At 58.8% G+C, this 40,795-nt stretch carries 41 protein-coding genes; 23 read left to right on the top strand and 18 right to left on the bottom strand.

From position 1 onward, the window contains the following. Both G5358_RS08130 and brnQ read left to right on the top strand, forming a co-directional pair. Positions 1-285, top strand: a 285-nt coding sequence (locus tag G5358_RS08130) for a branched-chain amino acid transport system II carrier protein (RefSeq protein WP_421323927.1), incomplete at its 5' end; no start/stop codon positions are given. Positions 286-734: 449 nt separating this feature from the next. Further along, on the top strand, positions 735-2,012 hold the full coding sequence (gene brnQ / locus G5358_RS08125) for a branched-chain amino acid transport system II carrier protein (protein WP_421323928.1): 1,278 nt from the start codon (positions 735-737) through the stop codon (positions 2,010-2,012). Between the two features lie 73 nt (positions 2,013-2,085). On the opposite strand, the gene G5358_RS08120 is transcribed toward brnQ, so the two are convergent. The 3 genes from G5358_RS08120 to zur are packed head-to-tail and all read right to left on the bottom strand — an operon-like array spanning position 2,086 to position 3,230. Beyond that, positions 2,086-2,316 (bottom strand): hypothetical protein, encoded by a 231-nt coding sequence (locus G5358_RS08120; protein ID WP_042052444.1) that lies wholly within the window; start codon positions 2,314-2,316, stop codon positions 2,086-2,088. Between the two features lie 4 nt (positions 2,317-2,320). Next, entirely contained in the window at positions 2,321-2,782 is a 462-nt protein-coding gene (locus G5358_RS08115; RefSeq protein ID WP_005343179.1) for a chemotaxis protein CheX, read from the bottom strand. Beyond that, complete coding sequence (gene zur / locus G5358_RS08110) at positions 2,772-3,230, bottom strand: zinc uptake transcriptional repressor Zur (RefSeq protein WP_005335805.1); 459 nt, start codon at positions 3,228-3,230, stop codon at positions 2,772-2,774. The genes G5358_RS08115 and zur overlap by 11 nt, the downstream gene beginning before the upstream one ends. Before the next feature lie 137 nt (positions 3,231-3,367). On the opposite strand from zur, the gene dusA reads away from it, so the two are divergent. After that, complete coding sequence (gene dusA / locus G5358_RS08105) at positions 3,368-4,354, top strand: tRNA dihydrouridine(20/20a) synthase DusA (protein ID WP_421323926.1); 987 nt, start codon at positions 3,368-3,370, stop codon at positions 4,352-4,354. Between the two features lie 69 nt (positions 4,355-4,423). Here dusA and G5358_RS08100 read toward each other — a convergent pair whose 3' ends face one another. Together G5358_RS08100 and G5358_RS08095 are read right to left on the bottom strand one after the other, a co-directional pair. Continuing rightward, the gene (locus G5358_RS08100; RefSeq protein ID WP_421206183.1) at positions 4,424-4,738 is read right to left on the bottom strand and encodes a hypothetical protein; all 315 of its coding nucleotides are present in this window, start codon (positions 4,736-4,738) and stop codon (positions 4,424-4,426) included. A 118-nt stretch (positions 4,739-4,856) separates the two neighbouring features. Next, positions 4,857-6,461, bottom strand: a complete 1,605-nt coding sequence (locus G5358_RS08095) for a peptide ABC transporter substrate-binding protein (RefSeq protein ID WP_270905672.1) — start codon at positions 6,459-6,461, stop codon at positions 4,857-4,859. Positions 6,462-6,645: 184 nt separating this feature from the next. On the opposite strand from G5358_RS08095, the gene G5358_RS08090 reads away from it, so the two are divergent. After that, a complete protein-coding gene (locus G5358_RS08090) occupies positions 6,646-7,353 on the top strand; it encodes a ParB-like protein (RefSeq protein WP_005354823.1) in 708 nt (235 codons plus the stop codon). Between the two features lie 101 nt (positions 7,354-7,454). Here the strand turns inward: G5358_RS08090 and G5358_RS08085 are convergent, their stop codons facing one another. Next, entirely contained in the window at positions 7,455-8,096 is a 642-nt protein-coding gene (locus G5358_RS08085) for a CatB-related O-acetyltransferase (protein WP_421323925.1), read from the bottom strand. A gap of 284 nt (positions 8,097-8,380) precedes the next feature. On the opposite strand from G5358_RS08085, the gene G5358_RS08080 reads away from it, so the two are divergent. Then, on the top strand, positions 8,381-8,809 hold the full coding sequence (locus G5358_RS08080) for a DUF2753 family protein (protein WP_005335785.1): 429 nt from the start codon (positions 8,381-8,383) through the stop codon (positions 8,807-8,809). Between the two features lie 18 nt (positions 8,810-8,827). Here G5358_RS08080 and G5358_RS08075 read toward each other — a convergent pair whose 3' ends face one another. Then, entirely contained in the window at positions 8,828-9,577 is a 750-nt protein-coding gene (locus G5358_RS08075) for an enoyl-CoA hydratase-related protein (protein ID WP_157161485.1), read from the bottom strand. A gap of 90 nt (positions 9,578-9,667) precedes the next feature. Here G5358_RS08075 and G5358_RS08070 point away from each other — a divergent pair, with 90 nt between their 5' ends. The 3 genes from G5358_RS08070 to G5358_RS08060 all read left to right on the top strand — a co-directional run bounded on the left by G5358_RS08070 (position 9,668) and on the right by G5358_RS08060 (position 11,557). Next, entirely contained in the window at positions 9,668-10,117 is a 450-nt protein-coding gene (locus G5358_RS08070) for a copper chaperone PCu(A)C (protein WP_005335782.1), read from the top strand. Between the two features lie 95 nt (positions 10,118-10,212). Then, positions 10,213-10,845, top strand: a complete 633-nt coding sequence (locus G5358_RS08065; RefSeq protein WP_005354809.1) for a TIGR04219 family outer membrane beta-barrel protein — start codon at positions 10,213-10,215, stop codon at positions 10,843-10,845. Positions 10,846-10,876: 31 nt separating this feature from the next. Next, positions 10,877-11,557 (top strand): SDR family oxidoreductase, encoded by a 681-nt coding sequence (locus G5358_RS08060; protein WP_201994735.1) that lies wholly within the window; start codon positions 10,877-10,879, stop codon positions 11,555-11,557. Positions 11,558-11,651: 94 nt separating this feature from the next. Here the strand turns inward: G5358_RS08060 and G5358_RS08055 are convergent, their stop codons facing one another. Next, on the bottom strand, positions 11,652-13,376 hold the full coding sequence (locus tag G5358_RS08055; protein WP_040066982.1) for a proline--tRNA ligase: 1,725 nt from the start codon (positions 13,374-13,376) through the stop codon (positions 11,652-11,654). 274 nt (positions 13,377-13,650) lie between these two features. On the opposite strand from G5358_RS08055, the gene rlmD reads away from it, so the two are divergent. Beyond that, on the top strand, positions 13,651-15,003 hold the full coding sequence (gene rlmD, locus G5358_RS08050) for a 23S rRNA (uracil(1939)-C(5))-methyltransferase RlmD (protein WP_005335776.1): 1,353 nt from the start codon (positions 13,651-13,653) through the stop codon (positions 15,001-15,003). A 78-nt stretch (positions 15,004-15,081) separates the two neighbouring features. Here the strand turns inward: rlmD and G5358_RS08045 are convergent, their stop codons facing one another. Genes G5358_RS08045 through G5358_RS08035 form a run of 3 tightly spaced genes read right to left on the bottom strand, consistent with a single transcriptional unit; the run spans position 15,082 to position 18,561 of the window. Next, a complete protein-coding gene (locus G5358_RS08045) occupies positions 15,082-15,651 on the bottom strand; it encodes a PqiC family protein (protein WP_042656389.1) in 570 nt (189 codons plus the stop codon). Further along, complete coding sequence (gene pqiB / locus G5358_RS08040; protein ID WP_005335774.1) at positions 15,648-17,297, bottom strand: intermembrane transport protein PqiB; 1,650 nt, start codon at positions 17,295-17,297, stop codon at positions 15,648-15,650. Before pqiB ends, G5358_RS08045 begins: the two co-directional genes overlap by 4 nt. After that, the gene (locus G5358_RS08035) at positions 17,290-18,561 is read right to left on the bottom strand and encodes a paraquat-inducible protein A (protein WP_204481315.1); all 1,272 of its coding nucleotides are present in this window, start codon (positions 18,559-18,561) and stop codon (positions 17,290-17,292) included. The genes pqiB and G5358_RS08035 overlap by 8 nt, the downstream gene beginning before the upstream one ends. Positions 18,562-18,737: 176 nt before the next feature. On the opposite strand from G5358_RS08035, the gene hfq reads away from it, so the two are divergent. Then, positions 18,738-19,097 (top strand): RNA chaperone Hfq, encoded by a 360-nt coding sequence (hfq, locus tag G5358_RS08030; protein WP_005335772.1) that lies wholly within the window; start codon positions 18,738-18,740, stop codon positions 19,095-19,097. A 133-nt stretch (positions 19,098-19,230) separates the two neighbouring features. Here the strand turns inward: hfq and G5358_RS08025 are convergent, their stop codons facing one another. From G5358_RS08025 to G5358_RS08000, 6 genes are all read right to left on the bottom strand, one after another. Next, positions 19,231-19,821 carry an HAD family hydrolase gene (locus G5358_RS08025; RefSeq protein WP_421323924.1) on the bottom strand — a complete coding sequence of 197 codons (591 nt, stop codon included), beginning with the start codon at positions 19,819-19,821 and terminating at the stop codon, positions 19,231-19,233. 66 nt (positions 19,822-19,887) lie between these two features. Next, positions 19,888-20,991 carry an EAL and HDOD domain-containing protein gene (locus G5358_RS08020; protein ID WP_421323923.1) on the bottom strand — a complete coding sequence of 368 codons (1,104 nt, stop codon included), beginning with the start codon at positions 20,989-20,991 and terminating at the stop codon, positions 19,888-19,890. 4 nt (positions 20,992-20,995) lie between these two features. Continuing rightward, a complete protein-coding gene (locus G5358_RS08015) occupies positions 20,996-22,636 on the bottom strand; it encodes a diguanylate cyclase domain-containing protein (RefSeq protein WP_421323922.1) in 1,641 nt (546 codons plus the stop codon). Positions 22,637-22,877: 241 nt separating this feature from the next. Beyond that, positions 22,878-24,911, bottom strand: coding sequence for an exoribonuclease II (locus tag G5358_RS08010; protein WP_421323921.1), 2,034 nt, complete (start codon positions 24,909-24,911; stop codon positions 22,878-22,880). A 99-nt stretch (positions 24,912-25,010) separates the two neighbouring features. Then, positions 25,011-25,910, bottom strand: coding sequence for a LysR family transcriptional regulator ArgP (locus tag G5358_RS08005; protein ID WP_337073795.1), 900 nt, complete (start codon positions 25,908-25,910; stop codon positions 25,011-25,013). A gap of 199 nt (positions 25,911-26,109) precedes the next feature. Continuing rightward, entirely contained in the window at positions 26,110-26,760 is a 651-nt protein-coding gene (locus G5358_RS08000; RefSeq protein ID WP_236347198.1) for an acyl-homoserine-lactone synthase, read from the bottom strand. 62 nt (positions 26,761-26,822) lie between these two features. On the opposite strand from G5358_RS08000, the gene G5358_RS07995 reads away from it, so the two are divergent. Beyond that, positions 26,823-27,605 (top strand): LuxR family transcriptional regulator, encoded by a 783-nt coding sequence (locus G5358_RS07995; protein WP_005343205.1) that lies wholly within the window; start codon positions 26,823-26,825, stop codon positions 27,603-27,605. 194 nt (positions 27,606-27,799) lie between these two features. Next, positions 27,800-28,411, top strand: a complete 612-nt coding sequence (gene lysE, locus G5358_RS07990) for an L-lysine exporter (RefSeq protein WP_005343206.1) — start codon at positions 27,800-27,802, stop codon at positions 28,409-28,411. Positions 28,412-28,543: 132 nt separating this feature from the next. Here the strand turns inward: lysE and G5358_RS07985 are convergent, their stop codons facing one another. After that, positions 28,544-30,553 carry a methyl-accepting chemotaxis protein gene (locus G5358_RS07985; RefSeq protein WP_421323920.1) on the bottom strand — a complete coding sequence of 670 codons (2,010 nt, stop codon included), beginning with the start codon at positions 30,551-30,553 and terminating at the stop codon, positions 28,544-28,546. A 258-nt stretch (positions 30,554-30,811) separates the two neighbouring features. Between G5358_RS07985 and ruvA the strand changes: the two genes are divergently transcribed. The 11 genes from ruvA (at position 30,812) to tolB (ending at position 40,708) form a co-directional block, all read left to right on the top strand. Further along, positions 30,812-31,426, top strand: a complete 615-nt coding sequence (ruvA, locus tag G5358_RS07980; protein ID WP_216979491.1) for a Holliday junction branch migration protein RuvA — start codon at positions 30,812-30,814, stop codon at positions 31,424-31,426. Between the two features lie 8 nt (positions 31,427-31,434). Next, positions 31,435-32,445 (top strand): Holliday junction branch migration DNA helicase RuvB, encoded by a 1,011-nt coding sequence (ruvB, locus tag G5358_RS07975; protein ID WP_005335744.1) that lies wholly within the window; start codon positions 31,435-31,437, stop codon positions 32,443-32,445. Between the two features lie 934 nt (positions 32,446-33,379). Further along, complete coding sequence (locus G5358_RS07970; RefSeq protein WP_005343211.1) at positions 33,380-34,936, top strand: cytochrome ubiquinol oxidase subunit I; 1,557 nt, start codon at positions 33,380-33,382, stop codon at positions 34,934-34,936. Between the two features lie 11 nt (positions 34,937-34,947). Continuing rightward, complete coding sequence (gene cydB, locus G5358_RS07965) at positions 34,948-36,084, top strand: cytochrome d ubiquinol oxidase subunit II (protein ID WP_033113517.1); 1,137 nt, start codon at positions 34,948-34,950, stop codon at positions 36,082-36,084. Positions 36,085-36,098: 14 nt separating this feature from the next. Then, the gene (cydX, locus tag G5358_RS07960) at positions 36,099-36,215 is read left to right on the top strand and encodes a cytochrome bd-I oxidase subunit CydX (protein WP_005304933.1); all 117 of its coding nucleotides are present in this window, start codon (positions 36,099-36,101) and stop codon (positions 36,213-36,215) included. After that, positions 36,202-36,513: a cyd operon YbgE family protein gene (locus tag G5358_RS07955; RefSeq protein WP_041202810.1), complete on the top strand. Its 312-nt coding sequence runs from the start codon at positions 36,202-36,204 to the stop codon at positions 36,511-36,513. The genes cydX and G5358_RS07955 overlap by 14 nt, the downstream gene beginning before the upstream one ends. Positions 36,514-36,618: 105 nt before the next feature. Further along, positions 36,619-37,026 (top strand): tol-pal system-associated acyl-CoA thioesterase, encoded by a 408-nt coding sequence (gene ybgC / locus G5358_RS07950; protein ID WP_337073798.1) that lies wholly within the window; start codon positions 36,619-36,621, stop codon positions 37,024-37,026. Between the two features lies 1 nt (position 37,027). Continuing rightward, the gene (tolQ, locus tag G5358_RS07945) at positions 37,028-37,705 is read left to right on the top strand and encodes a protein TolQ (RefSeq protein ID WP_216954450.1); all 678 of its coding nucleotides are present in this window, start codon (positions 37,028-37,030) and stop codon (positions 37,703-37,705) included. Further along, positions 37,705-38,151 (top strand): protein TolR, encoded by a 447-nt coding sequence (gene tolR / locus G5358_RS07940; protein WP_005335733.1) that lies wholly within the window; start codon positions 37,705-37,707, stop codon positions 38,149-38,151. Before tolQ ends, tolR begins: the two co-directional genes overlap by 1 nt. 5 nt (positions 38,152-38,156) lie before the next feature. Next, a complete protein-coding gene (gene tolA, locus G5358_RS07935; RefSeq protein WP_216979490.1) occupies positions 38,157-39,287 on the top strand; it encodes a cell envelope integrity protein TolA in 1,131 nt (376 codons plus the stop codon). Between the two features lie 95 nt (positions 39,288-39,382). Then, positions 39,383-40,708 carry a Tol-Pal system beta propeller repeat protein TolB gene (gene tolB / locus G5358_RS07930; RefSeq protein WP_158112736.1) on the top strand — a complete coding sequence of 442 codons (1,326 nt, stop codon included), beginning with the start codon at positions 39,383-39,385 and terminating at the stop codon, positions 40,706-40,708. Positions 40,709-40,795 lie beyond the last annotated feature (87 nt).

Genomic DNA, 40,795 nt, shown 5'->3' with positions numbered 1-40,795 from the left:
TCCATTCCGGTGCTGGTTGCCATCTATCCGGTTGCCGTGGCGCTGGTGCTGGTCACCTTCCTGAAGGGTTACTTCGGCCGCCCCCGTCTGGTGTTCCGTGGGGTGTTGATGGTTGCCTTCCTGTTCGGTTGCCTGGATGGTCTGGGTGCTGCCGGTATGAAGATGGATGCGTTTGCCTTCCTGCCGCTGTTCGACAAGGGCCTCGCCTGGCTGATGCCGACCCTGCTGGCCTGCGTAGTTGGCGTGATGGTGCGTCCGACCGAGATGGCTGCCGAAGCTGCCTGATCACACCCGATGTGATATTGCCAAGAGCCTGCCCCGTGCAGGCTCTTTTGTTTTCTGTGAGCCTCGCATTTCACCTCGCTTTGCTGCCGTAATTGTCACCGTACGCAGATAGCATCTGAGCAGCCGTATTTGGCCGCTATAACCTGTTCCCCTCTTCTTGCCTCCCATACGCCACGTGTGACACCTGTTTATGGATCGCCGAGTTGTTCGGCGATTAATTCCACAGCGGTAAATTGTTTCAAGATATTAATTGGTGATTGAGATCGAACTCCTCTTCTTTATGCTAAAGGTGGTGCGCCTCATCCGGTCCGCGGGCCGTGTGGGGGCGAGAGGTATTGTTACCGGTTATCTGCCAGGCAGTGGGTGCAATCAATAACAAGCTGATAAGGCAGATGAGGTTGAGTTTGACGAAATCATTGAAGTTGTCCGACGTATTCGGATTGGGGTTTATGACGTTTGCCTTCTATCTGGGGGCTGGCAATATCATTTTTCCGCCGCTGGCCGGTTTTATGGCCGGTGAGCATCTGCTGGCCGCCATGTGTGGCTTTTTGCTAACGGCAGTGGGCTTGCCGCTGATCACCCTGATTGCGGTGGCCAAGGGGAGTTCGGGGGGCGGCGCGAGTGGCTGGACCGGAATGACCCGCTATCTGCCCGCCGGGGCGGCGACGGCGCTGGCCATCGCCATCTATATCATCATGGGGCCAGCCTTTGCGATTCCCCGCACCGGTCTGGTCGCCTACGAGATGGGGCTCAAGCCCTGGCTCGGCGATGCCGGTCACGAGGGGCTGCTGATCTACACCCTGAGTTTCTTTGCGCTGGTGATCCTGGTGGCGCTCGATCAGGGCAAGCTCCTTGATGCGGTCGGCAAGTATCTGACCCCAGCCCTGATGGCGATGCTGCTTATTCTGGCGGTCGGGGTCTTTATGACGCCGCAGGGCACCATGCCTGATGCCAGCGGTGAGTACATAGATGCAGCCCTGACCAAAGGAATGCTGGAGGGATACAACACCATGGATACCCTGGCCTCCCTGATGTTTGGCGCCCTGATCATCGGGTTGCTGCGCCAGAAGGGGATCGAGGATTATCGTAGTCAGTTCAAATATCTGACCATTGCAGGCCTGATCTCGGCGGTCGGGTTGTCGGCGGTGTATGTCTCGCTCTTTCAGCTGGGCAACAGCGCCGGTGGGGTGGCGAGCGATATCAGCAACGGCGGCGCCATCGTCAATGCCTACGTCCTGAGTCTGTTTGGCCAACCGGGTCAGTTTATTCTGGCTGCCATCATTACCTTGGCCTGTTTTACCAGCGCAGTTGGCCTGCTCTGTGCCGGTGCTGACTACTTCCATGGCCTGACTGGCTGGGCCTATCGCAACTGGGTGAGCCTGCTGGGGGCGCTCTGTGCAGTGGTGGCCAATGTGGGGTTGAGCGAATTGATCGGCCTCTCCATCCCGGTGCTGGTGGCCATCTATCCGGTGGCCATCGCGCTGGTGCTGGTGACCTTCCTCAAGGGATGGTTTGCCCAGCCACGGCTGGCGTTTCGCGGTGTGCTGACGGTCGCCTTTCTGTTTGGTTGCCTCGATGGGCTGGGCGCTGCTGGTATGGCGATGGACGGTTTTGCCTTCTTGCCGCTGTTCGACAAGGGGCTTGCCTGGCTGCTGCCGACCCTGTTGGCCTGCATCGTCGGCATCCTGGTGCGACCAAGCGGTAAGCTGGCTGCCGAAGCGGCTTGATTCTGGAACAACGAGATCGCAAAGAGGCCAACATCTGCTGGCCTCTTCTGTTTCTGCCGGATCTGTTACCGGATCAGATTTGCGGGCCTGACGGCTTGGGTTTGCCATCCAGACCATACCAGTGGGTTTCTACCCGTCCGGCATGCCACTCGAAGGTGCCCCAGGGCTGCTTGGCTTCCCAGCGCGGGAAGTTGATGAGCACCCGGTTATCTTCGTACTTGTAGAGGGAGGTGCTGATCTGAATGTCCGACAGGATCAACAGCAGGGCCCAGCAGATGAAAATCCATTTCAATGCTTTCCACATAGGGTTACTCGAAGCAGATTTCGATAGTGGCGCGACCGAAATCCGATTCGAACGGCATCATGATCTTGGTGCCATCGGCACGGTGGGTAATGGTGTGGTTGGGGCCGGAGACGATGATGGGGGTCGCCATGTCAAACTCGTAGCCCTTCTCGCCCAGCATCCGTTTGGCACCGCCGGTCACCATGTTGGTGATTTCACCGACCATGTCGGTCACCTCTTCGTTGATGGAGGCGGGAGCTTCCCCCAGCATGCGGCGCATGATCTCCAGTGCCAGCCCCTTCTCGAAGCTGATGGAGAGGGAACCTCGGGTCTGCGGGCCGACCATGCCGATCAGGCCGGAGACGTCGCCGCGCGCCAGCTCATCCATCTTGCGTTTCGGTTTGCCCGGTTTGAGTTCCAGCTGTGCCATGGTCGAGAGCACATTGAGCAGGGATAGCAGGAACGGATTTACAAAATCAGCCTTCATGATGACTTCCTACAGTGGGCGTACAACGGGCACATTGGCCATGTGCCTCTATCGTCTTATTGGTAATAGTAAAACCATGCAAGTGGGCCTGCTCGGAAAACGCGCTATCGATCGCCGTATCGTGAAGCTCGACCACATCCCCGCACTCGTCGCAGATCAGCAACTGCATCGGGTGAGCGTGATCGAAGTGGCAACAGAAGATAAACGCGTTGAGAGATTCCACCTTGTGAGCAAAGCCCTGTTCGAGCAAAAAATCGAGTGCCCGATAGACTGTTGGCGGCTTGGCATTGGCTTCGGTTTGTTGCAGCTGGGCCAACAAATCATAGGCGCTGATGGCATTGCCGTGTGCCGCCAGCAGGCGAAATACCTGACGTCGGGTCGGGGTGAAGCGGATCCCTCGCTGTATACAGAGTCGCTCGGCTCGTTGTAAAAGTTGGTCTTGATTCATGATCGCGCAGATACCCTTTCTATTAGCCGGATACTATCACAGGGCCTCGCATGGCGCGGCGACAAAATTCATTTTCTGGGGCTGCTTCACGTTGTGATAAAATCCGCCCCTTTGTTTAGCCAACCCGGATGATTTTTATGCAGGCGCAGCGTTTTTCCATCGCCCCCATGCTGGACTGGACCGATCGGCATTGCCGTTACTTTCATCGGCTGATGAGCCGCCAGACCTTGCTCTATACCGAAATGGTGACCACTGGCGCCATCATCCACGGTAAGGGTGATTATCTGGGTTACAGCGAGCAGGAGCACCCGATCTCCCTGCAGCTGGGTGGCAGCAATCCGGCCGATCTGGCGCGCTGTGCCAAGCTGGCCGAGGAGCGTGGCTATGACGAAGTGAACATCAACGTCGGTTGCCCCTCCGATCGGGTGCAGAATGGCCGCTTTGGCGCCTGCCTGATGGGGGAACCGGCGCTGGTGGCAGACTGCGTCAAGGCGATGCGCGATGTGGTCGATATTCCGGTGACGGTGAAGACCCGTATCGGTATCGACGATCAGGACTCCTACGAATTTCTGCAGGCCTTTATCGAACAGGTGCGCGATGCCGGTTGCGATACCTTCATCGTCCATGCCCGCAAGGCGTGGCTGAGTGGCCTGAGCCCCAAGGAGAACCGCGAAATCCCGCCCCTCGATTATCCTCGCGTCTATCGGGTCAAGCAGGATTACCCGGAGCTGACCATTGCCCTCAACGGCGGTGTTACCTCCATGGAGCAGACTCTCGCGCACCTGCAACACGTCGATGGCGTCATGATGGGGCGCGAAGCCTATCAGAATCCCTACATTCTGGCGCAGGTGGATAATCTGGTGTTCGGCCAGAACAACGCCGTGCCGAGCCGCCACGAGGTGGTGCGGATGATGCTGCCCTATATCGAGCAGGAGCTGGCCAAGGGCAACTACCTCTCCCATATGACCCGCCATATGCTGGGGCTGTTCCAGAACATGCAGGGAGCCCGCGCCTGGCGTCGTCACCTGAGTGAGAACGCCTGCAAGCCGGGCGCCGGTATTCAGGTGGTGCTGGATGCCATGGCCAAAGTGCCGGAGTTTGCCAGCAGCGAGACGGCCGAATAAGCCGCTTTGTCAGGGCAAGAACCACAAAAAGCGCGTCAATCGACGCGCTTTTGGTTTTTCTGGTCAGGGTCACCCTGATGTGTTGTCAGAAGCCGTACTGTAGTCGTGTATCTCTCCGGGGCGCGGAGTAAAACGTGGATCGCCATCTTTGTATTCACGAACAAGCTGCATGGTCTTGCAGAAGCTGGCCTGCTTGTCGTACTCCTGCCGGGCAAGATCGATGGCCCGTTCGGCCCGGCGCCGCTCCATCTTGTCAGACTTGCGATCGCTGAACTGTTGCTGCTGATGCAGCATCCAGCCGACAAACTCTTGCTGGCATTGGGATTCGCTACTGGCCTGCGCAGGCAGGGTCCACAACAACGAGAGCAGTATCAAATAACGCATGTCTGACTGGGTATTGAAGATTAATTGAACAGAAGGGGCGGCATTTTAGGCTGGAAATCGGGATGTGAACAGTATCAATAGCGAGGCCCCGCAGGGCCTCGCATCGTTGTGGCCGGTCTCAGTGTTTGACGAGGTAGAGTTGGCGGCTGTAGGCCACATCTTCCGGGTTGTTGATGGGGTAGCCCTTGAGCCATGGCTTGATGAGGCGGGCATTGGTGTACTGGTAGATGGGGGCGATGGGGGCTTGATCCAGCAGGATCGCCTCCGCCTCGCCAAACAGCTTGCTGCGGCTGGCGGCATCCTGAGTGCTGGCCGCCTCTGCCAACAGTTGGTCATAACGGGCATTGGCAAAGCCAGCCATATTGCCGCTGTGACGAGAGCCCCACAGGCCGAGGAACGCAGACGGGTCGTTGTAGTCGGCCACCCAGGAGGAGCGGATCACCTCGAACTGACCGCTCTGGCGACTGTCGAGATAGGTTTTCCATTCCTGATTGGTCAGCTCGACCTCGGCGCCCAGCTTCTGCTTCCACATGCTGGCAATCGCCAGTGCCATCTTCTTGTGAATTTCCGCGGTGTTGTAGAGCAGGGTCAGCTTGAGCGGCTTGTCCGGGCCGTAACCGGCCTCCTTGAGCAGGGCCTTGGCCTTGCTGTCCAGCGCCGGTTGGCTGCTGGTGGAGAGCAAGTTGGCGGCCGGGGTAAAGCTGGCGGTCACATCCGGAGTGAAGTGATAAGCCGGTTTCTCGCCGGTACCGAGCACCTTGTCGGCGATCAGGGTGCGATCGATGGTGTAGGAGAGCGCCTTGCGCACCCGCACATCGTTCAGTGGTGCCTGCTTGGTATTGAAGGCGTAGTAGTAGGTGCCGAGCTGATCCGGGGTGTAGACCTCATTCGAGATCTGCTGCTTCAGCTTGTCGTACTGCTCCTTGGGGAAGGATTCTGTGATATGCAGGTCGCCCGCCAGATAGCGGTTGGTGGCCGCGCTCTCCTGATTGATAGGCATGAAGATCACCTTGGTCAATACGGTATGGGCCCGATCCCAGTAATAAGGGTTGGGGGTCAGCTCCAGCTTCTCGTTGACCACCCGGTTGTTCAGCACAAAGGCACCATTGCCCACCAGTTTGCCGGGTTGGGTCCACAGGTTGCCGTACTGCTCGATGCTGGCTTGATGGAGCGGCGACAGGCTGGGGTGGCTCAGCAGGTTCAGGAAGTAGGGCACCGGCTGGGAGAGGGTCACCTGCAGGGTGTGATCATCGAGGGCCTTGACCCCCAGCTCGCTGGCAGGCAATTTGCCAGCGACTATTTCGTCCACCTTGTCGAAACGGGCCAGCTGGGCGAACCAGGCGAAGGTGGCCGCCTCTTTCGGGTCGACCAGCTTGCGCCAGCCGTAGACGAAGTCACCGGCCTTGACCGGATCGCCGTTGGACCAGCGCGCATCCGGGCGCAGATGGAAGGTAAAGAACTGGTTGCCCTTGTTCTCCCAGCTGGCCGCCACCCCGGCAACCGGTTTGCCATCCGGCCCCTGGGTCAGCAGCCCCTCGAACAGGTCCCGCAGTACCTGCAACTCCGGCAGGCCGACCAGCTTGAGCGGGCTCAGGCTCGCAGGTTCATCCTTGAGGTGGCGAACGACAATCTGCTCGGCGGCGAGTTGTGTTCCGGCGGGAATATCGGCAGCCTGGACAGCAGCACAGCCCAGCAGGGCCAGCAAGGGGGTCCATCCTTTCATGGGTCGGATCCTTCAAATAGTGTGAAGCGGGGAGAAAACTCGGCGAGAAAATATCGCCGACAGATGGGAAATCATGATATCCCGTTTGCTGGTCTGACCGCCAGCATTCGACTCTCACTCCCAATCGGGGTAGAAGAGCATTCTCGGCGTCTGTGCAGTTCAATGTGGTGAGGAGTGTCAAACGATGAAAGCATGGTTATTGCTGGCCTGTGTGTTGAGCCAGGGTGCCTGGGCGTTGGCCCCGTGCCAGAGCGACACGGCGGTGGGCAACTGGTGCGAGATAGGCATCGATGCTTTGCACCCGACTCAGGGGGGCGTCGGCCAGATCCAGGTCGATGAGACCCAGGCCACATTGGCGGGCATGAGCGCAAAGCAGCTCGACAAGTTGATGAAAAAGAAAGAGATCCCCGTGGTGATTGCGCCGGATGGCAGCTACTGGCTGGTGGATAGACACCATCTCACCAAGGCGCTGTGGCAACAAGGAGTCAAGGATGCGCGGGTCAAGGTGATTGGCCGCCTGCAGGACAAAGCCAACTTCTGGAGCCAGATGCAGAACAACCACTGGGCTTGGCTCAAGGATGAGAAGGGACAGTCGCTGACCCCGGAGCAGTTGCCGACCAGTATCGACAAGCTGCCTGATTATCCCTATCGCACCCTCGCCGGACTGCTGCAGAATGCGGGCTACTTTCGCAAAGATAAACAGGTCTATTTCGTCGAGTTTGCCTGGGCTAGCTGGCTTGGCAAGCAGATGCAATGGATGCCGGTGGACAGCGCCAATCTGGCGGCCCGCCTGCAACAGGCCAAACGGCTCGCCTGCGGCAGCGATGCCAAGGATCTACCCGGTTATCCCGGCAAGCAGTGCAGCCTCAACCAGTCCAAAAGCGCGCAATGAGTGGATGTGCGATGACGGCATCCAGAGCATGCCGGAGATAACAGAGGGCGACCCCGGGGTCGCCCTTCTGCTGTCAGCTTGTTCGTGCTGGTTGGCGGTGGTCACTCATGGCGCTCCGCCCAGCGGGCTGCCGCCTGTTCAAGCAGGGCAACGTCACCTTGCTGGATCAGCGGTAGCAGATCGTTGACCTGTTGATCCGGCCAATCCCACCAGGCGAGGGCCTGTAGCCGGGCAATCTCCTCCTCGCCAAAGCGCATCCGCACCACCCTGGCCGGGGTGCCCGCCACCATGGCATAGGGCGGCACATCCTGATTGACCAGCGAACGGGCGCCGATGGTGACGCCGGGCATGATCATCGCCTCCATGCCGATCCAGACATCGTTGCCGATGCGGGTATCGCCTGCGGGGCGGTAGCTGCGCTTGAGCGCCGCCAGATCGGCGAACGGATAGGTGCTGATGAAGGACGTGTTGTGGGTGTGGTTGCCGCCCATGATGATCTTTACCCCGGCGGCAATCTGCACATAGTCGCCGATATGGAGACGGTCGATATGCCAGAGCGGCTCCCAGCCGGTTTCCGGGCTGCGGCTGAAGGGATCGCCATGGAGGTAGCGCACCGCCACCTCTTCGAAGGGGCCATCCCAGGCACCCGAGTAGTAGCTGTGCAGCCCCTTTAGGCAGATATTGGGGTTGGTCACCGTCAGGTGCAGGTATTCGACCTGCGACCAGTGTTGGCAGGTGTTCATGCTGGTACTCCTTTGCTGAATGGATCGGATGGGTTGCGTTCGCTTGAGCGCAGCTAATAGATCCAGACCAGCATGCGGGGCACGCAGAGCAGGGAGCAGCCCAGCATCTGCGGGAGGCGAGGTCGCATTGTGGTGTGCTCCAAAGAAGAGGGAAGGGCGCGATCATAAGGTCGGGCGCCGGGTTTGCCAAGGTTGCGCAGAGATCCTGCACTAACCCTCTGGTTGATATTTATTCTCAATTAGCCATGATAACACTCCCACCATGACGGACTCGGGAGAGCGAAATGACACCGCAAAGTTGGCAACGATACATGCTGGAGGCGGAGCGTGCCTGGCAGGCCGGTTCGCTGGGGGCGGCGATCTGCTTTTATCAGCAGGCGCTGGGGGATGTTTACGAGATGACTCAGGTCGAGTTGACCGAACTGGCCACCATGCGAGTCGCCACCTGCCACCGGCTGGCCGACTTCTGGCGGGCGATGGATGAGCCGACTTATGAGCTGCGCTACCTGAAGCTTGCCTCCGAGCTGGTCACGGCGCTGGTGCCACAATGCCCCAATCGGGAGTGCGAGGCGCTGATCAGCGAGCTGGGTTGCTGCCGTGGAGCCCTGCTCGCGTTTCTCAAGCGTCACCCCAATCCGGAAATTGCCCGGCTGATCCAGCTGCAGGACAAGGTGCAGGGCTGCGAGCTGATCGGCCGTTTTCGTCTCAACTGACAGGCGTTGAGCGGCAGCTCAGCTCCGCCGTTTGAGTTTCTGGGCGATGCGCTGTTGCGCCTCTTCCCCTTGCAGTGCCTGGGCGAAGGCGCGCGCCTCCAGATCAATGACAAAGTGCACCGCCTGTTTGAGCTCCTGTTTCAGCAGCGCCTTGCTCTTTTGCAGCGCTCTGGGCGGTTTGGCCGCCAGCTTCAGTCCCTGCTCGCGGGCAAAGGAGAGCACTCCATCGGCCGCCACCACCTTGTTGGCCAGCCCGAGCCGCAGCGCCTCCTCGGCATCAATCGCCTCGGCCAGCAGCAACAGCTCTGCCGCCTTGAGGTGTCCCACCAGACGCGGCAGCAGCAGGCTGGAGGCGAACTCCGGCACCAGCCCCAACTCGACGAAAGGAAGCTGCAAGCGGGCATTATCCGCCAGATAGACCAGATCGCAGTGCAGCAAAATGGTGGTGCCAATCCCCACCGCCGGGCCTGCAACAGCGGCGATCACGGGTTTGGGGAAATCGGCCAGGGTGTGGAGGAACTGCAGGATGGGGTCGTCGGGCTCCAGCGAGCTCTTGCCCATAAAGTCGGCCAGATCATTGCCCGCAGTAAAGCAATCCTGCTGCCCCTGCAACAGCAGGACATGCACCTCCTCATCGGCTGCCGCCTCTCGCAGCGCAGCCACCAGTTGTTGATACAGCTCGGTATTGAGGGCGTTGCGCTTGTCGGGGCGGTTGAGGGTCAGGGTGAGCAAGCCATCCTGCTGCTCGGCAATGAGAATGGGGGCCATGTCTAAATCCTTGTTATTGAAAGGTGCAAAAAAGGTTGCCGCTGGGGTAACCTTGGCGCCGTTTAACAACATCATAAAAGGATTTCAACCATGTTTAAACGTGCGTTTTATTCTCTGCTGGTTCTGGGTATGACGGCGCCTGCACTAGCCAAGGTCGAGGCTGTCGACGGTTATGTGCGCCTGTTGCCGCCGGGCTCCCCCAACACTGCCGCCTTTATGGTGCTGAAGAATGACGCCGACCAGCCGGTCAAGCTGGTGGCGGCGGCTTCTGCTGCGGCGGGGCGTGCCGAGCTGCACACTCACCTGCACGAAAATGGCGTGATGAAGATGCGTCAGGTCGAGAATATCGAGATACCGGCCAAGGGCGAAGCGGTGCTGAAACCGGGCAGCCTGCACATCATGTTGTTCGAGGTGGGCACGCTCTCCGAGCAGACCCCTTTCCCGCTCACCCTCACCATGGACGATGGTCAGAAGCTGGATCTGTCACTGCCGGTGAAGCCGATTGAGCCGATGGCAGAGATGAAGCATATGAAGCACTGACATTTGTCGTCGTTTGTTCAGGATTGACGCTGGGTATTTTGGCTGCACCGAGTAAAATAGTGCTCTTTTCCATGTATGCAAGAGGAAGTGACGTAATGAAAAAGACGCTGATTGCCGGTTTTGTGCTGGCTCTGTGCAGCCAGAGTGCCATGGCCGCTGACGACTGGCGTTTTGCCGCCGGTGCCGACGTATGGGCCGCCAAGGGCAGTGGTCAGGCTTATGGCACCAGTGCTGATGGCAGCTATGACGACAGCTACAACTGGAACGGCTATCTGCAACTGGAACACGGCATCATCTTCCTGCCGAACGCCAAGTTTGAAGTCTCCGATTTCAGCACCTCCGGCGGCAACTTCAAGAACGATCTGACTGCCTACGATCTGAGCCTCTACTACCGTCTGTTCAACAACGATCTGTTCAAGATCGATCTGGGTATGACCGGCCGTCACTACGATGGTGAGCAGGTCTACTTCGGTCGCAAGGGTTATGACGAAGATACCCTGATGGCCTATGCCGGCAGCGAAGTGAAGATCCCGGGCACCGGCATCGCCTTCTTCGGCGATCTGCGTACTCACGATGCGGACAACTATGACTACCGTCTGGGTGGTTCCTACAAGTTCTCCTCCATGCCGATCAAGCTGCGTGCCGGCTGGCGTGAAGCCAAGGTCGACTTCGCCAATATCGACCAGTCTGTTGATGGCTGGTTCATGGGCGGCGAATTCACTTTCTAATCTGACCGTCGACTGACGACGAGGAGCGATAATGGGCCACATCATAGTGACAGGTGCCGGTTCCGGTCTCGGCCGGGCGCTGACTATCGGACTGGTTGAGCGGGGCCATCAGGTCTCCATGATGGGGCGCCGTTATCAGCGACTGCAGGAGCAGGAGCAACTGCTCGGCAGCGCGGTGATCGGCATCGCCGCCGATCTGGCGCACCATGAAGAGGTTGACGTCGCCTTCGCTGCTGCGGTGGAGTGGGGCGGCCTGCCCGATATGGTGATCCACTGCGCCGGGGTGGGCGAGTTTGGCCCGGTCGGTGTCTACACCGCCGAGCAGATCCGCCGGGTGGTGGAGAGCAATCTCATCTCCACCATTCTGGTGGCCCAGCAGACGGTGCGGCTTATCGGTGAGAAAGGCGGAGTGCTGGCCAATGTGCTCTCCTCCGCCGCTCAGGTGGGTAAGGCCAACGAGAGCCTCTACTGCGCCTCCAAATGGGGGATGCGCGGCTTTCTCGAATCCTTGCGCGCCGAGCTGAAAGGCTCGCCACTGCGGCTGGTCAATCTCTATCCGAGCGGGATCCGCAGCGAATTCTGGGCCAACTCGGATCACGTGGACCCGAGTGGCTTCATGACCCCGGAAGATGCGGCGGCCTATATGCTCGATGCGTTGGAAGCCAGAAGCAGCTGCCACGTGACCGACCTCTTTATCGGTCGCAATCCCTGAGACTGAGCCTTGTCATCCGGTTGCCGTCGTCAGAACATACAGAAACAAAAAGCGCGCCAAACGGCGCGCTTTTCTATTCAGGTAAGGGGCGGAATTAACGGCCCAGCTTGGCCTTGAGCATGGCGATGATGTCGCTGATGGCCACTTCCTGCTTCTCGCCGGTGCGGCGGCACTTGTACTCCACCACGCCGTTGTCCAGACCGCGATCGCCGATGACGATAGCGTGCGGGATGCCCAGCAGCTCCATGTCGGCGAACATCACGCCCGGGCGCTCTTTACGGTCGTCGAACAGCACGTCCACACCAGCGGCTTTCAGCTCGGCGTAGAACTGTTGCGCCTGCTCGGCCACGCGCTCGGACTTGTGCATGTTCATCGGCACGATGGCCACTTCGAACGGGGCGATGGCGTCCGGCCAGATGATGCCGTACTGGTCGTTGTTCTGCTCGATGGCTGCGGCCACCAGACGGGAAACCCCGATACCGTAGCAACCCATCTCCATGGTGACGGACTTGCCAGCTTCGTTCAGCACGCTCGCCTTCATCGCTTCGGAGTACTTGGTACCCAGCTGGAAGATGTGGCCCACTTCGATGCCGCGCTTGAGCAGCAGCTTGCCCTGGCCGCACGGGCTCGGGTCGCCTTCCACCACGTTGCGCAGGTCGGCAACTTCGTAGGTAGCGATGTCGCGATCCCAGTTGGCACCGGTCAGGTGGAAGCCGGTCTCGTTGGCGCCGCAGACGAAGTCCGCCAGATGGGCGGCGCTGCGATCGACGATGATGCGACCGGCAAAGCCGACCGGGCCAATGGAACCTGCATCGCAACCGGCGGCAGCTTTGATCTGCTCGTCGTTGGCGAAGGTCAGCGGGTTGGCAACGCCAGCCAGTTTCTCAGCCTTGATTTCGTTCAGCTCGTGGTCGCCACGCAGTACCAGCGCGATGACGGCCTGCTTGCCGTGCTCATCTTCCTCTGCCAGTACCAGCAGGGTCTTGGCGATGGCGGTCGGCGCCACGTTCAGGAAGGCAGCCACTTCGTCGATGGTGTGGACGTTCGGGGTGGCAACCTTGGTCAGGGCTGCGGTGGCGGCAGCGCGCTCACCAGCCGGTGCCAGCGCTTCGGCCATCTCGATGTTGGCGGCGTAATCGGAGCTGTCGGAGAAGGCGATCAAGTCTTCACCGCTCTCGGCCAGTACCTGGAATTCGTGGGAACCGGTACCACCGATGGAGCCGGTATCGGCCTGCACCGGACGGAAGTTCAGGCCCATGCGGGTGAACGCCTTGCAGTAGGCGGCGTGCATCTTCTCGTAGGTATCGACCAGAGATTCCTTGTCGATGTGGAAGGAGTAGGCATCCTTCATCAGGAATTCGCGGCCGCGCATCACGCCGAAACGGGGGCGCACTTCGTCGCGGAACTTGGTCTGGATCTGGTAGAGGTTGAGCGGCAGCTGCTTGTAGCTGTTCACTTCGTAACGCACCAGCGCAGTGATCACCTCTTCGTGGGTCGGGCCCAGCACGAAGGGGCGGTTGTGACGGTCGGTCAGACGGCACAGCTCGGGACCGTAGTCATCCCAGCGGCCGGACTCCTGCCACAGCTCGGCGGGTTGTACCACCGGCATGGAGACTTCGACGGCACCAGCATTGTTCATCTCTTCGCGAACAATGTTCTCGATTTTCTTCAGTACCCGCAGACCGGTTGGCAACCAGGCATACATGCCGGAGGCCAGTTTACGGATCATCCCGGCGCGCAGCATCAGCTGGTGGCTGACAACTTCAGCGTCGGAGGGGGTTTCCTTGAGAGTGGAAAGCAGATATTGGCTGGTACGCATCGCGGTAGACCTTAGCTAGAACGGGCGCGGGGCCCAGGATAATTTCAAGGGCGGAATTTTAACAGGCTGGGCGTTGCGGCCCAAGGGCTAAATTTGCCGCAGCCCGAAAGGTGACCACGCCCGGCAGATAGCCTGGGGTAATGACCATTGCAACAAGCAGGCTTTTTATGCCTGCAATTTGGCCGGATCTCCGCTAAACTCTGCCACCTTTTCTCGATGGGCATGGCTCTGCCGCGTTCATCACCCCCCATTTTTAGTACTTTTGGAGCCGCTCATGCCGTTAGTGGGACATCAACACCAGATCGAGATCCTGGAACTGACCGACAAAGGAGATGGCAAAGGACGCCTGTTCGATCGCCCCCTGTTTGTCGAAGGTCTGCTGCCCGGTGAGCAGGCGCTGGTGGAGCTGACCGAGGTCAAGCCGAACTATCTGCACGGCAAGGTTGCCGAGCTGCTCCAGCCCTCTGCAGATCGGGTTGCCGATTTCTGCCCCAACACCGAGTGTGGTGGCTGTCAGGTACGTCCGCTGGCCTATCCGGCCCAGCTCAAGCTCAAGCAGGCACTGGTGCAGAGCGCACTGGAGCAGGCCGGGCTGGGTGACACCCCGGTCAAGGATATCCTTGGCATGGAAAGCCCGTTCGCCTATCGCAACAAGGCGCAATATGCGGTGCGTGGCTGCGACGCCGGTGCCGAGATCGGTTTTTATCGCAAGCACTCCCACGATCTCATCACCGCCGATGACTGTGCGGTGCAGGATCCGCTGCACGTCGAGCTCAACGCCCGGGTGCGCAACTGGATGCGCGCGCATGACATCGCCGCCTATGACGAAGTAAACCACAGCGGCTGCGTGCGCAACCTGATGACCCGCAAGGGCTTCAAGAGCGGTGAGCTGATGGTGGTGCTGGTTACTTTGGGCGAGGAGTTACCGTTCGAAGCCGAGCTGTTGGCAGCTCTGAGCGATCTGCCGGTCACTACCCTGGTGCAGAACATCAACGATGAGCGCACCAACCGCATTCTGGGCGCCACCAACCGGGTGCTGCTGGGTGAAGGGGTGATCCGCGACAAGATCCACGAACTCGAGTTCGAGATCTCGCCGCTCTCCTTCTTCCAGAACAACCCGACCCAGACCGATGTGCTCTACTCCAGCGCCCTCGAGTATGCCGAGCTGACCGGTAACGAGACGGTGTTCGACATCTATTGCGGTATCGGCACCATCTCCCTGTTCTTGGCTGGCAAGGCCGCCAAGGTCGTCGGGATCGAGTCGGTGGAGAGCGCCATCAGCGATGCTCGCCGCAACGCTGCCCTCAACGGCATCGAGCACACCGAATTCCACGTCGGCAAGGCGGAGCAGCTGATGCCCGAGCTGCACGCCCAGGGCGTGACCGCTGACGTGGTAGTGATGGACCCGCCCCGCAAAGGCTGTGACAAGGCCGTATTGCAGACCCTGGTCGCCATGGCGCCCCGCCGTCTGGTCTATGTCTCCTGCAACCCGCAGACCCTGGCCCGCGACCTCGCCTGGCTGGTCAAGCAAGGCTTCGTGCTGGACGAGGTGCAACCGGTCGATATGTTCCCGCACTCCATGCATGTGGAAGCGGTTGCCCGCCTGAGCCTGCCTGCCAAGGCATAAGTCGCCCCAGACTCTTGCCCATAAAAAAACGACGCCAGCTGGCGTCGTTTTTTATCTCTGCAATCGGGGGATGGCCAGTTAGCTGGCGCTCTGGCGCACCTCGGCGGCAATCTGGTCGAGCAGCTGTTGCCAGCCCTGACCCAGCTCGTTCACCAGCGCGTTATAGCCATCGGCCGGCAGCACCCGCTCCTGACGGAAGGGAGCATCGCGCAGCACGGTGCCATCTTCCGCCAGCAGGCGCCAGCGGCCGCTCAGCACGGCGCTGCCGTCATGACGGCCCTGAAAGCGCTCCACCAGAATGGTCAGCACCGGCCCCTTGCGGGCGCCATCCTGCCGTACCACCCAGCCAGGCAGGCGGGTGGAGAGGCCATTGAGGGTGAGCTGGTTGAGCTGATCGTCCAGCGCACCGGCCCAGCGATGGTACTCGGTGAAGTGGAGCTCTTGCCCTTCCAGCTGATAGACCAGACTGATCCGGTCGAGCTGGCTGGCCAGCGCCACCGGGCGCAGCACCAACTGGTGCTGCGGTTGGGCCGGGGCCGTCACGGGTTGCTGACTATCGGCATCGAGCGAGTAGTAGTGCAGACTTGGCTGGCTGCTGCAACCCGCCAGCAGGCCCAGCAGGGCCAGCGTCAGGATCTCTTTTTTCATTGTTTGCCTCGCTTGGGCTCAGGGTCCGATGGATGCGCGCGATCGAAGATCAGAGAGCTGGGCTGCTCGTTGAGGGAGTGCACCAGCGGCTGCAGTTCGCGCATCAACTGATTGAGGGTCTGCACCGACTGACGCAGATCCTGATTGGTCTGCGACTGGGCATCATAGGCCTGCAAAGTCTCCTGCAACTGCTTGAGGCTCTCGTTGAGCGAGGCGGGCAGCTGCTGGGTGGAATCCTTGGCGGTGAGCTTGTTCAGGTTGGCGCTGACTGCACTGATGTTCTTCAGGGTGCCATCCAGGGTGGTGAGTGACCCGTTGACCTTGGTCAGGGTGGTCGCCATGTCCATGTCGACAAACTTGTCGAGGATGAGGTTGACCTTGCGCTCGATCTGGTCCAGCCCGCCCTGCACGGTGGGGAAGACCTGATAACCGGCCAGCTTGGCCTGCTCGAAGCGCGGCGCGTCCGGATAGAAGTTGAGGTCGATGATCTTGCCGCCGGTCAGCAGGCTCGAGGTCTTGAGGCTGGCACGTAACCCCTCCTTGAACTGCTTGCCGAACAGGGCACGCCATTGATCCTTCTCCGCCTTGGCATAGCGGTGGGAGAGGCGCTGCACCTCGATGCGAGCCAGCACCGGGATCTGGCGGCTCTTGAAGATCTGCACGCCCTTGTCCTCGATGAGGTAGGGGGCGGAGATGACGGTACCAACCCGGATACCGCGATACTGCACCGCCGCGCCCGGGTGCAGGCCACCCACGTTGTCATCGAACAGGAAGACGTAGTCGATGAACTGATCCAGACTACCGGCCAGCACGCTCGCCTCATCCTGGAACAGGGTGAACCCTTCCATCTGTTTGACCGGCTCGCCAGGCGCCCAGCCGGGTGGCAGACCCATGGTGATGCCGCCATCGATCAGGCTCTCCAGCGAATCCATCTTCACCTTCATCCCCTCGCTGCTCATGGAGACCTCGAAGCCCGGGGTCATCCAGAAGCGGGAGTTGCTGCTCACCAGAATGTCATAGGGGGCGTGGATGAAGATTTGATACTGCATCTCGCTCTTTTCCGGCAGGAACTTCGCCTCTTCCACTTGACCTATGGTGAAGCCCTGATAGTTGATGGGGGAGCCTTCTCCCAGCGCGCGGGTGTCGCGACTGCTGAGGGTGAGACGCAGCCCCTTGGCATCGAGGGAGGCGAGTGGCGGTTTGTCGAGCATGGCGTATTCGTCCCGTGCCCGACCTTTCTTGCCGGGGGCGAGCTCGATATAGGCGCCGGAGAGCAGGGTGCTCAGACCCGATACCCCTTCACGGCCCACTCTGGGCTTGACCACCCAGAACTGGCTGTCACCGCGCAGCATGCCGGAGGCGGCATTGGTCAGCCGTCCTTTCAGCACGGCATGGCTATAGTCATCACTCAGCTCGACGGCCTCGATGCGACCGACGTCCACTTCGCGGGAACGGATCACCGTCTTGCCAGCGACTATGCCCTCGGCAGTGGCGACTGTCAGGGTGAAACTGGGGCCCTGGGAGTACCAGTGCTGGAACAGCATCCAGAGACCGATGAACAGCGCCAGCAGGGGCACCATCCAGATTGCGGCGGCAGAGCTCAGAAAGTCAGAGCCCGGTTTCCACCTTTTTTTACGCTCACTCACGTTCGCGTTCTCCTTGTTGTAAATCCCAGATCAGGCGGGAGTCGAAACTCATGGCGGCGACCATGGTGATCAGCACCACACCTGCAAATGCGACGGCCGCAGGGCCGGGATAGATGGTCATCAGATTGTCGAGCCGGATCAGGCCCGCCAGAATGGCCACCACGAAGACGTCGATCATCGACCAGCGTCCGACAAATTCGGTCATGCGATAGAGTTTTAGCTTGCCGAGGGGGGAGGTGACATTGCCGCGCTGCACCATATAGCAAAGCCAGAATAGCGCCAGTATTTTCACCAGCGGCACCACCACGCTGGCGAAAAAGATCACCGCCGCTATGGGGTAGGAGCCCATGGCCCAGAGCAGCACCACACCGCCGAGGATGGTGGAGGGGCTGTCATCACCGAGAAACACCGTATCCATGATGGGATAGACGTTGGCCGGAATGTAGAGAATGGCGGAGGTAAACAGCAGCGCCCAGGTACGGTTCAGGCCGCCCGGCTTGCGGGCATGCAGCTTGCCGCCGCAGCGGGAGCAGCTATGGCAGCCCACCTCGCTCAGGGCGCCACAGATATGGCAGCCCACCAGACCTGATTCCAGCGCGCCCGCTTCCGGGTCGATCTCCCGCGCCTCGGTCGGGCCGAACAGCCGCTGCCACAGCCACATCTGATCCAGCGAGGAGATCATCTTGATGAGCAGCACCGTGTAGCCGACGAAAGCCCAGAATGACAGCCCCATCTTGATGTCGGCCATCCCCATCAGCTTGACCAGCGAGATGAGCACCCCCACCAGAAAGACATCCACCATCAGCCAGGGTTTGATCCGGCAGAGCAGACGGCCGAGGGAGCGCAGGGCATTGCTGTGCAGATCTTTATCGATCCGCCACAGCACCAGCATGATGGAGCCCATATAAACCAGTGGCAGGCCGATCAGGGTCAGGCTCAGTACCGCGCCGAGAAACAGATAGCCCTCATCCACCAGGGTGGTGATGCTCTGCAAAAAGGTCATCTCCTGGCCCACCCCTTTGGCCGAGAAGGACATAAAGGTAAAGGCATTGGCGAGCACGAACATGATAAGTGCCGCGAACCCGTAGGAGATCGGCCGCAACTCCTGCTGTGGCAGGTGGCGACTCAGGGTGTGTCCGCAACGGGGGCAGCAGCTGGCCTGTCCCACCTCGAGCGGTGTGGCCGGTATCAGCAGGTCACACTCTTCGCAGGCAGTGGCATCATGGACATAGGTGGTGTGGTGTTGGTGTGAAACCGGATGCAAGATAAAACCCCAGATAAGGCCCGTGGTAGAGCCAGAGCTGGCGATTATCGCAGTTGTGCTGGTCAGCGACCAGCCCCCGGAGGCCGCTATTGCTGGCGGGAGTGAGAATGACTTTGACAAGCCAGTGCCCATTTAGCACAATCAAACGCCACTTTTTTTCCGCGGGACAATAATTTATGACAACTGAATCCCCCAGCTACTCCACGATTGAGCAAGCCTTCTCCCTCGGGAACGGGCAAGATTCTGCCCTCAACTGGTTGCGCAAGAACCGCAGTCAGGTCGCTATTTTTCTGGTGAGCGGCATCAAGCTGGAAGGCACCATCAGCGGGTTCGACCAGTACAGCGTGCTGCTGACCGATGCTCATGGTAACCAGCAGCTGGTCTACAAGGCCAAGATCTCCACCATCGCCATGCACACCGGCCGTCCGCAGGTGAACATCCAGCGTGCTCGCAAGCCGCGTGTCTCCATGGCGCCGCGCCCCCACGGTGCGCCGGGTCGTTATGACGACAATCAGGGCGGCGGCAACAACGAGTAATCGTCTGCCCCGCACGCCCCGTTGACGCGCCCTGCGTCAGCGGCTGACGGAACCTGCTCTCATTTTTCATTCATGTCCCGTATGAGAGCCGGTTCCGGTTATCGCCCCTTGCAGGGCGATATTTTTTTCCGCACTACGCGGTTATGCCAACCGGTTGACCCTCTTTGACCATGCAGGTCTGCATACCCGCCGCCTCTCCGGCCTGTACCCCGATACCGGTATCTTCAAACACCAGACAGCCTGATGGCGCGACCCCCAGCTTGCTGGCGACCAGCAGGAAGGTGTCCGGATTGGGCTTGTGCAGCTCCACATCGTCTGCGGTGACCACCACGGAGAAATAGCGATCCAGCCCGGTGTTGCGCAGCACCGCTTCGGCGTTGACGCGGGGCGAGCCGGTGCCAATCCCCATCGGGATGGTGCCGTGATAGCGATCGAGCAGTTTCTGCATGGCCGGAAACACCGTCGCCTTGTGCAGGTTGGCCACATAGTGGGCGGTCTTGCAGCGAGTCACCTCGAGCGGATCGAGGGGGATCTGCTGCTCTTCGGCGACCAGCAGCGCGATCTTGCGGCTCGGCATGCCACCCAGTTCATAGAACCAGTCGGCATCGAAACGAAAGCCAAACTCGCGGGCGGTGTGCTCCCAGGCGGCGAGGTGCAGCGGCATGGAGTCGACCAAAGTGCCATCAAGGTCAAAGACCAGGCCTTGGAATCCGGAAAGGGTCATGGTGCGGGGTCTGTCTCTGAAAAAAGGGAGCCCATTCTAGCCAGTGGCTCCCCGGCTCGCCATCACCTAGCTGGTGAGAAACGCTTGCCCCCACATTTGCGCCTGAAAATAGATGGGTGTGAGCCTGGCCGGATCGAGCTGGTAGTGCGGGGCCAGCTGTGCCAGCAGGGCCCAGTTGCCCTGCTCGTAGGTGTTGACCAGCTGGAACAGGTGAAACAGCGGCCCCTCGCGCAGCTCGATGGCCCGTTTGACGTTCGTGGGCAGGTGGCGCTTCATCTCCTCCGAGAGCAGGGAGGCATCCTGTACCAGCCCGACCAGAAAGGCCCAGCTGGCGTCGGCTTTGCCGAGCGCCGTGAGGGCGATGAGCTCGCAGAAGCGGCCGCGAGCGATGGCCATCCGGGTACAGGCTTCGGGCATATGCTGGCTGGCCCGGGCCAGCCCGTTGATCAGCACGAACTTGCGGATCTCCTGCTCTCCCAGATAGGAGAGGGCGCGGGGCACCGAGGTGATGGGGGTGGCGTGATCGAAACCGGGGGCGTTGACATAGGTGAGCAGCAGGCCCGGCAGCCAGGCATCCTGCTCCAGCAGGCGGGCGACCTGGGCAAATGAGAACTCTTCGTGGCAGATGAGCTGGAGGATCTGCTGCACCAGCGCCATGTCGGGCTGCTGGGCGCGCTGGTTGACCAGCTCGGGACGGGCGAGAAAGCCGCCGGCGAAGAAATCGACCCCCGCCTCCCGCAAGGGGAGAAAGTCCTGCCACGCCTCGACGTTGAGTGCCATCCGCTTGTGATCGGTGGGTTGGCAGATCCCCTCTTCCCCCGTCCAGAACACCAGCAGGCGGCTTGCGCCGAGCCAGCGGGCATCGCGATGGGCGCCATGGACGGCGAGTCTGCGTCGGCTATCGCGCCACTGCTCCAGCACCGGAAAGGAGGTGGGTAGCCGTTCGCTGGAGGCTTCGACCAGCGGGATGGCCTCCTGAGCAAACAGCAGGGGGCGTTGCTCATCGAGCTGTTCGTGGTTGAAGGGGAGCAGATATTGGCGCCCCTGCGCCAGCAGGTGGCTATGTTGGGCCAGTGCGGGCCATTCGGCCGGTGAGCTGAGCTGATAGTCGATGCCGTAGGCCACCAGAGCCAAGCGACGGTTGAAGATGGGATAGCGACGCAACAGCATGGGATCACCGATAAGCCAGTGTGCGGGCCCTCCCTTCTGATTTGGCGTGGTAGAGCGCCTGGTCGGCCTGTTCGGTCAGGCTCTGCCATGCCTCGTCCTGGGAGGGGACCAGATAGCTAAAGCCTATGCTAACCGTAATGAAATCAGCAACTCGGGATGCTGGATGTGGCAGCTGCAGGCGGGCTAGTCCCTCGTGAATCCGCTCCGCCAGCTGCTCCGCTTCACCGGGTTGCGGTGCGCAGAGCAGGATGACGAACTCCTCCCCGCCATAGCGAGCCACCAGATTGGTGCGGCGGCGTTCCGCCTCCTGCAGCACCCGGGCCACCTGCTGGAGGCACTCATCCCCCTTGGCGTGGCCAAAGTGATCGTTGTAGCCCTTGAACTCGTCCACATCGATCATCAGTACGGCCAGCAGGCTCTGGGTGCGTCTTGCCCACTCCCACTCCCGTTGCATGGTGATATCCCACTGGCGCCGGTTGGCGATGCCGGTGAGGGGATCTTCGAGGGAGAGCAGGGAGAGGCGCCGGTTGGCCTCCTCCAGCGCACGGTTGGTCTCGGCCAGCTGCATGGTGCGTTCGGCAACCCGCTCCTCCAGCTCGCGATTGAGCCGCTCCAGCTGCTCCTGGGTGCGCTGGCGGATCAGCAGTTGTGACAGGATGGCGGCGTACTGTTTGAAGATCTCGCTCTGATAGGCTTTGAGCGGGCGGTGCCACAGCAGGTTGTCGGCGGCAATCCAGCCGATAGGGATAGCGCCATCCCAGAGCGATACCATGGCGTTCCAGCCCTGTCCCACCTGCTGTTTCTCGTAGTAGAGGGGGGTATCTTCCAGTACCAGCACGTAATCCTTGCGCTTGAGCGCCTCCTGCACCGTGGGGTGATCCGGGATGGGGCTGACAAAGTCGTGTTCGTCTACCAGCTCCCCCTCCTCACTGGTGCCCCAGGTGCCACGCATGGTCTTGCCGTCGGGCTCAATGAGAAAGATGGCCACCCGGTCAAATTGCAGCTCCTTGCGTGCCAGCAGCACGGCATCACGCAGGAGCTGGTTCTCGCTGCGGCTGCGGGAGAGAGTGACGCTAACCATGTGCAGCGCCTGCAGCATGGTGAGGAAGGAGCCCTGCAGCGCCTGGCTCTGCACCAGATCGGTCTGGGTATGCAGCCGCTGGTCCCGCTCCTGATCAACCTGATCTGCGAGCAGATGGTTGCTCAGTTCGGCGGTCAGGTAGTGGATCAGCAGCTGGATCCCCTGACGCTGATGACGGGAGAGACGATCGATCCGGCGGTGGGTTTCGAGGTAGATGACCCCTTCCAGCTTCAAGTGACGTTTGAGGGGGAAGCAGGCGCGCAGGCGGGGAGGTTGGGGCTCCGATTCATCCCGCTCGTCCGGAGGCTGGTGGACCGGCTCGATCATCAGCTGGCCCTGATGAATCGCCTTGTCGATCAAGGTGTGGGGCAGGGGTAATGCATCCAGATGGGCGATATCGAGCATCGTCAGCCCCTGCTCCAGCTGGAAGCGATAGAGTTTCGGCTCGGGGGATTTCAGCCAGAGATAGAGGTAGTCGGCATCTGTCTTGTCACGAATGGTAGCGAGGCTGACTTCGCATAACTGGGCAAAGTTGGTGAAGTGTTCCGGATCCCATTCCTGCATGCCAATATCCCTTTGGGTCTAACCCCGCGAGTATATATAGAGTCTGTTTAATTTATTGATTGAAATGTCAAAATGGAGATCCAGAGCCCAGATTTTGGCCCCTTTTATGGTGCGTGATGACGGGCTTTGCGTGGGGTGATTAACTGTTACGGGTAACAGCAATCAGCGGCAGGTTGGCAGGGAGATTTGAAGGGCTCTGAAAAGAAGAGCCCGCACAGTGGCGGGCTCTGGAGAGAGGGACTTATTCCGCCTTGCCGGCTTCATCGGCCGGTGCCGCGGCGTTATCCGCACTGCTCTCGGCGACCGGCGCTTCCGGTGCCGGACCCGGCACCAGCTCCACCGCCGGCTTGGCAATGAGGGAGCGGGTCTCTTCCACCGCTTCGGTCAGCTTGACCTCAATGATCTGACCGAGCTCGTAGACCACCTCGGTCTTGTCCAGATAGACGCGACCGTTGTCCCAGTTGCACTCCAGCCGATCCTTGTTGTCGAGGATATGACGGGCAGGCATGAAGACCACGGCGCCGTTCTCCTGCAGACGCAGCTTGAGGCCAGCACGCATCACGTCGATGATCTCGGCGTTGAACACCTTGTCGGTGCCAGCATCGGCCTTGAGGTAGCGGACATAGAGCCAGTCGCCGATGTCGCGCTCCACCATGCGGTGCAGGCGGCGGCAGGCGGTCAGGTGCTCGGTGAGCTCGGTGCTCGGGCGCTCGCCCGGGGTTTTGCCCGCGATGACCGCTTTGAGCAGACGATGGTTGACCATATCGCCGTATTTTCGAATAGGTGAGGTCCAGGTGGCGTAGGCATCCAGACCCAGGCCGTAATGTGCGCCCGGCTCGGAGGACATCAGTGCATAGCTCTGGAAGCGGCGGATCTTGCCATCCAGCCAGCGGGTATCGAGGTTGTCGATCCAGCGGCGCAGGGCGCAGAAGCCGGAGAGGCTGGCGATCTCGTCACGTTCGAACGGGGCCTCGGCGCTTTTCAGCAGGTCGATGGCGCCGTCGAGGGACTCTTCGTCAAAGCCTGTGTGGACGTTGAAGATGCCGTAGCCGACGCTCTTGCCCAGTACGCGACCGGCGCAGATGTTGGCGGCGATCATCGACTCTTCCACCATGCGGTTGGCGATGCGGCGTGGCTCGACGTGGATAGCCAGCACTTCGCCATTCTCGCCCAGCTCGAAGTCGTAGTCGGGTCTGTCCGGGAACACTAGGGCATGCTCGGTGCGCCACTTGATGCGCGCTTCGGTCATTGCCTTCATCAGCGGCAGCTGGGCCAGCACGCCGGCGTCGATGGCCAGCTCTTTGCCATGCTCAGCCCAGTCGGAGACGTCGTCATAGTTGAGACGGGCGTGGGAGCAGATGCGGGCGGCGAAGAACTCGGTCTCCTCCAGCAGCAGACCATCTTCGGCGATAAGCAGACGGGCGCACAGGGTGTTGCGCTCCTCACCCTCCTTCAGGGAGCAGAGCTCGTCGGAGAGGGTACGCGGGATCATCGGTACGTTGCGGCCCGGCATGTAGACGGTGAAGGCGCGCTGGGCGGCCTCCTTGTCCAGCTCGCTCCCTTCGGCCACATAGGCGGTCGGGTCGGCGATGGCGACCAGCAGCTCCCAGCCGTTATCCAGCTTGGTGATGGCCAGCGCATCGTCCATGTCCTTGGTTTTTGCACCGTCGATGGTGAAGAAAGGCACCTTGGTCAGGTCACGACGGGGCAGCTCCTCTTCTTCGATCACCTTCCACTCTGGCAGATCAGCCGGTTCGACCTGGGCCAGGTTGTGGCGCGCCAGCACCACCCACCAGGGCACGTTGTGATCTTCCTGTGCGGCGATCTTCTGGATGATCTCGGCAGAGAAGTTGCCGTCTACCAGCGCATGGCGCTTGAGGGTGGCGACCACCCAGTCCCCTTCCTTGAACTCTTTTTCGTCCAGACCCTTCTTGACGCGGGCCTTGATGGCATCCTTGATCAGCGGGTGGTCGGCGACCACGTTGAGGCGGTCGCGGAACATCTTGACCCGGGCCACGAAGCGGGTGACGGACTGCTCCAGCAGGGCATCCGGCTCGGCCACTTCCTTCTCTTTTTCGGTGCGGATCAGGGCGCTCACCCGGTCACCGTGCATCACCTTCTTCATGTAGGGAGGCGGCACGAAATAGCTGGTCTTCTCATCGACCTCCAGAAAGCCGAAGCCCCGATCGGAGGCGCGGATAACACCCTCTTTCTTGGGGATGTTTTCGCGGATTTGTTGCTTGAGCTGGGCCAGCAGCGGATTGTCTTGGAACATAAGTGAGGAACCTGAAGTGAAAACCTGGGTGAAGACCTGATGAAGGATCGCCCAGCACTATACGTTTTTAGCCCTGCAAAGCCAAGGTGAATGGCCTGCTCAGCGTGGTTTCAACTGCGATCTGGCATGGTCAATGAGACGTTGGGATAGCTGCTTGTGTACCCCCTTTTCCAGTACCCAGCGGTGCCAGTAGAGGCGTTCTGTCAGAACATGGTTGGGACTGAGGTTGAGCAGTGACCCGCCAGCGAGCTGGCCTCTGATCTGCAACTCGGGGATGAGACAATAGGCCAGGCCCTGTTCGGCCATGGCGACAAAGGCCTCGGACGAGTGAACCGTGTGGCAGGGATAACCGCCGGGCTCTAGCCCGAAGTGTTTCGCCATGAAGCTGACATGCATGTCGTCGCGTTGATCGAAGGCCACTGCCGGAGCCTTGGCCAGCGCCTCCCGGGTCAGACCGTGGGGAAAGTGGCGCGCCACGAACGCGGGGCTGGCGGTAAGCAGATAGTTCATTTCGCCCAGATCATCGACGCAGCAACCGGCAAGTGGCTGGGGATGCAAGCTGACCGCACCAAAGGCCTGACCCTCGCGTACCTTGTCGAGGGTGCGGCATTCGTCATCCACCAGCAGGTTGAGTTCGATGGGATGCTGCTCCAGCAAGGGGGCGATGGCGGGCAAAAACCAGGTTGCCAGGCTGTCGGCATTGACGGCGATACTGATCCGGATGGGGGCTTGTGGTGTGGCGGGAGCCAGCTCACCAGCCAGTTCCAGCTCGAGCTGGTGGACCTGACGATAGTGTGCCAGCAGCTTCTGGCCGAGCTGGGTCGCCTGCAACGGCTGGCTGCGGATGAGCAGCGGCTCGGCAAACTGTTGCTCCAGTAGTTTGATCCGCTGGGAGATGGCGGACTGGGTCATGTGCAGTGATTTGGCGGCCCGCTCGAAGTTCTGCTCCTGCAATACCGCATCCAGTGCCCGCAGCAGTTTGTAGTCCAGCTCTTTCATCTTCCCTCCCTTGCGTTGCTTCTGGGCTGACTCTACGTCACTCGGCAGGGGACAACAATGGGTGGTGACAGGGCCGTTACGCTGTGATTTCTGACAGTAGTGATCAGGTTGTTGAGGGAGGATACTGCCCGCTGACCCATGGGTTAGCCTGCGGGCTCATAGCGATCTGTTTATCCCGGGTCTGTTTTCCCGGGATTTTTTATGGCTGCGTTGCCAGCGCCGGTGATGGTTGCTGCAGTAGAGAGTGGCTGGTTTGATAGTGGCCCAGCAGAGGTTTGCCAACGGCGTGGGCGAAGCGTTCATCCAGATGGAAGCGGATCCCCACCCCGCGCACGGCCCCCAGATCCACCGCCTGGCGATGGCCGAGGCGCTCGATGGGCAGGCCGAGGCGGCGGAAGATGCGCTCTACCGGCAGGCTGACGACAGCGACCAGCTCACGGATCCCGTGAGCATGGGCGAAGGCATAGACTTCGCGAAAGATGACGCAGGTGAGCTCGCTGACGCCATTGACCATCCGCGGAGCACGGCTGGCATCGATGGCAAGACGGGTCAGTTCCCAGACATCGGGGGTACGCGGTGCACTTTCACCGGCAAGGGCGGTGGGGAAGATGGTGGGCAGCATATAGGCATCGGCACAGTTGAGCAGGCGAATACAGCCGCATAGCCCTTGCTTATCCTCGATCAGCACCCAATGGGTGTCTGGCGTATCAAAACTGTCACGCTCAAGTCCCCGATGGGACTCTACATCCCAGCCGAGCCGGTCGGAAAAGACGCGATTTCGAAAGCGATAGAGTTCATCCTCTACCTCATTTCGTGGATGCTCTCTCAATTTTCCTTTGAAAACCAACATTATGGGCCCTCTGTCTTGCTATTCGCCGTTATAATCACATGTCTGGCCAAGGGGGCTTTCATATGAAAAGAGACCAACTGCTTGAGTATCTCGAACATTTCACTTCGGTGACGGATGGCAACCGTCTGGCCGAGCTGATCGGTCACTTCACGCTCGGTATGGGCTACGACTACTACCGCTTCGCGCTGATCCTGCCGATGTCGATGCAAAGACCCAAGGTGGTGCTGTTCAATCACTGCCCTGACTCCTGGGTGCAGGCCTACACCGAAAACAACATGCTGGCATGTGATCCGGTGATCCAGCTGGCGCGCAAGCAGACCTTGCCCATCTACTGGAATCGCCTCGATGAGCGAGCAAGCTTTCTGCAAGAGGGAAGCATGGATGTGATGGGGCTGGCAGCCGAGTTCGGGCTGCGCAACGGCATCTCCTTCCCCTTGCACGGTGCCGCCGGGGAGAACGGTATTCTCTCCTTCATTACCTCGGAACGCGCCTCGAGCGATCTGCTGTTGGAGTCGTCGCCCATCCTCTCATGGATGTCCAACTACATCTTCGATGCCGCGATCCGGGTGGTGCGTTTCAGCATGATGGACAGTGTGGGCAAAGAGCCCCTGACCGAGCGCGAAACAGAGTGCCTGTTCTGGGCCAGTGAAGGAAAGACCTCCAGCGAGATTGCCTGCATTCTCGGCATCACGGAGCGCACAGTGAATTACCATCTCAATCAGGTCACCCGCAAAACCGGCTCCATGAACCGCTACCAGGCCATTGCCAAAGGGGTGGGAACCGGCTTGCTGCTGCCCAATCTGGAGCAGGTGGTGGTCACCAATTTCCCCAGAGTGCTTCAGTAGTCCGAGTCTCAGATACCACAGATTCTCCTGCTGCTGTCTGAGGGTCACAATTGTCAGATCCGGTAATTGACACGGGATTTAATAGAAGCGCTTCATCATTAGCAAAATGAATGAACCAGTAAATCAATGAATTTCTAAGAAGGAGCCGGACTCGCTATAGTGCCGTTCATTCATCATTTCGAACGGAATTTTCGATGCTGCTGACCACGACCCTGCAAGGTTTCACCATAGGTCTTGCCATGATCATCCCTATCGGCGCCCAGAATGCCTTTGTGCTGAGCAGGGGTATCCATCGCAACCATCATTTGCTGAGCGCCACACTCTGCAGCTTTTGCGACCTCATTCTGATCGCCATAGGGGTATTTGGTGGAGCCAATCTACTGGCCGCCAGCCCGATCGGCATGATATTGCTCACCTGGGGGGGCGTACTGTTTCTCGGCTGGTTTGGTGTGCGCTCCCTGCGCAGCGCGTGGTATGGGCAGGAGGGAGGACTGGCCGACGCTTCGCAACGGATGAAAGCCAGAAGTGTACTGGCCATGACGCTAGGGGTCACCTTGCTCAATCCCCATGTCTATCTCGATACCCTGATGCTGCTCGGCTCGCTGGGCAGTCAGGTGAGCGAGCACCTGCGTCCGGCCTTTGCGGCCGGTGCCATGCTCGCCTCGCTGGTGTGGTTCTACTCACTTGCGCTGGGAGCTGCAGCATTGGCGCCCTGGCTGGCGAGAGGGGGGGTACAGCGGGGGATCGATCTGCTGGTCGGCATCATCATGCTGAGTCTGGCGGGCAAGCTGGCGTTTGGAGGCTAGTCCGCCAGACCGTATCCATGGTGATGTCGGTGACGCTCATTGGCGGATAGCGAGGGGAGGCTCCGTGCTATTGAGTGTCAAACACCAGTCCGTTCTACGGACTGGTGTTTTTACAGCTTCTCGATACAGAGGCTATACCCGGAACTGGGAGAGCAGGCGCTGTTGCAGCAGGCTGGCCTGATGGAGAGAGGAGGCCAGCAACAGGCACTCCTGCGCCTCCTGTTCGCCGCTTCTGGCCTGCAGGCTGATCCCCGAGACCTTGTCGGAGGAGTGGCTGAGGGTGTGTGACAGTTGCCCGGTGGCCACGGCCACCTGCTGCACCATATCGGCCAGCTGGTCGATGGCCCCTTCCACCTTGAACAGGATCTGCTTGGTGTTCTCGGAGTCTTGCATGCCAGACTCCACCGTCTTGAGGTTGCGCTGCATCATCAGATAGGCGCTCTCGGTCTGCTGCTGGATGCTGCTGATCACCAGGCTAATTTCGGCGCTTGAGGCCGCTGTGCGATTGGCCAGGGTGCGCACCTCGTCAGCGACCACCGCAAAACCACGCCCCATCTCCCCCGCGCGGGCTGCTTCGATAGCCGCATTGAGGGCCAGCAGGTTGGTCTGCTCCGAAATGCCGCTGATGGTGGAGATGATCTGGCCAATCTGGCCCGCCTGCTCCTTGAGGGCGTTGATGGCGACGGCGCACTCGCCCACTTCCTGCACCACCCGCTGCATGCCCGCGCTGGCCGAGGCAACGTACTGGCTGCTCTCGGTGGTTAGCTGGCGCACCTCATTGGCATTGTGGGCCGCCATGCTGCAGTTGTCCGATATGGTGGTCGCTACCTGTACCATCTGTTCGCTGTCGTGGTGCAGGGCCAGCGCATGTTCGGCAGTCTGGCGGCTGCTCTGGCTGATCGCCTCCACCCGGTTGACCGAGGTGTGGACGTGCTCGCTGATGTGCCGATTATTGTCCATGGTGGAGCTGATCATCTTCTGCAATTTCTCGATGAAGCGATCCACGCTGTTGGCAAGCGAACCTATCTCGTCATCCCGTTGCAGGTTGATGCGGGCGTTGAGATCTCCCTCGCCGGCGGCGATATCCTGCATCCGTTTATCCACCTGCAGCAGCGGGGTGACCAGCTTGCGGGTCAGCCAGAAGCCGCAGAGGGTGACCATGATCAGGCTCAGCAACAGGCCGCCCAGCAGCAGGGAGCGAGTCTGGCTGATGATGCCGTTGAGTTGGACGACCTGATCCTCGACGGTGGCATCACCGCTCGCCTCGATGGCAACCAGTTGTTGTTTCAGCTGGTCGGCACTGGCCTCATAGAGAGCCTGCTGGGCCTGATAGTTGCCGAGCGCCTCGATCCACTGCCCCATCAATTGCTGATGTCGGGTCAGCAGGGCGCGATACTCTGCGGACAGTGTCTTGCCAGCAAATTCCCCGGAGCCCTCGATATCGAACAGTCCGGTGCCGAGCATGCTGTCGATCGCTCCGTGGTAGAAATCGGTCGCCTCTTTCAGCTCGGCCTTGATCGCCGCCGTGACCCCCTGTCTGCGCATCTTCTCCAGCGCATAGAGCTGGCGCAAAAAGCCGATGTTGGACTCCATCCCCCCGTCGGCCGCTTCCCAGCGGGTAGAGAGGCCACTGTTCCAGCTGATGGTCTGGTCGGGGGATTGGGTCAGCGTCTCTACCGCCCCATCGCCGATCTCCTCCAGCTGCGTCGAGAGACGGGCCATCAGGTCGGCGTTATGATGCAGGGCCTGATCCGCCTCTGTGTAGGCGTGATAGAGCGTCAACAGCTTCTCTTGTTGCTGTTGATAGGCCTGCTTCTGTTGCTCCATGGACGAAAGGGCTGCGCCATCAATGAGCTGCCCCTGACTGACCCGAGCCAGTGCCTCATCGGTTGCCGCTTTGGCGGCATCAAGCTCGGCACGATTGAGCGGGGTGCCGTTTTGCATCTTCTGAATCTGTAACTGTTGATTGCCCAGTTCGATGGAGCCCTCCATGGCCCCGTCAGCGGTCTGCCAGGCGCTTCCCAACACATAGGCGAGCAGATCGGCAAGCCGCTGGCTGCCATACCAGCCCACGGCTCCCATCCCCAGCGTGCAGCCGAGCAAGATGGCAAGACCCAGATTGGCGGTGGTAACAATTTTCATATGATGGCCTTCCTTGGTATCTGCATTGCATCAATTTCGGTTCCGAACGAGTTTAGTGTAGTGTTCATGCCCGTTCGGAGTCCGGCCCGGTGCAGAAACATCCCGTACACTCCGGCTGAACCAGATCAAGCATGGTAGCCAATTGGCGAAAAAGCTTTCTGGCTACTCTGAGGTTGCCGCCATATGCTGGATACTTATCCAGTTATTCTTTATGCTATGAGCCAATTTACGAATAGCTGTATTGGTGAGGAGAGAGCCGTGATTGGTCGCTTGAGAGGCATTGTCATTGAGAAGCAGCCCCCCGAGGTCCTGCTGGAAGTGGGTGGGGTTGGCTATGAGGTGCAGATGCCGATGAGCTGCTTCTATGATTTGCCGGAGATCGGCAGGGAAGCGACCATCCATACTCACTTTGTGGTGCGGGAAGATGCCCAACTGCTCTATGGTTTCAACCACAAACAGGAGCGGGCGCTGTTTCGCGAGCTGATCAAGACCAATGGGGTTGGCCCCAAACTGGCACTGGCTATTCTCTCCGGTATGACCGCTACCCAGTTTGTGCTGAGTGTCGAACGTGAAGAGATAAGCTCCCTGGTCAAACTGCCGGGGGTCGGCAAAAAGACCGCCGAGCGGCTGGTAGTCGAGATGAAGGATCGTCTAAAGGGCTGGGTCAGCCATGATCTCTTCTCCCCCGCCATGGTCACATTGCCAGCCAGTGAGCCTGAATTGCGGGCGCCGGGTGTGACCGAAGAGGCAGCCAGTGCGCTGGTTGCCCTTGGTTACAAGCCGCAACAGGCGAGCCAGATTGTCAGCAAGATCGCCAAAGAGGGTATGTCGGTGGAAGATATCATCCGTGAATCTCTTCGTAGCCTTGTGTGAGGTAGTTGATGATTGAAGCAGACCGCCTCATCTCGGCCAGTGCCGCCCGTGAGGATGACATTATTGATCGGGCCATCCGCCCCAAGAAGCTGGCTGACTACACCGGTCAGGATACCGTCTGCGAACAGATGGAGATCTTTATCGAAGCGGCGCGTCAGCGGGGTGAAGCGCTTGATCACCTGCTGATCTTCGGCCCGCCCGGTCTGGGCAAGACCACCCTCGCCAACATCGTCGCCAACGAGATGGGGGTCAATATCAAGACCACTTCCGGCCCGGTGCTGGAGAAAGCGGGTGATCTGGCTGCATTGCTCACCAACCTTGAACCGAACGATGTATTGTTCATCGACGAGATCCACCGTCTCAGCCCGGTGGTGGAGGAGGTGCTCTATCCGGCAATGGAGGATTACCAGCTCGACATCATGATCGGAGAGGGGCCAGCGGCTCGCTCCATCAAGCTGGATTTGCCCCCCTTCACCCTGATCGGCGCAACCACCCGGGCTGGTTCACTCACCAGCCCGCTGCGGGATCGCTTCGGTATCGTCCAGCGTCTTGAGTTCTACAACGTCAAGGACTTGACCGATATTGTCTCCCGCAGCGCCCGTTGTCTGGGACTCGATATGACAGAGGATGGAGCCATCGAGGTCGCTCGTCGCTCCCGTGGTACTCCGCGGATTGCTAACCGCTTGTTAAGACGGGTGCGCGATTTTGCCCAGGTGAAATCCGATGGCCGCATCGATGGTCCCATCGCGGCTCGCGCCATGGATATGCTGGATGTCGATAACGAGGGGTTTGATTTTATGGACCGCAAGTTATTGTTGGCTGTGATAGACAAGTTTATGGGGGGGCCGGTGGGTCTCGATAATCTGGCCGCCGCGATCGGGGAAGAGAAAGATACTATCGAAGATGTGCTGGAGCCTTATCTGATCCAGCAAGGGTATCTGCAACGTACACCCAGAGGACGGATTGCGACCACACGAGCCTACGCTCATTTCGGTCTTCAGCGACCAGATGAGAAGTAAAAACAGTCGTTTGAACATGAAACCGCCGTCAAAGGCGGTTTTTTGTTATGCGGGCCAAAAAAAGCCCACGGCGGATGCGGTGGGCAAAGACAATTCAGGATGGATGTTCACAGACAGTGAGTGCGTCTGGACACAGACCGGAAAATAAACAGGTGAGCCGTCGCGAGCTCTCAGAGTCGGTTCAGTTGATAGAGCTGAACAAAGGAAAGCTTGTAGTAACGGATGGTTTTAGCAACAAACTTTTTCATCTTCGATTCCAATAGACAGGTTCAAATTGATGGTCGAATACGTACCGTGAACCCGGATTAACCGGCCTGTATCCAAGGGGATGCCCTCACTGCGAGGCGCATTGTAGGAGCTCGTATCGGCCCGGGCAAACAAGAAAAATTGCAACCTTCAAATTAGTTTATCTAATGTAGTGATTGATGAAATTGGTTCGCATGAGTATGCATTGTTTGTAGTTTTAAATTGAGTTTTCGAATCAGTTCGCCTGACCTGGATAACATGGAAAAAGGCGCGTCATCGACATTTTTCAAATTAAATGGGGTGGCCGGATGTTAAATTCTTAAATTGATTTAAATCAATATTTTACGCATTGTCATCTTTTGTGATCTGGCTCGCTTCAATAATCGTGAAATAGATTAAACATGGCTTTGAAAGCCATGTATGGCGGGTCCTTTTACATTGATTTCAATCAAATAAAGGTGATATAAAAACCCGGTCATAATGAGCGAGAATAAATTGAAGCTTATTGTTTTTTAATTGTTAAACATTAGCTTTGTTTGTGTTTTCGCGTTGCCTTGTTGTTAATATTGGTGGTTACTGAAAGTGTTTTGTTGTGATGCGTCTCAATGGGGCCCATTCGATAACCCCCAATGGAAGCTTTGTCCTTAAAACTTAAAATAGCCGTGCCAATAATCGGTGAGGAAACATCATGATTGCTGAGCATGTGGTAGACCTATCGCGGTTCCAGTTCGCTGCGACGGCCCTTTATCACTTTTTGTTTGTACCCCTGACGCTGGGAATGGCTTTTCTCCTGGCGATCATGGAATCCGTCTATGTGATGACCAACAACACCATCTACCGGGATATGACCAAATTCTGGGGTAAGTTGTTTGGTATCAACTTTGCCCTGGGGGTTACCACAGGCTTGGCCATGGAGTTCCAGTTCGGGACGAACTGGGCGTATTACTCCCATTATGTCGGCGATATCTTCGGGGCTCCGTTGGCCATTGAAGGGCTGATGGCCTTCTTCCTGGAGTCCACCTTCGTCGGTATGTTCTTCTTTGGTTGGGATCGTCTGAGCAAGCATCAGCATCTGGCTGCCACCTGGTTGATGGCACTGGGTACCAACCTCTCCGCCCTCTGGATCCTGGTTGCCAACGGCTGGATGCAAAACCCGGTCGGTGCCGAGTTCAACTTTGAATCCATGCGGATGGAGATGATGAGCTTCGCTGACGTGGTGCTCAACCCGGTTGCCCAGGTCAAGTTCGTCCACACTGTGGCGGCTGGCTATACCTGTGGCGCCATGTTTGTGCTGGGTATCTCCTCCTACTACCTGCTGAAGAATCGTGATGTGGCGTTTGCCCGTCGCTCCTTCGCCATTGCCGCCGCGTTCGGTATGGCTTCCATCGTGTCCGTGCTGATCCTCGGTGACGAATCCGGTTACGAGACCGGTGAAGTGCAGAAGGTTAAACTGGCCGCTATCGAAGCCGAATGGGAAACTGAACCTGCTCCGGCCGCCTTTACCCTGTTCGGTATTCCGAATCAGGAAGAGATGCGCACCGACTACGCCATCAAGATCCCTTATGCGCTTGGTATTATCGCGACCCGTTCTCTGGACGGTCAGGTCACCGGTCTGAAGGATCTGAAGAGCGAGCACGAACTGCGCGTTCGTAACGGTATGACCGCTTACGATCTGCTGACCAAGCTGCAATCCGGTGACAAGTCTGACGAGACCCGTGCTCGCTTCGACGAAGTGAAGCAGGATCTGGGCTACGGTCTGCTGCTCAAGCGCTACACCAGCAACGTGACCGATGCGACCGACGAGCAGATCAAGGCCGCTGTGGATGACTCCATCCCGCAGGTACTGCCGCTGTTCTTCGCCTTCCGCATCATGGTTGCCGTCGGCATGCTGATGCTGGTACTGATTGGTATGGCCTTCTATGACAGTGCCCGTCACCAGATCGGCAAGCGCAAGTGGCTGCTCAAGGCTCTGCTGTGGGGTATCCCGTTGCCGTGGATCGCGATCGAAGCTGGCTGGTTTGTTGCTGAATATGGTCGCCAACCGTGGACCATTGCAGAGGTGTTGCCGACTTCCCTCTCTGCATCCAATTTGCCTGCAGCCGAGATCTGGTTCTCTCTGATCGGTATCTGCCTGTTCTATACCGTACTTCTGGTTATCGAGATGTACCTGATGTTCAAGTATGCCCGTCTTGGCCCCAGCAGCCTGAAGACTGGCAAGTATCACTTTGAACAGATCAAGGCATAAGGAGAGCGACCATGTTTGATTACGAAACTCTGCGTGTCATCTGGTGGGCTCTGGTCGGCGTACTGCTGATCGGTTTTGCCATCACTGACGGCTTCGACATGGGGGTAGGCGCACTGCTCCCGTTCGTCGGCAAGAAAGATGTCGAGCGCCGCGTGATGCTCAACACCATGGGGCCGCACTGGGAAGGTAACCAGGTTTGGCTGGTCACTGCCGGTGGTGCCTTGTTCGCCGCCTGGCCGATGGTGTATGCCGCGACCTTCTCCGGCTTCTACATCGCGATGATCCTGACGCTGATGGCGCTGTTCCTGCGTCCGGTCGGTTTCAAGTACCGCTCGCTGCGTGCTGATGCCAAATGGCGCAGCAACTGGGACTGGGCCTTGTTCGCCGGTAGCGCCGTACCGCCCATCGTCTTTGGTGTGGCCTTTGGCAACCTGTTGCAAGGCGTTCCATTCGAGTTTAACCAGTTCATGATGTTGACCTATCACGGCAACTTCTTTGGCCTGCTGAACCCGTTCGGCATTCTGGCTGGTCTTGTGAGCCTGTTCATGCTGCTCACCCAGGGTGCAACCTGGTTGATGATGAAGACCGATGGTGAAGTGCTGGCGCGTTCCCGCACTGCCGCCATGATCTGCTCACTGGTGACCCTGGTGCTGTTTGCTGCCGCGGGTTGGTGGGTAAGCGGTATGGAAGGGTATGTCATCGTCAAGGCTGCCGCGACTGACGCAGTATCCAACCCGATGAACAAGGAAGTTGTCCTGCAGGCTGGCGCCTGGATGAACAACTACACCCTCTATCCGTGGATGGTGGCTGCCCCTGTACTGGGTCTTGCCATGAGCCTGCTGACTGCGCTGTTTGCCCGTATGAACATCGGCTGGCTGGCGTTTACCAGCTCCTCGCTGGCGATTGCCGGGGTCATCCTCACTGCCGGTTTCTCCATGTTCCCGTTTGTGATGCCCTCAAGCCTTGAGCCGTCACTGAGCCTGACCATGTGGGATGCTACCGCCTCCTTCAACACCTTGCAGGTGATGACCGTGGCTGCAGCAGTCTTCGTACCGATTGTGCTGGGTTACACCATCTGGACTTACATCAAGATGTTTGGCCGGGTAACCAACAAGCACATCGAAGATAACCAACAATCTCTCTATTAAGAGGTGCGCTGACAATGTGGTATTTCACCTGGATCCTGGGGCTGTTGCTGGCCTGTGCATTTGGCATCATCAATGCGCTGTGGCTGGAACACACCGAGAACATGGATCGTCAGATCGATGAAAACAAGTGATCGACTCGCCAGGCTCGCCGCTCCACTGGAGCGGCAGCCGTGGCAGGGGTTGATGTTACTCGCGGCGGCCTTGTTGGCCGTCGCTATTTTACAGGCCCCCAATCTGATCGCGGCCAACACCAGCGAGCATGGTCTCTGGCTTGCTCCCTGGCTGATGTGGGCCGTCTGTTGTGGCGTACTTAACGGGCTTGGCTTTCATCTGAAAAGCCTGCCCGGACGTGTGCTGTTCAATCCCTGGCTCGCCTGGCCCAGTTTGTTGTATGGCCTCTGGCTGACACATTCATATTTCCTTTCATAAAAAACGGGGGGAGGCAGGATTTCCCTGCCTCCCCCTGCTTCTTTCCTATTCAGCCCTGCGCTATGATAGCCCCCCATCTGACTGTCGAATGGATCACAGATTGTTATGGGGGAAGTCTTTGAGTTTCCGGTGCGTGTCTACTACGAAGACACCGACGCCGGGGGCATCGTCTACAACGCCAATTATCTCAAGTTTATGGAACGTGCTCGCACCGAGTTTCTTCGTGCCAAAGGGGTCGAACAGGACGTCTGGCTGCAGGAGGGATATGCCTTCGTGGTGAGCCGAACTGAGATCGATTTCCGCTCGGCGGCCCGTTTTAATGAACTATTGAATGTATTAACGCAAGTGATTGAAGTGAAACGCGCATCCCTGCGTTTTTCGCAGCAGATCCTGGCGGCTGATGGACGACTCGTCACCCAGGCTTTGGTACAGATAGCCTGTGTGAGTCGTCCGCAAATGAAACCTGTAGCTATACCTGAAAAAATCAAGGGAGTGCTGTTAAGTGCACGCTGAAATTTCGTTTATTGGCCTGTTTTGGCAAGCCAGCCTGTTGGTAAAACTGGTCATGATCACCCTGATGAGCATGTCTATTGTCTCCTGGGCGCTGATTATCCAGCGTTCCAAGGCGATCAAGGCGGCCAATCTCGCATCGGAACAGTTTGAAGATCGCTTCTGGTCAGGGGTCGATCTCAATCGCCTCTATCAGGAGTCCTCTTCCCGCCGCGATGACATCGAAGGCATGGAAGATATCTTCTACTCCGGCTTCAAGGAGTATGCTCGCTTGCTCAAGGCCGGTGCCCGTGGTCAGGATGCGGTGATGGATGGTACCTACCGCGCCATGCGCGTCTCCCTCTCCCGCGCGGTAGATGATCTGGAATCCAACCTGCCGGTGCTGGCGACCATCGGCTCCATCAGCCCCTATATCGGTCTGTTCGGTACCGTATGGGGGATCATGAACGCCTTTATCGCCCTGGGTCAGGTGCAGCAGGCCACCCTGCAGATGGTGGCACCGGGTATCGCGGAAGCGCTGATTGCGACCGCCATGGGTCTGTTTGCCGCTATCCCGGCGGTAATCTTCTACAACCGCTTCTCCAACAAGGTCGAGCGGCTGGAGAACGCCTACGCCAACTTCATGGACGAGTTCACCACCATTCTGAACCGTCAAATTGCTCAGCAGCAGGGTGATCAGTAATGCAAACCTATCAGCGGATCCGGCGCAAGAAGGTGGCCGAGATCAACGTGGTTCCCTATATCGACGTCATGCTGGTGCTGCTTATCATCTTTATGGCGGTCACGCCGGTGATCACGCAAGGGGTCAAGGTGGATCTGCCGCAGGCTGAGTCCGAGCAGTTGCCGGAAGATGCCAAGCCGCCCTTCATCGTAAGCGTCAATACCGAAGGCGAGTATGTCATCAAGGCTGGCGAAGCCGATGACGAGCCGGTGCCAAGTGGCACGCCAGAGGCGATGCAGCAATACATCACCGAAAAAGCCATGGGCTATCTGGCGATCAACCAGAATGCCCCCGTGGTGGTCGCGGGTGACAAGGCCGTGCGCTACGAAGAGGTGATCCTGTTGATGGTGGCCCTCAAGAATGCGGGTGTGCCTCAGGTTGGCCTGATGACAGATCCGGTGAACTAACGGAGATGGATGTGAAGCGTGGTATTTCCGGTTATCTCATCGCGTCGTTTCTGCTGCACCTGATCATCGGCATCATCCTGTTTGTCGGGCTCGATTTCAGCAAACCGAAACGACCCGAATCGAAGGGGCAGATCGTCAATGCCGTCATGCTTGATGAGAACTTCCTCAACGAGCAGGCCAAGCAGATCCAGCAGCAGAAAGCTCAGCCCAAGCCGCAGAAGGTAGAGAAAGAGAAGGATAAGGAAGATACGGATCTTGCCAAACGCGAACTAGCCCAGCAGCAGGAACGGCTGCGTATTGCCGAGGCCAAGCGGAAAGAAGCAGAAGAGGCGACCCGCAAGGCCGAGGCTGAGAAGCAGAAAAAAGTTGCCGAGCAGAAGCGGGCGGAAGAGAAGGCGCAGAAAGCCGAGGAGGCCCGCAAGCTGGAAGAGCAGAAGGCCAAGAAGGCGGAAGCCGAGCGCAAGGCTGCTGAAGAGGCCAAGGCACTGGCGCTGAAGAAAAAGAAAGAGCTCGAGAAAAAACAGGCGGAAGAGAAGGCTAAAGCCGAGGAGGCCAAAGCCAAGAAAGCGGAAGCTGACAAGAAGGCCAAGGCTGAGGCAGAGAAGAAAGCCAAGGCAGAGGCTGAGAAAAAAGCCAAAGCCGAGGCTGAGAAGAAGGCCAAGGAAGAGGCAGCCAAAAAGGCAAAAGCTGACGCAGAGAAGAAAGCCAAGGCTGAAGCCGAGAAGCAGGCCAAGATCGCGGCAGAACGCAAACGCAAAGCGGCCGAGGAGGCCAGACTGCAAAAAGAGATGGAAGCCATGATGCAGCAGCAGCTGGCGGCTGAAGCCAATGCCCGCAGCCAGGCTGCCTCTGCAGCGGCACAAGGTGAGGTCGACAAGTATGCGGCGCTCATCAAGGCCACTGTTGAGCGGTATATGATTTTGGATCCCACCATGCGGGGCAAAACATGTACTATCGGCGTACGTCTTGCGAGCAGTGGCTTTGTCATATCGGTAGATAACGGCCAGGGTGACCCGGCGGTCTGTCGTTCGGGTAAGGCGGCTGTCTTGAAAGCCAATCAACTGCCAGTGCCCAAGGATCCTGCGGCATTCGAGATGTTGAAGGAATTTAACCTGAAGTTAGAACCGAGTATCTAAGCGTGATAAAACGAGGTTGCTTGCCTCCGGTTGGCAACCTCTCGCCGAGAAAGGAATTTAACCTCTCATCTTTATTGGAACCGAGTATTTAAGCCATGATCAGAAAAGTATTTTTTGCTTTGGTTGGCTGTTTGTTGCTGGGCCAGAGTGCCCAGGCGGCCCTGGACATCGTCATCACCGGCGGTATTGATAGCGCACGCCCCATCGCCGTCGCCCCCTTCAAGTGGGAAGGCAACGGGCAGTTGCCGCAGGACATCGCGGAAGTGGTCTCCAACGACCTGATGCGCAGTGGCAAATTCAAGCCGCTGGCCCGTGGCCAGATGCCGCAGACTCCGAGCAGCAGCAGCGAGATCAACTTCGCACCCTGGGCCGCTCAAGGGGTTGAGGCCGTAGTCGTCGGTTCCATCTCGGCGGTGGGTGACGGCACCTACAAGGTCAACTTCGAGCTGGTCGATGTGCTGAAGGGTCAGCTGGCCAAGGCACAAGGTGGCGAGAGCAACGGTTACATCCTGGATAGCCGCATGGCGACCATCCCGGGTGCCCAGATGCGCCAGTTTGCCCACCGTATCTCAGATATCGTCTATGAGCGTCTGACTGGCGAGCGCGGTGCCTTCCTGACCCGTCTGGCTTACGTCTCCGTACAGCAGGGTACCCAGTTCCCGTACCAGCTGCGTATTTCTGACTACGACGGTTACAACGAGAAGACTCTGCTGCGCTCTCGCGAGCCGTTGATGTCTCCGGCCTGGTCACCGGATGGCAGCAAGCTGGCCTACGTGAGCTTCGAGAACCAGAAGTCCGAAATCTATGTGCAGGATATCTACACCCAGCAGCGCAGCCTGATCACCAGTTTCCGTGGCATTAACGGGGCCCCTGAGTGGTCTCCGGATGGTCGTCGTCTGGCTATCGTTCTCTCCAAGGATGGCTCACCCAACCTCTATGTGGTTGATGTCGCTAGCAAGCAGCTGACCCGCGTCACAACCAGCCGTGTGATCGACACCGAACCCTCCTGGATGCCGGATGGGCAAAATTTGTTGTTCACCTCTGAACGTGGTGGCAAACCCCAGATTTATAGCGTAAATTTGGCGACTGGTATGACTCGCCGGATGACTTGGGAAGGTGAATCCAACCAGGGTGCATCCATCACTCCTGATGGCAAAATCATGGTGATGGTGACCCGTGTTCAGGGACAGTATCGTATTGCCCGTCAGGACATGGAAAACAATGCCCTGTTGGTCCTTACCCAGAGTGCTCTGGATGAGTCGCCAAGTGTGGCTCCCAATGGCAGCATGATCATTTATGCCACCATCTATCAGGGTCGTAAGAGTCTCGCGTTGGTGTCGACTGATGGTCGCTTCAAGGCTGTGCTTCCGACCAGTAGCGGTGAAATTCGTGCACCAGCTTGGTCGCCCTTCTTGAATTGATAAAAATCCAATTGTTTTTTGTTTTGTTATAAAGGTTTAAGGAAATAGCATGCAACTCAATAAACTGCTCAAGGGTTTGGCCATCGC

The sequence above is a fragment of the Aeromonas sp. 604176 genome, from assembly GCF_049170755.1.
In the GTDB taxonomy this organism is placed as follows: Bacteria; Pseudomonadota; Gammaproteobacteria; order Enterobacterales; family Aeromonadaceae; genus Aeromonas; species Aeromonas veronii_A.
Note: the sequence above shows the minus strand (reverse complement) of the source record. Positions and strands in the feature narration are given on the sequence as shown.

Excerpts from the sequence above, each read along its gene's own strand:
- G5358_RS08090 (WP_005354823.1), top strand. The coding sequence starts at position 6,646 with ATGAAAGCATGGTTATTGCTGGCCTGTGTGTTGAGCCAGGGTGCCTGG.
- hfq (WP_005335772.1), top strand. The coding sequence starts at position 18,738 with ATGACAACTGAATCCCCCAGCTACTCCACGATTGAGCAAGCCTTCTCC.
- G5358_RS08010 (WP_421323921.1), bottom strand. The coding sequence starts at position 24,911 with ATGTTCCAAGACAATCCGCTGCTGGCCCAGCTCAAGCAACAAATCCGC.
- G5358_RS08075 (WP_157161485.1), bottom strand. The coding sequence starts at position 9,577 with ATGGCCCCCATTCTCATTGCCGAGCAGCAGGATGGCTTGCTCACCCTG.
- cydX (WP_005304933.1), top strand. The coding sequence starts at position 36,099 with ATGTGGTATTTCACCTGGATCCTGGGGCTGTTGCTGGCCTGTGCATTT.
- tolA (WP_216979490.1), top strand. The coding sequence starts at position 38,157 with ATGGATGTGAAGCGTGGTATTTCCGGTTATCTCATCGCGTCGTTTCTG.
- G5358_RS07955 (WP_041202810.1), top strand. The coding sequence starts at position 36,202 with ATGAAAACAAGTGATCGACTCGCCAGGCTCGCCGCTCCACTGGAGCGG.
- G5358_RS08095 (WP_270905672.1), bottom strand. The coding sequence starts at position 6,461 with ATGAAAGGATGGACCCCCTTGCTGGCCCTGCTGGGCTGTGCTGCTGTC.
- G5358_RS08025 (WP_421323924.1), bottom strand. The coding sequence starts at position 19,821 with ATGACCCTTTCCGGATTCCAAGGCCTGGTCTTTGACCTTGATGGCACT.
- cydB (WP_033113517.1), top strand. The coding sequence starts at position 34,948 with ATGTTTGATTACGAAACTCTGCGTGTCATCTGGTGGGCTCTGGTCGGC.
- zur (WP_005335805.1), bottom strand. The coding sequence starts at position 3,230 with ATGAATCAAGACCAACTTTTACAACGAGCCGAGCGACTCTGTATACAG.
- G5358_RS08085 (WP_421323925.1), bottom strand. The coding sequence starts at position 8,096 with ATGAACACCTGCCAACACTGGTCGCAGGTCGAATACCTGCACCTGACG.
- G5358_RS08120 (WP_042052444.1), bottom strand. The coding sequence starts at position 2,316 with ATGTGGAAAGCATTGAAATGGATTTTCATCTGCTGGGCCCTGCTGTTG.
- ruvB (WP_005335744.1), top strand. The coding sequence starts at position 31,435 with ATGATTGAAGCAGACCGCCTCATCTCGGCCAGTGCCGCCCGTGAGGAT.
- G5358_RS08045 (WP_042656389.1), bottom strand. The coding sequence starts at position 15,651 with ATGAAAAAAGAGATCCTGACGCTGGCCCTGCTGGGCCTGCTGGCGGGT.
- G5358_RS07970 (WP_005343211.1), top strand. The coding sequence starts at position 33,380 with ATGATTGCTGAGCATGTGGTAGACCTATCGCGGTTCCAGTTCGCTGCG.
- G5358_RS08115 (WP_005343179.1), bottom strand. The coding sequence starts at position 2,782 with ATGAAGGCTGATTTTGTAAATCCGTTCCTGCTATCCCTGCTCAATGTG.
- G5358_RS08055 (WP_040066982.1), bottom strand. The coding sequence starts at position 13,376 with ATGCGTACCAGCCAATATCTGCTTTCCACTCTCAAGGAAACCCCCTCC.
- brnQ (WP_421323928.1), top strand. The coding sequence starts at position 735 with ATGACGTTTGCCTTCTATCTGGGGGCTGGCAATATCATTTTTCCGCCG.
- G5358_RS08100 (WP_421206183.1), bottom strand. The coding sequence starts at position 4,738 with ATGCGTTATTTGATACTGCTCTCGTTGTTGTGGACCCTGCCTGCGCAG.
- G5358_RS08060 (WP_201994735.1), top strand. The coding sequence starts at position 10,877 with ATGGGCCACATCATAGTGACAGGTGCCGGTTCCGGTCTCGGCCGGGCG.
- rlmD (WP_005335776.1), top strand. The coding sequence starts at position 13,651 with ATGCCGTTAGTGGGACATCAACACCAGATCGAGATCCTGGAACTGACC.
- G5358_RS08080 (WP_005335785.1), top strand. The coding sequence starts at position 8,381 with ATGACACCGCAAAGTTGGCAACGATACATGCTGGAGGCGGAGCGTGCC.
- G5358_RS08065 (WP_005354809.1), top strand. The coding sequence starts at position 10,213 with ATGAAAAAGACGCTGATTGCCGGTTTTGTGCTGGCTCTGTGCAGCCAG.
- G5358_RS08020 (WP_421323923.1), bottom strand. The coding sequence starts at position 20,991 with ATGCTGTTGCGTCGCTATCCCATCTTCAACCGTCGCTTGGCTCTGGTG.
- G5358_RS08070 (WP_005335782.1), top strand. The coding sequence starts at position 9,668 with ATGTTTAAACGTGCGTTTTATTCTCTGCTGGTTCTGGGTATGACGGCG.
- ybgC (WP_337073798.1), top strand. The coding sequence starts at position 36,619 with ATGGGGGAAGTCTTTGAGTTTCCGGTGCGTGTCTACTACGAAGACACC.
- tolR (WP_005335733.1), top strand. The coding sequence starts at position 37,705 with ATGCAAACCTATCAGCGGATCCGGCGCAAGAAGGTGGCCGAGATCAAC.
- dusA (WP_421323926.1), top strand. The coding sequence starts at position 3,368 with ATGCAGGCGCAGCGTTTTTCCATCGCCCCCATGCTGGACTGGACCGAT.
- tolB (WP_158112736.1), top strand. The coding sequence starts at position 39,383 with ATGATCAGAAAAGTATTTTTTGCTTTGGTTGGCTGTTTGTTGCTGGGC.
- G5358_RS07995 (WP_005343205.1), top strand. The coding sequence starts at position 26,823 with ATGAAAAGAGACCAACTGCTTGAGTATCTCGAACATTTCACTTCGGTG.
- G5358_RS08000 (WP_236347198.1), bottom strand. The coding sequence starts at position 26,760 with ATGTTGGTTTTCAAAGGAAAATTGAGAGAGCATCCACGAAATGAGGTA.
- G5358_RS07985 (WP_421323920.1), bottom strand. The coding sequence starts at position 30,553 with ATGAAAATTGTTACCACCGCCAATCTGGGTCTTGCCATCTTGCTCGGC.
- G5358_RS08005 (WP_337073795.1), bottom strand. The coding sequence starts at position 25,910 with ATGAAAGAGCTGGACTACAAACTGCTGCGGGCACTGGATGCGGTATTG.
- lysE (WP_005343206.1), top strand. The coding sequence starts at position 27,800 with ATGCTGCTGACCACGACCCTGCAAGGTTTCACCATAGGTCTTGCCATG.
- G5358_RS08015 (WP_421323922.1), bottom strand. The coding sequence starts at position 22,636 with ATGCAGGAATGGGATCCGGAACACTTCACCAACTTTGCCCAGTTATGC.